General features: G+C 68.6%; 29 protein-coding genes. 25 read left to right on the forward strand and 4 right to left on the reverse strand.

What is annotated here, in order from left to right; all coding sequences use genetic code 11:
- Positions 1-56 precede the first annotated feature (56 nt).
- The 20 genes from LLH23_21820 to LLH23_21915 all read left to right on the forward strand — a co-directional run bounded on the left by LLH23_21820 (position 57) and on the right by LLH23_21915 (position 35,750).
- Positions 57-2,390 (forward strand): DUF4982 domain-containing protein, encoded by a 2,334-nt coding sequence (locus LLH23_21820; GenBank protein MCE5241110.1) that lies wholly within the window; start codon positions 57-59, stop codon positions 2,388-2,390.
- A gap of 144 nt (positions 2,391-2,534) precedes the next feature.
- The gene (locus LLH23_21825) at positions 2,535-4,898 is read left to right on the forward strand and encodes a hypothetical protein (protein MCE5241111.1); all 2,364 of its coding nucleotides are present in this window, start codon (positions 2,535-2,537) and stop codon (positions 4,896-4,898) included.
- Positions 4,899-5,096: 198 nt separating this feature from the next.
- Positions 5,097-6,065, forward strand: coding sequence for a hypothetical protein (locus LLH23_21830; GenBank protein ID MCE5241112.1), 969 nt, complete (start codon positions 5,097-5,099; stop codon positions 6,063-6,065).
- A gap of 23 nt (positions 6,066-6,088) precedes the next feature.
- The gene (locus LLH23_21835) at positions 6,089-7,132 is read left to right on the forward strand and encodes a Gfo/Idh/MocA family oxidoreductase (GenBank protein ID MCE5241113.1); all 1,044 of its coding nucleotides are present in this window, start codon (positions 6,089-6,091) and stop codon (positions 7,130-7,132) included.
- A 713-nt stretch (positions 7,133-7,845) separates the two neighbouring features.
- Positions 7,846-8,124, forward strand: a complete 279-nt coding sequence (locus LLH23_21840) for a helix-turn-helix domain-containing protein (protein ID MCE5241114.1) — start codon at positions 7,846-7,848, stop codon at positions 8,122-8,124.
- Positions 8,121-8,405 carry a type II toxin-antitoxin system RelE/ParE family toxin gene (locus tag LLH23_21845; GenBank protein ID MCE5241115.1) on the forward strand — a complete coding sequence of 95 codons (285 nt, stop codon included), beginning with the start codon at positions 8,121-8,123 and terminating at the stop codon, positions 8,403-8,405. Before LLH23_21840 ends, LLH23_21845 begins: the two co-directional genes overlap by 4 nt.
- A gap of 128 nt (positions 8,406-8,533) precedes the next feature.
- Positions 8,534-12,898, forward strand: coding sequence for a hypothetical protein (locus LLH23_21850; protein ID MCE5241116.1), 4,365 nt, complete (start codon positions 8,534-8,536; stop codon positions 12,896-12,898).
- 103 nt (positions 12,899-13,001) lie between these two features.
- Entirely contained in the window at positions 13,002-14,207 is a 1,206-nt protein-coding gene (locus tag LLH23_21855) for a LacI family transcriptional regulator (GenBank protein MCE5241117.1), read from the forward strand.
- The gene (locus tag LLH23_21860; protein ID MCE5241118.1) at positions 14,162-14,833 is read left to right on the forward strand and encodes a DUF1559 domain-containing protein; all 672 of its coding nucleotides are present in this window, start codon (positions 14,162-14,164) and stop codon (positions 14,831-14,833) included. The genes LLH23_21855 and LLH23_21860 overlap by 46 nt, the downstream gene beginning before the upstream one ends.
- A 121-nt stretch (positions 14,834-14,954) precedes the next feature.
- Positions 14,955-16,946 (forward strand): hypothetical protein, encoded by a 1,992-nt coding sequence (locus LLH23_21865; protein MCE5241119.1) that lies wholly within the window; start codon positions 14,955-14,957, stop codon positions 16,944-16,946.
- Positions 16,947-17,142: 196 nt separating this feature from the next.
- A complete protein-coding gene (locus LLH23_21870) occupies positions 17,143-18,813 on the forward strand; it encodes a M14-type cytosolic carboxypeptidase (protein MCE5241120.1) in 1,671 nt (556 codons plus the stop codon).
- A 75-nt stretch (positions 18,814-18,888) separates the two neighbouring features.
- The gene (locus tag LLH23_21875; GenBank protein MCE5241121.1) at positions 18,889-22,323 is read left to right on the forward strand and encodes a hypothetical protein; all 3,435 of its coding nucleotides are present in this window, start codon (positions 18,889-18,891) and stop codon (positions 22,321-22,323) included.
- Positions 22,324-22,430: 107 nt separating this feature from the next.
- Positions 22,431-24,614, forward strand: a complete 2,184-nt coding sequence (locus LLH23_21880; GenBank protein MCE5241122.1) for a DUF4091 domain-containing protein — start codon at positions 22,431-22,433, stop codon at positions 24,612-24,614.
- 38 nt (positions 24,615-24,652) lie between these two features.
- Entirely contained in the window at positions 24,653-26,284 is a 1,632-nt protein-coding gene (locus tag LLH23_21885; protein ID MCE5241123.1) for a hypothetical protein, read from the forward strand.
- A gap of 81 nt (positions 26,285-26,365) precedes the next feature.
- The gene (locus LLH23_21890; GenBank protein MCE5241124.1) at positions 26,366-29,758 is read left to right on the forward strand and encodes a hypothetical protein; all 3,393 of its coding nucleotides are present in this window, start codon (positions 26,366-26,368) and stop codon (positions 29,756-29,758) included.
- A gap of 45 nt (positions 29,759-29,803) precedes the next feature.
- Positions 29,804-31,798 (forward strand): DUF2075 domain-containing protein, encoded by a 1,995-nt coding sequence (locus LLH23_21895; GenBank protein MCE5241125.1) that lies wholly within the window; start codon positions 29,804-29,806, stop codon positions 31,796-31,798.
- A gap of 42 nt (positions 31,799-31,840) precedes the next feature.
- Positions 31,841-32,269 carry a hypothetical protein gene (locus LLH23_21900; GenBank protein ID MCE5241126.1) on the forward strand — a complete coding sequence of 143 codons (429 nt, stop codon included), beginning with the start codon at positions 31,841-31,843 and terminating at the stop codon, positions 32,267-32,269.
- Positions 32,270-32,379: 110 nt separating this feature from the next.
- A complete protein-coding gene (locus tag LLH23_21905; GenBank protein ID MCE5241127.1) occupies positions 32,380-33,198 on the forward strand; it encodes a sugar phosphate isomerase/epimerase in 819 nt (272 codons plus the stop codon).
- Positions 33,199-33,410: 212 nt separating this feature from the next.
- Positions 33,411-34,445 (forward strand): Gfo/Idh/MocA family oxidoreductase, encoded by a 1,035-nt coding sequence (locus LLH23_21910; GenBank protein MCE5241128.1) that lies wholly within the window; start codon positions 33,411-33,413, stop codon positions 34,443-34,445.
- Between the two features lie 45 nt (positions 34,446-34,490).
- Entirely contained in the window at positions 34,491-35,750 is a 1,260-nt protein-coding gene (locus tag LLH23_21915; GenBank protein ID MCE5241129.1) for a Gfo/Idh/MocA family oxidoreductase, read from the forward strand.
- A gap of 16 nt (positions 35,751-35,766) precedes the next feature.
- Here LLH23_21915 and LLH23_21920 read toward each other — a convergent pair whose 3' ends face one another.
- The 3 genes from LLH23_21920 to LLH23_21930 all read right to left on the reverse strand — a co-directional run bounded on the left by LLH23_21920 (position 35,767) and on the right by LLH23_21930 (position 45,747).
- A complete protein-coding gene (locus LLH23_21920; protein MCE5241130.1) occupies positions 35,767-39,630 on the reverse strand; it encodes a PQQ-binding-like beta-propeller repeat protein in 3,864 nt (1,287 codons plus the stop codon).
- 167 nt (positions 39,631-39,797) lie between these two features.
- Positions 39,798-41,744, reverse strand: a complete 1,947-nt coding sequence (locus LLH23_21925; protein ID MCE5241131.1) for an alkaline phosphatase family protein — start codon at positions 41,742-41,744, stop codon at positions 39,798-39,800.
- Positions 41,745-42,045: 301 nt separating this feature from the next.
- Positions 42,046-45,747, reverse strand: a complete 3,702-nt coding sequence (locus tag LLH23_21930; GenBank protein ID MCE5241132.1) for a hypothetical protein — start codon at positions 45,745-45,747, stop codon at positions 42,046-42,048.
- Between the two features lie 252 nt (positions 45,748-45,999).
- Between LLH23_21930 and LLH23_21935 the strand changes: the two genes are divergently transcribed.
- From LLH23_21935 to LLH23_21955, 5 genes are all read left to right on the forward strand, one after another.
- Positions 46,000-49,095, forward strand: a complete 3,096-nt coding sequence (locus tag LLH23_21935) for an NAD-glutamate dehydrogenase (GenBank protein ID MCE5241133.1) — start codon at positions 46,000-46,002, stop codon at positions 49,093-49,095.
- A 20-nt stretch (positions 49,096-49,115) separates the two neighbouring features.
- On the forward strand, positions 49,116-50,189 hold the full coding sequence (locus tag LLH23_21940; protein MCE5241134.1) for a hypothetical protein: 1,074 nt from the start codon (positions 49,116-49,118) through the stop codon (positions 50,187-50,189).
- 150 nt (positions 50,190-50,339) lie between these two features.
- Positions 50,340-51,227: an amidohydrolase family protein gene (locus tag LLH23_21945; protein MCE5241135.1), complete on the forward strand. Its 888-nt coding sequence runs from the start codon at positions 50,340-50,342 to the stop codon at positions 51,225-51,227.
- 35 nt (positions 51,228-51,262) lie between these two features.
- A complete protein-coding gene (locus LLH23_21950; GenBank protein ID MCE5241136.1) occupies positions 51,263-52,228 on the forward strand; it encodes an isochorismatase family protein in 966 nt (321 codons plus the stop codon).
- 221 nt (positions 52,229-52,449) lie between these two features.
- On the forward strand, positions 52,450-53,394 hold the full coding sequence (locus LLH23_21955) for a galactose oxidase (protein ID MCE5241137.1): 945 nt from the start codon (positions 52,450-52,452) through the stop codon (positions 53,392-53,394).
- Positions 53,395-53,537: 143 nt separating this feature from the next.
- Here the strand turns inward: LLH23_21955 and LLH23_21960 are convergent, their stop codons facing one another.
- Positions 53,538-57,662, reverse strand: a complete 4,125-nt coding sequence (locus LLH23_21960; protein MCE5241138.1) for a hypothetical protein — start codon at positions 57,660-57,662, stop codon at positions 53,538-53,540.
- Positions 57,663-57,671: the final 9 nt, after the last annotated feature.

Here is a 57,671-nt window from a genome sequence, read left to right on the forward strand (position 1 = left end):
GGGGCCCGCCGCACACGACGCGGCACCCGCACCCTATCCGGACAGGAGAGCCAACCATGAACAACCTCCGCACCCGCCTGCTGATGGACCCCGGCTGGCGCTTTCAACTCGGCGACCTGCAGACCGGCCCGGCGATCAACCATGCCGACACCTACGGCTCGGTCAAGGCCGGCAAGGCCGGCGGCCCGGCCGCGCCGGACTCCGATGACAGCGGCTGGCGCACGCTGGACCTGCCCCACGACTTCGTGGTCGAGCAGCCCTTCGACCCGGCCGGCAATGTCAGTCACGGCTTCAAGAACGGCGCGGTCGGCTGGTACCGCAAGAGCTTCGACCTGCCCGCCGAAGACCTCGGCCAGCGCCTGTGGGTGGAGTTCGACGGAGTCTTCCGCAACTGCACGGTGTGGCTCAACGGCTACATCCTGGGCACGCACGAGAGCGGCTACACCAGCTTCCACTGCGACATCACGGACGCGGCCAACTACGGCGGGCGCAACGTGCTCGTCGTGCGGGTGGACGCGACGGCGTTCGAGGGCTGGTGGTACGAGGGCGGGGGCATCTACCGGCATGTGTGGCTCAGCAAGATGGCGCCCGTGCACGTCGGCCACTGGGGCGTGTTCGCCTCGCCGGCGCTGAACGACGACTTCTCCATAGCCCGGGTGGACCTGACGACGACTGTCGTCAACGACGGCCCGACTGACAGTGTGGCGACTATCACCTCCACGATCATCGCCCCGAACGGGCAGGCAGTCGGCGCGGCTACGGTCGAGCAGGCGCTGCCGGCCGGCACGAGTGCCGAGGTGCCCCAGGCCGTCAACGTCGCCGCGCCCGTGCTGTGGGACCTCACCAACCCGGCGCTGTATCGCGTGGAAACGACTGTCGCGACCGGTGGCCTGTGCGATGCGGTCAGCACGCCCTTCGGCATCCGCCACCTCCGCTTCGACCCCGAACAGGGCTTCATGCTCAACGGCCGCGTGGTGAAGCTGCAGGGGACGTGCAACCACCAGGACCATGCCGGCGTGGGCATCGCCGTGCCGGACGCCGTGCAGCGCTACCGCGTCCAGCGGCTGCAGGCGATGGGCAGCAACGCCTACCGCTGCGCCCACAACCCGCCGGCCGCCGAGTTGCTCGACGCCTGCGACGAGCTGGGGATGCTGGTGATGGACGAGAGCCGGCATCTGTCCAGCGCGCCGTGGAACATGGCCGACCTGGAGAGCATGATCCGCCGCGACCGCAACCACCCCTGCATCATCATGTGGAGCATGGCCAACGAGGAGCCCGCCCAGAGCACCGAGGAGGGCACGCGCATCGTCCGTAGCATGATCGCGCGCACCAAGCGACTCGACCCCACGCGCCCGACCATCACCGCCATGCACGGCAACTGGGGCGGGCCGTTCTCGCTGGCGCACGACCTACAGGGCTGCAACTACAGCTTCGGCAACTTCGACGAATACCACCAGTCGCACCCCGAGCACCCGATCCTGGGCAGCGAGCAGTCCAGCGCCCTGACCACCCGCGGCATCTACCAGACCGACGCGGCGCAGGGCGTCATGAGCGCCTATGATGTGAATGCCCCCGGCTGGGGCGCCACGGCCGAGGCCGCCTGGAAGCCCATCGCCGACCGGTCCTTCATGGCGGGCACGTTCATCTGGACGGGCTTTGACTACCGCGGTGAGCCGACGCCGTACGAGTGGCCATGCATCAGCTCCCACTTCGGCATCATGGACACCTGCGGCTACCCCAAGGACAACTTCTACTACTACCGCGCCCGCTGGTCCGGTGAGGTCGTGCTGCACCTGCTGCCCCACTGGAACTGGCCGGGCCGCGAGGGCGAGACGATCCCCGTCTGGGCGCACACGAACTGCGAGGAAGTGGAGCTGTTCCTGAACGGGGAGAGCCTCGGCCGCCGCAAGCTGGTGCCCAACAGCCACCTGGAGTGGGACGTGCCCTATGAGCCGGGCGTGCTGCGGGCGACGGGTATCCAGGGCGGCGCGGAGATCGCGACCGCGACCGTCGAGACAACGGGTCCGGCGCACGAGTTGCGTCTGACGCCCCACCTGCCGTCCGTCGCCGCCGACGGTGAGGACGTATGCGTCATCACCTGCTCGGTCCACGACGCCGAGGGCCGCGTGATGCCGGTTGCCGATGACCACGTCACCTTCAGCGTGAGTGACAGCGCCACCATCCTCGGTGTCGGCAACGGCGACCCGACCTCCAAGGAAGATGACCGCGCGAACCACCGCCGGGCCTTCAACGGCCTGTGCCAGGTGCTCGTGCAGTCCAAGCGCGAGGCGGCCGCAACCATCACCGTGACGGCGACCGCGCCGGGGTTATTGCCGGCGACGCTACAGATCGAGGCCAGGGCGGTGACGCCCAGACCGTACGTGCCGTAAGGCGCCACTCCCCGGTACGCCCGACACTCTGGTCGGGCGCATGACACGCCGGTACGCCCGACACTCTTGTCGGGCGCATGACACCCATCTCGCCCGACAGGAGTGTCGGGCGTACCATCCCCGCCGGGCACGGAAGGTGGTCCTATGCGCACGGCACCACTCGCTCTGTTCCTCCTGGCCTCCGCCGCGCTGGCCCAGGCGCCGGCGCCAATCAGGATCGCTGACACCGACGCGATCCCGTTCAACCAGCGACACGAAACGAAGGTCAGCCTCCCTGCCGTGCCTGCCGGGTACCGGGTGCTGCTGCATTTCCTGGGCCGCATCCAGAACGAGCGCCCCGCCGGCTCGGCGAACATGATCCGCACGGTGTTCAACGGCAAGCTGCTCGGCCGCGACCGCCTGGCGAACAAGGACAACGAGCTGCAGATGGCCAATGGCACCATGGGCCACTGGTTCGACGGCTCAGCCTGGCGGCTGCTGTACAGCCCCGACTTCACCCAGTGCGACGGCCCCTCGGACACCTTCTACGCCATTCTCACCGGCAAGGCCTACGAGTTCGAGCTCGACCTCACCGACCTCGTCCAGCCGGGCGAGAACACCCTCCTGCTGCAGCACGCGTGGCAAACGCAGTTCGCCGACGTGGTGCTCAAGGACGTGTCCATCGTCTTCCGCAAGCCCGAGGAGCTGTACAGCAAGCCGGGCGTGAAGCCGGTGGCCCCGACGGGCCCGCTGCCCACCATCGCGCCCCGAGCCCCACAGCCAGTCAACCCGCGCGTCTCCCTCGGCCCCGGTGGCGGCATCATCGTCAGCGCGGGTGGGCAGACGTACCGGGTCGAGAGTGACCTCACCTACCCCGGGGGGCACAACGCCATGGCACGTGCAAGTGGGGACGCGCCGGGCCATGCGAGTTGGCGGACGAGTGTGGTGGACGCCACCCACGCCCGCGCGGCGTGCCAGTGGTATGAGGTCCAGCGCGCGGTCCAGGCCGGCCCGTCGTGCGTGGATGTCAGCGACACCATCGCCAACCTGACCGATCAGGATATCGGCCTCATCATCCAGCACACCGTCCAGTTCGTCCCGGCGAAGGCCCGGGAGTTCCGCGTCGGCGGCCTGAAGCCCGTGCTGAGCAAGTACCGTGGCGGCGGCGGGGGCAACCCCACGACCTTTGTGGACCTCGGCAACCACTCCGTGGCCCTGATGCCCCGCGACGACATCTTCCGCGTGCACTGTGTCAACTTCTACGAACCCGGCCGCCTCGGCATCGAGGAGCACTACTTCGCCCTGCCGCCCCGGGGCTCGTACACCCTCCGCTGGTCCGTCTTCCCCGGCGCAACGGGCAGCTACTGGGACTTCATCAACACCGCCCGCCGCGTGCTGGACGTGAACTTCACCCTCGACGGCTGCTTCGGCTTCTCGCACTGGGCGCTGTTCATGAAGGGCATCACCCCCGAGGCCGCCGGCGAGTGGTGCCGCAACCGCAGTCTCAAGTACGTCAGCAACGTGAACGCCTCGGACCTGGGCCTGTATGTGCAGGGCACCCACAACTTCATGCCGCAGGTACGCAAGCAGCTCGAAGAGATCCGCGACATCAGCAACACCATCAAGCAGGGCTGCCCGGGCAGCAAGAGCATGAACTACTTCCACTGCTACATCAGCAGCGAGCCGGGCGCGGCGGCGCAGTACCCCGACTCCATCGCTCGCGACGCTGGCGGCAAGCAGCTCGATTACACCGATCCCCGCTACCCGATCTTCGTCCCCACGCTGACGAACTCGTACGGCAAGGCGATGGAGAAGCTGCTGAGCCTCTGGCTCGATGACCTCAAGTTCGACGGCATCTACTGGGACGAGTTCGCGTACTCCAAGAGCCAACTCCTGTACGACTGGCCGGAGTGGGACGGCCACAGCGCGCTCATCAACGAGGCGACCGGCGAGATCGCGAGAAGGGTCTCCTTCCAGACGCTGATCTCGCAGCCGTGGCGCCTGGCGATGGTCAAGCGCCTCCTGGACCGTGGGGCCCCGCTCATCGCCAACGGCGAGCCGCTGACCGAAACCGAGATGCAGGTCCACTTCCCGCACTTCGTGGAGACCGGCAATCAGGCGGCGCTGTACGACACGCACCTGTTCAGCCCCGTGGGCCTCAGCGACAGCATGACCGAGCAGAAGCCCGAGGACTTCGCCCGCAACATGCGCAAGCACCTGGACTACGGCTGCGTCTATTACTACTACCACTTCAACCCGCCCATGCCACACCCGATGCTGACGGCGTACATGTACCCGATCACGCCGGTGGAGTTGCACGAGGGGTACATCATCGGCAAGGAGCGCCTCCTCACCAACCGCGCCGGGGTCTACGGCTGGGGCGACAGGAGCAAGCACGAGGTGCACGTCTTTGACGAAAAGGGCGACCCGGTCCCGCGGTTCGCCGCCCCGGCCCTGACGAAGAACGGGGCGGCATGGACGGAGCTACGGCTGCCGGAGGGCTACACGGCGGCGATTGTGAGGAAGTAGTAACCGGCCACATGGTGCAGAAGCAAGGGCAGCAGGTGCAAGTGGACGATCTGGTCAAGCGAGGAAGAGGTATTCCACATAGACTGAATCCTCGTCTCAGACAGCTCGGTCAAGTTCACTTGCGGTCGTTCGACGTGGCGCGAGCACGCCTGGAAAGGGAAGGGGAGCCCCATGCCAACTGCGGAGCAGACGGTCCCGATGAGACGCCGCATCAGCTGGGTCATGGTCGTCGGTGTGGTGGTCGTCGTAGCTGTAGTGATTGGCGCGGTCGTGTTTGTTCCAGGATGGCGTGACGATCGGGCCTTTGCGGCGGCCCAGGGAACTCAGGCAGCAGGCGACCCGGCCCGTGCCGCTGAGGCCTACCAACAGTACCTCAGACGGTTCCCTGCCCCAAAGGGACGTCACTTCGGCGAGGCGGAGGCGGCGTTGGAGAGTATGAAGGAGGAGAAGGCCCGCGAGGCCCATGAAGCGGCAACGGCGGCGGTACGAGGTAGTCTTAGGAGCGGCCTCTCCGTCGTCCTTTCTTCACACGACTACGAGGGGGTACGATCACAACTACGCGAGAAGGTCAGACAGAGCCCGGGTGACCTGGCGTCCCTGCTGCAGCTTGCGCTTCTGGCTTGGGGCATCGACCGCTTCGATCGGGGTGCGTATGAGGAATCTGAACGGTGCATTGAGGCGATAGGCCCGGGCAAGCCAGAGAGCGACATTGCCAAGGAGATACACTTCCACAACTTCGATCACTGGTGTGTGGATTTCCTCACGCCTCGATCTGCGCTGGGCTCCATGTTCGCACGGCTGAAGACGCCCTACCGGGAGGGTCCCGCGACACTGCGGCCAAGTGGCCGGAACGAGGTGACTGTGGAGGGGGCGAACATGCAGGTTGTGCAGGGAATGCCGACGGTCAAGGCCGGACAACGTCTGAGGTTCACATCCGACGGCACCCTTGATGCGGTCCTGGACGCGAGCGGGAAGACCGTCTGGCGCGTGTCGGGGAGCGGCGGCCGGGAATGGGTGTGCCTTGACGCGGAAGGGCGGAAGCACAAGTGTGTCGCGCCCATGATGACGGGGAAGGTGGTCTGCATATCGCTTGAAGAGATCGCGCAGTCACGGAAGTCCATCCTGGATACGCAGTACAAGCCCTCATATCTCAGACAGTCACAGTGATATCTGCTCAAGGAGAGACCACCATGGCCAGGAAGATCCGCGTGGGCGTCATCCGCTGTGACACGCACGGCTACTACTTCGGCTGCCAGATGGGCTATGAGGACCTCGACCCCGCCGGCCTGGTCCAACACGACTACATCGTCGCCCACTACTACCAGAACATCTACAACCCGTGGGACCTGGAGAAGCTGCCCAGGGTCCCCGGGATGCAGATCACCGCGTGCTACGACGCCGAGCGCGAGCGGGCCGAGCAGTTCTCACAGACCTTCCGCGGCAAGCCTGTCGTCTGCGACACGGTCGAGGACATGATCCCGCTCCTTGACGCCGTCTTCATCTCCGACTGCGATGGCGGCGGCGGCGATCACCTCAAGCTGGCCACGCCCTTCCTGAAGGCCGGGGTGCCCACGTTCGTGGACAAGCCCTTCGCCAGCACGCTCAAGGACGCCCGCGCGCTCGTGAAGCTGGCCGAGAAGCACGGCACGCCGCTGTACAACTCTTCCATCCTCACGGTCGTTCCCGCGGCGGACATGTTCAAGTCGCGCTTCGTCGAGATCGGCGACGCCACCGTTGGGGTCATCAAGGGCGTCGGCGGGGCCTTCAGCCAGGAGAACCTCGGCACGCGGGACTTCGGGGGCATCGAGGACCGACTGGCGTATCTCATCCACGGCGTGGCCCTGGCGCTGAACCTGTTCGGCAGCGACGTGGACTTCGTGGAGTGCATGGGCACGCTGCCGCTGGAGTACCTGCACCTGCACATGAAGTCCGGCAAGGAAGTGATGATCCTCAACACGAGTGTGGAGCACTTCCCGGAGCGCTGCAACTTCTACGCGGCCGGCTACAGCGCCCAGGGCGCGATCGCGAGCAACCCCATCGGCGACTTCGAGTTCATCTACGGTGGCCAGCGCATCCTCCAGAACTTCAAGCAGATGATCCAGACCGGCAAGCCCCCGCGCAGCTATGATGACATCGTCTTCCACATCGCCGTCATCGAGGCCGCCCAGATCGCCCAGCAGACCGGGCGGCAGGTGCGGGTGGCGGATGTGCTGCGGGGCAGAGACGGGCTGTAGACTAGCGGGGTGAGCAAGCGCGGGAAACGACGACCACTACGGAGGAGTCACGTGAGTCGGCCCATCTGGATGAGGGTATTGCTGCAGCCACTCTTGTCAGTGGCGTTGTACTGCTTGGTTCTTCCACCACTGGCAGTGCTCCAAGCTCGGTCTTTTCTCCCACTCCACAACGGGTTGGCACACATTGGGTACACGAGGACTGCCTTTGAGGTCTGCGCCATGATGGAGGCAGCCCTTGTCTATGCTCTGGTAGGTGCACTGGCGGCGTCGGTGACCTGGCTTGCTGTGCGCACACCGTGGGACTCGCTGGGTGCGTGCGTCATCCTGTTGTTGCCCGTGCTGGCTGGCGCGGTCGCTCTCTCCTCAGTGACAGCCCATACCGCCTACCAATGGTGGGATGTGGGTGCCGTAGCCTCCACAGTGATGGGGCTGTTCGCGGGGAGCGCGGTGGTTGCTTGGCTGCTGCAGAGGCGAATGGGCTGCCTCCTGGCCGCTGCACCGCCCGTTCGTGAGTAGCGCCGGAGGCGCGACGCATGCTGGCCCAGCCCATCAGGGCTCGGAAGGCGTGGCGCCTGCGCGGTCTGCATCCCCTCCTCAACGGGACGTCGCGGGAGGGAGCAATGCGGACCACACAGGTGAGACCCGGGCTTGTACCACACGGACTAACACAGTATAATACAGTCCTGTGCAGTCAAACACAGGAGCTTGCAGTCATGCCTCAGCTCATGACCGTGGACGAAACCGCGCGCCTACTGCGCATCCATCCCGAGACCCTGCGCGAGCGTGCTCGCCAGGGCAAGATACCGGCCACCAAGCTCGGCCGCCAGTGGCGGTTCGTCAGGGAGCAGCTTGACGCCTGGCTCGACCAGGGCGCCGACCTGCCCACATCCAGCGAGGACTGGGCCCTGATCGCCATTGCCGAAGAGCGCATGGCGCAACCGGGCCGCCGTCTGCGCCCCTTTGCTGAGTTCCTGGCCGAGCTGGAGCAATGAGGTTCCAGATACTCATTGATGAGGCGGCGGAGCGCGACTACCGGGGGCTGCCGCCGGACATGCGTGAGCGCGTCAAGCAGCGCATCTTCGCGCTCGGAGACGACCCTCTGCCCGGCAACGCCGCGCAACTGCGGTCCGACCTGCGGGGCCTGTGTCGCGTACGTGTGGGTGACTACCGCATCGTGTACGAAGTGGACATGCCCGCCCGGACGCTGACGATCATCGCCATCGCCGACCGTCGTGATGTCTACGACACAGCCCGACGCCGCCGCCCGTCGTGACCCAACCCCCCGCTGCTCCCCCCTCCGGCCCATGCAGACTCCCCTCTCCACTCGGCTGTTGACACCGCCCCTAATCGTTGCCATAATCGCCCTGCTTGAACGTTCAACTTGACCACGGGAGCACTCCCATGACACGCGCCGGGATCCTGCTGAGCCTCAGCCTGCTGGTCAGTCTTGTCGTGGTGGGGGTGTCGCTGGCCGGGGCGCAACCGGTGCAGCCGCCCGTCAACCTCCTGCCGAACCCCTCCTTCGAGCAGCCACAAGCGAACTCCGCGGAGTTGGCCGCCAACTGGGCCCCGTACCAGTGCGGCTACACCCGCACCCGCGAGCGCAGCTATGCCCCGGACATCTCGGGCGCCTGGAGCCTGCGCATTGCCGGCGCCGGCCAGGCCGATGAGAAGGGCATCGGGGGCTGCAACACGGGCCTGAGTCAGGGCCTGCCCGCCCACGGCGCCTTCGCCGCGACCAACAGCATCTACGTCGCCGCGTACACCCAGGGCGCCATCTACGGCGCCTACGTCACCGCCGGCTACGCCGACGGCACCGAGAGGATCTTCAGCTTCCAGCTCAGCGACGCCCAGATCAAGGCCAACCTGGGCCACTGGAAGACCTACCGCCTCGCCTTCACCACCGACCCGCAGAAGAAGCTGAAGACGCTCAGCTACTGGTGCCTCGTGTGGGCAAGGGGCCAGCAGAAGTTCATCGGCACGGTGTACTTCGACGATGTGGAGCTGCGACAGGTCGGAAGCGGCGAGGAGGGAGCGGCCCTGCTCCCTTTTGCCCTCGCCTCGCACACCCCGACGCCTCCCCGTGTGGATGGTGTGATGGACGACGAGTGCTGGCGGCGCTCACCTGAGCTGTCGCCGTTCTTGCTCAGTGGCGGGGCCGAGGCGGCCACGGAGCAGACCCGGGCCCGACTCGCCTACGACGAGGGCCACCTGTACCTCTGCCTCGAGTGCTGTGAAAGCGTCCTCGACCCGGTGCTGCAGAAGCGCGCCGCCTTCAAGGCCGAGCAGACCGCCCACGACTCCAACGTCTTCTCCGACGACGTCGTCGAGCTGTTCCTGCAGCCCTCTCCGGACCAGCCGGTCTACTACCACCTCGCGGTCAACAGCCGCGGCGCCGTCTACGACGCCCACTGCCAGGCCGAGGGTATCTTCGACAAGGCCTGGGATTCGGGCGCGCAGGCCCAGGCCCGTGTCGGCGACAAGTCGTGGACGCTGGAGATCGCCATCCCGCGCGACCGGCTGGGAGCCGCGGACTTCGGTTCGGCGGGCTGCTGGCGGGTGAACCTGTGCCGCGAGGAGAAGCCGGCGGTCGAGAACTCCTGCTGGTCGCCCACCGGCGGTCCCTTCCACACGCCTGCCCGCTTCGGCGTGCTGGGCTTCGGTTCGCCCTCGGTCAGCGCCGGCAGCGTGGACCTGGGCGCCCTGCGCAAGGGCACCAGCCGTGTGCAACTCACAGTCAGCAACGCCACCCCCGAGGCGCACGTGGTGAGCGTCGCGGCGGCCGTGGTCGGGACGAACCCGGTCAGCGAGATCGGCCGGGCCATGGCCCGCGTCGAGCCGGGCCAGAGCGCGACCATCCCTGTCGAGTACACCGCCACCTCGGGCGAGGGCGCACTGCGCTATGAGATCGTCCAGGACGGACGCCTGGTGCTCCTCTCTCCCGGCTATCCGCTGCAGTCCGACAGCCCCTTCATCGCCTGTGTCAGCGTGCTGGGCAAGAACCAGTGCCATGTCGCGACCGGCTTCAGCGTCGCCGAGGGCGAGCCCCTCGTCCTGCCCCTGGTGCTGCCAGCCAGCTTCGAGGAGGCCGGGTTCCGCGACGCGCAGGTGACGCTGGAAGTGCCGGAGTTCCTGCGCCTCGTGAGTCCGCTAGGCGTCCCGCGGCGCTTCCCCGCGCCCCTGCGCGTGCAGGAGGAGACCATCTCGCGCGAGGGGCAGCCGTACCGCCGCCTCGTGCTGGACTTCGGCCCCGCGAGCGTGACCTATGCCGCGGCGCGCGAGCAGCGCGAGTATGTCGAGAACCCCCTGGTCTTCCGCGCCGAGTACGTCGGCCGGCCGGACACGCCCCCGTCGTACGTCGTGGCGTATGAGATGCGCCTCAACGGGCAGAGCAAGGCCGAGGGCGCTGTGCCGCTGACGCTGCTCCCGCCCCTGGCGCGCAAGTCGCCGCGCCAACTCGTCGTCTGCAACTGGCCCTGCGGCAGCACCTACTACAACGGCTTCTTCGGCCGCCTCAGCCTCGCCGAGCAGGAGGCCATCTTCGACTCGTGGACCCGGACGGGCTTCAACAGCTACAGCCACGCCGGCAGCCTCGCCAAACGCTATGAGGAGCTGGGCCTCAAAACAGCGTTGGGTCTGCCTGGCACGCTCGACGGCCTCTGCGCCAGCGTCCCCGAGGTCTCGGCCTACCTGCGTGCCCATCCCGAGTTCCAGGACGCCAACGGCGCGGGCAAGGCGCTGCCCGGCGTGGTGTCGCCGGCCTACCTGCTGACCCCCGACTGCCCGGTGCGGCCCCTGATCGGCGGCTTCGTCGCCAAGGCAGCCGGGCAGTACCCCGTACTGAGCTGGGACTACGAGGTGCCGGTGGCCCGACCGGAGTCCATCGGCTTCGGCCCGCACAACCTCGCGGCCTTCCGGCAGTTCGCGCGGATCGCCGACACCGTGGCCCTCACGCCCGAGGCGGTCCTGCGCGACTACCGCCCCCAGTGGATAGACTTCCGCTGCCGCCAGAACGCCGGGGTCGTCAAGCTGCTGCAAGACAGCGTCAAGGCCGCCAACCCGAAGTGCGAGTTCTTCGTCTACAGCGGCTACCAGGGCGCCCACACCCAGGAGACCTACGGGATCAACTGGGAGTACGTCGCGCCCTATCTCGACCAGGCCTGGTGCGGCTACGGTCGCCCCGTGCAGGAGACGCAGGACACGCTGCGGGCCCTGCAGGGCAAGCCGCTGGTGGGCGGGGAGTTGGCCTGGCTCGGCGATGGCCATCCCTACGACCAGGACGGCACTGAGCTCAACCTGCTGCGCCGCCTCACCGACTGCGCCGGCGGTGTCATGGTCTACTATGACTGGCTGGTGGACGGACGCTTCTACACCGGCCTCTCCCGCACCGCCGCCGTTGCCGCAGACTTCGAGCCCTTCTTCCGCGACGGCCGCCGCGATGACTCCCTCGCCACGGTCCAGGCCGGCGGCGAGGGCAATGTCGTCGTCTACACCCGCGGCGCCGAGCGGCTGGTCTTCCTCTTCGGTGCGGGCAAGGGGATGCAGGACTTCCGCGTGCAGGTGAAGGGCCTGCCCGTCGGGGCCGTCGGCCTGGACTACTGGGACAAGCAGCCGGTCGCCGTGTCCCCGCTGCTGACCGCCAGCGTCCCGGCCAACGGCGTCAAGATCATCCACGTCAGGCCGTCCGCCGGCACGGCCGTCCCCGCCGCGCCGCGGCTGGTGAGCCCGACGCAGGGGACCGTGTCCGACCGGCGCCCGCTGCTGGTGTGGGATCAGGACGGCGGGGCCGACTGCCGCTACCGGGTGGAGGTGTCGGAGAGCCGCGCCTTCCCGCCGGCGAGCACGCTGTGCGCCGCCGACCTGGCGACGAACACGCACGTCCTCGCCGAGCCGCTCACCGAAGACGGGACGTTCTTCTGGCGCGTGCGGGCCCAGGACGCCCTCAGCGGCAAGCAGAGCGCCTGGTCGCCGGTCGGCCAGTTCACCCTCGGCATCCTGGGAGTGGCGGTGGAGCCCACCGTCTTCTCCCCCAACGGCGACGGTCGCTATGATGCCGTGACGCTGCAGGCCGAGCTGCGCCAGGCAGCGCCCTGGAAGGTCGTCGTCGCCGACGCGACCGGCAAGACCGTGAAGACCGTCACCGGCCAGGGCGCGCGGCTGACGGCCTCCTGGGATGGGCGGGACAGCGCGGGCCAGCCGGCCGCGGAGGGCAAGTACGAGTTACGCCTGACCGTGAAGGGTCGGCAGATCGCTGCCCGGACCATCGAGCTGAACCGCCGCTTCGGCGTCCCGAACCCGGACCTGGAACGCTGGTGCTTCTGGCGCCCGCAGGCTCTGCCCGGCGGTGCGACCGAGATGGACTACCACACTCCGGCCGGTAAGGCTTCGTACTCGCTGCTGCTCACCGGCGCCGACCCGGAGGCGAGGGCCTACTGGTCCAACTACCGCAGCGGCACCGAAATCCCGATCACGGCGGGCAAGACCTACACCTTCAGCGGCCTCGTGCGGACCGACCTGCCCGCCGGCGCCGAGGCGTCAATCCGCCTGCACTTCTTCACCAGGGACGACCGCTGGGCAGCCATCCCCGGCCTGACCGAGGAGTGGGAGGGCGTCGCCGCGCCCCTGCAGGGCAAGCAGGATTGGACGCGGCTGACAGTGTCCTGTCAGGCCCCCGCCAATGCGGCGAAGGCCGTGCTGTTCTTCTCGCTCAAGGGCCAGGGCCGCGCCTGGATGAGCGCGGCGGAGTTCGGGGAGAGCCGGAAGTAGGGGTCACCGCTGCCCAGGAGCCGAACCGGCCCTTGACAGCAGGCCCGAACACGGCTATAAGTACGCTGCTTTAACGTTCAACCTAGCTCTGGGAGCCTCTCCCATGGCCGCCACCCTCAAGGACATCGCCGACCGCCTGGGCGTCTCACCCCAGGCCGTGTCACTGGCCCTCCACAAGCCCGAGGGAACAGGGCGAGTCAGCGCCGAGTTGCGCGAGCGCGCCCTCGCAGTGGCCCACGAGCTGGGGTACCAGCCCAACCGCCTCGCCCGCGCCCTCGTCCGCGGCCGCTCCCACTTCGTCGGCCTGCTCATGCTGGCTCCCCTGGAGCACCCCTACGCCGAGGCTGTGCGCGGTGTGGACGAGGAGGCAGCCGCCTCGGGCTATGCCGTCCTGCTCTGCAACGCCCACGGCCGCAAGACCGCGCACGAGCAACTGCAGACCTTCGTGTCGAACCAGGTCGAGGGCATCATCGCCGTCGCCTCCTCCAATGTCGGCCTCTCCGACGAGGTCCTCGCCCGCAAGCCGGAGGGTGTGCCGTTGGTCTCCATCAACCGTGAGATCCGCGCGCCCAACGTCTACAGCATCCTCATGGACAACCGCAGCGCCGTGCGGCAGGCGACCGAGCACCTGATCGGCCTGGGGCACCGGCGCATCGCCTACTTCGACCAGACCCCCTCCTCCGTCACGCGTCCTCTGCAGTCCAGCGTGGAGCGCCGCGAGGGCTACCTCGCCGCCATGCACGCCGCCGGACTGACACCGCTCGTCGCCTCCTTGCCCAGCCAGCCCTTCGAGCTGCGCGTCGCCGAGTCTGCCCGCATCGCCCACCATCTGCTGACCCGTCCCGAGCCCCCGACGGCCTTCTGCGCCGTGACGGACTGGGAGGTCATCGGCGCGCTACGGGCCTGCCAGGCGCTGGGGCTGATCGTGCCCCGGGACGTGGCGCTGTTCGGCTTTGACGACCGCGAGGCGGGGCAGTGGACGGCGCCGGCTCTCAGCACGGTCCGCCCGGCGTTCCACGAGGCCGGCCGCCTGGCGGTGCGGCGCCTGTTGGACTGGGAGGATGGCTCGGACGCCGGCGTGGTCCGGCTCGACTGTCAGTTGGTCTTCCGAGGGTCAGCCCCCCCAGGGACGCACGAAGGACGCCGTCGCCTAGCAGGTGTTTCCCCCCGGCTTGGCCCGGGGTATGCTGTAGGCGGGGCAATGCCCCGCGCGGGCGTACGGCGCAGTCGAGGGCGTCGCCCGCAACCTGAAAGGAGCTTGCCATGTTCTGCCTCACACCCCGTCGTGCCCGGTCAGGTTTCACCCTGATCGAGCTGCTCGTCGTCATTGCCATCATCGCGATTCTGGCGGCCATTCTCTTCCCGGTGTTCGCCAAGGCTCGCGAGAAGGCCCGACAGAGCAGTTGTCTGTCCAACCTCAAGCAGTTGGGCCTGGCCTGTCTGCAGTATGCTCAGGACTATGACGAGTGCTTCCCGTACTACTACCACTTCGCGGTGGCCGGATACAATGACGGTGTCTCCGCGAACGGCATCTCCGACTACAGCGGGTTGATTCCCTACATCAAGAACCTCCAGATCTTCGCCTGCCCCAGCCTCCGGCCGACTCCGACGTACACCTATGGCAGCAGCGGAGTGGTCATCACGACGAACTACCTGTTCAACAACTACATCCACCTCAACGGACCGCCCAGCTACAACTCCCTCGGGGCCATCACCTCGCCCGCGCAGACCGTGCTCATGGCGGAATACCGGAACTACCATGGTGCCTTCTTCGGCTACGCTCCGCCTGGCGCCAACTGGCCACTTAGCAACATGCCCTTCTCGCACAATGATGGGGTGAACATCGTCTACACCGACGGCCATGCGAAGTGGGAGTCCAAGGGGAGCTTCACGACCGCATGCTCCGTCTTCGATCAGTTTGGCGTGAGGAAGTAGCTCTTCTGTCGTCTGCCGGACACGTTCGCCAAACCGACATGCCGCAGCGCGGGCGTCGCCTGCCCGCGCTGCGCGTTCGGGGGGACAGGACGTCTCCTCCAGCGAGGGAAGCGTATCTATCGTGAGTGCCGCGATCCCTTGTCACGGGGCACGTGACACCGCGCCGACCCCCGCCCTCACCGCGCGGGGCGCCGCCTGCGCCTTCGCCGTCGCCCTGGGCCTGCTGGTGCTGGTCAACCTGTTCATCCGCCGCTACGACCTGGAGGGCGGGCAGTCGTATGGGGTGCAGGGCGTGCCCCCGGCGGTGCCGTGGTTCGTGCTGCTGGTGCTGATGCTGGCCTCGGCGGCGGCCCGTCGTCTCTCCCCGCGCCTGGCGCTCAGCCGCCCCCAACTCCTGCTCATCTTCGGCTTCCTCGCCCTGGCCATCCCCATCTCGTCCTTCATGGGCGTGCGCTCGTTGCTCCCGCACCTGTCGCTGCTGCCGTACTACGCCGGACCGGACAACGAGTTCGCGCGCATCGCCGACCACATCCCCGACTGGCTCATGCCCAAGGACCTGCAGGTGCTCATCCCCGCCTATGAGGGCAGCGAGACCGGGGCGGTGCTGTGGGGGCCATGGCTCGGGCCGGTGCTGCTATGGGGCGGCTTCATGCTGCTGCTGGGGCTGACGACGCTGTGCCTCGTGGTGCTGGTGCGCCACCACTGGAACGTCGGCGAGCACCTGAGCTACCCGATGCTGGAGCTGCCGCGCGAACTGGTGGGCCTGCGCCATCGCGGCCGACGCTCGGTGCTGACCGACCCGCTGCTGTGGGTCGGCTTCGGCACGGCCTTCCTCATCCAGACCGGCAACATCGTCAAGTACTTCGTCCCCTCGCTGCCGGCGGTGCCGTTGCGGACCGACCTGGCGCCCTTCCTGACCGAAGAGCCGCTGCGCTTCCTGCTGCCCCTGCGCTTCTACATTGACCCGGTCACGATCGGGGCCGGCTACCTTGTCCCCCAGGACTTGCTGCTCTCGATCTGGACCATCTACCTGCTGTACAAGCTGGGCGGCATGGGCGCCGGGATGCTGGGCCTGCGCGACGCCTCCTTCCCGTACTTCCAGGAGCAGGCCACCGGGGGCACCATCGCCTACGGGCTGCTGCTGGTCATCGCGGCCCGCGGGCAGATCGCCCGGCTGGCGCGCCTGGCCACCCGCGGCGAGCGCAGCGGCGAGGCCTACCCGCTCACTCCGGGCGTCGCCTTCTACGGCTTGCTCGTGGGCCTCGCGCTCATCATCCTCTGGTGCTCCCTCAACCAGTTCGCGCTCAAGCTGGCCGTCCCATACATCATCGTCCTGATGCTCTACACGCTGGTCCAGACGCGCCTGCGCGCCGAGGCGGGCATCCCACTCGGATGGCCCTACCCCTACGGCACCCAGAAGTCCCTCTTCAACCAGCTCCTGGGCACGAAGGGCCTCATGGCTCTGGGCGGCGAACAGGGCCTGGTCATGCTCTCCTTCTACTCGTGGCTGTCCCGCTACAACTACCTGGGCGAGACGGCGGCCTTCGAGGCCGACAACCTGACTTTGTGGGAGGGGCTCGACCTCAGCCCCCGGCAGACCAACGGCTTCCTGCTGAGCGCGCTGGTAGCCGGGCTGGCGCTGGGCTTCATGATTCACCTCAGCGCCTACTACCGCTACGGGGCCTCGCTGCTGCAGGGCGGGAGCCTCTACGGGGGGGCGAACACGATGGTGGCGCGCGGCGAGTACCTGGGCCTCAGCGCCCAGCTCCTCTCCCCGGCGCCGCCCGACGTGCTCCGGGTCAAGTTCATGCTGGGTGGCTTCCTGCTGACCCCGGCCCTGGCGCTGCTGCGGCGCAGCTTCCTGCGCTTCCCGTTCCACCCCCTCGGCTTCCTGCTGGCCACCAGCTACGGCCCGACGCCCTACTACTGGTCCAGCGCGATGATCGCCTGGGCTGCCAAGGCGGGCATCCTGCGCCTGGGCGGCGCGCGGCGGTACTGGCGCGGCGTCCCGTTCTTCCTGGGCCTGGTGCTCGGCAGCTCGATGACCTACGACATCGCCTGGATGGTCGTCCGGGCGTTACTGCCCGAAGGCATGGTGACTGACTATGTGTAGGCCGGCGTCACAGCGGGGTCTCATCGAGTGCCGTAGGGCAGGCGGCCCGCCTGCCCGCACCCAGCCTCGTACGGCAGGCGGCCCGCCTGCCCGCACCCAGTCTCGTACGGCAGGCGGCCCGCCTGCCCGCGCCTGGGGACTGTGCCTTGCCCTCCTCGCCCTCGCCGCTGCCGCCCCGGCCCAGCAGCTCCCCTCCGTGCCCGGCTGGACCGCGGCCCGGCCGACGGGCGACACCCACACCGTGGGGACTGACCTCGGCAACCCGCACGGTGGCAAGGGCTGCGGCGTCATCACGGGGACAACCGCCGCCAACGGCGCCCGCGCCGCCCTCGTCCAGGAGTTCTATGGGAAGACCGCCCTGCCTGCCGGCCAGACGTACCGCTACACCCTCAGCTACCGCACCGAGGGCGCGGGGGACGGCAGCGCGACCGTCCTGGTGGACTGTTACACCGCCGCGGGGGAGAGCGGCTACAAGGGTCTGGTCAGTCTGAAGCTCCCCGCGTCGGCGGCCTGGCGCAGCGAGACCGGCGAGTTCGCGCTCCCCGAAGGCATCGTCCGCACCCGCATGTTGCTGTACCTGCGCGGCGCGGGGAAGGCCTGGTATGACGATGTCGCGCTCACGCCCGCCGCCGAACCCGAGAAGAACCTGCTACGCAACGGCGGCTTCGAGCCGCCGTCCTCGTATGTCTACGACCTGGCCCCCACAAAGGACGGTGGTCCCGTGCAGTTCTCTGCCGACTTCGACAATGGCACCCTCGGTCGCGTCAAGGCCGTGGGGCCCGACGAGTTCTACCTGTACGCCTTCCCGGAGGGCAAGCCGATCTCGCCGCAGACCTGGTTCCACTTCAAGATCGAGGGCTGTGCCGGCCGCGAGGTGACCTTCCACCTCAACCCGGCGCCCTACAGCCGCAAGACCGACTGGGGCTATGATGCGCGCACCCCGGTGATGAGCTACGACGGGGACACCTGGGTGGGTATCGAGGACAAGTCGTGGAGCGACGACGGCAGCCTCCTGACCTTCCGCCAGCGCTTCACCCAGTCCCCGGCCTGGATCGCCTACTTCTATCCCTACGCCGGCGACCACATCACCCACTTCCTGCAGGCCCATGCCGCCAGCCCGTACTTCGCCTCCCGCGTCCTGGGCCAGACGAAGGCGGGGCGGCCGCTGCGGATGTACAGCCTCACCGATCCGGCCGTGCCCGAAGCGAACAAGCGCGCCGTCCTGCTGACCACGCTGCAGCATGACATCGAGACGACGGGGGCGTGGGCGCTGGAGGGGATCGCGCGGTTCGTGCTCTCCGACGACCCGCGTGCCGCGGCCCTGCGCCGCGCCTTCGTCTTCTACATCGTGCCACGCCTGGACGTGGACGGCGCGGCCGACGGCAACCTCTACACCCCGCCCGGCGTCGGCAACATGAACCGGCAGTGGGGGCTGGACACCGTCGCCGAGGTCAAGCTGGTCGAGGCCTTCGCGCGCGAGCTGGCCGCTCGCGGCCAGCGCCTGGAGCTGTTCATGGACTTCCACGGCTGGTGCACGCCCGAGCGCACCACGCTCTTCATGACCTTCGGTCGGGAGATCTCCAGTGACGCCGACGAGGCTGACGCCACGCGACTGGCCGACATGATCCGCCAACGACTGACCGGCAAGGTCCACACCACGGTCTGGCGCCACATGGAAGAGCACGTGACCGACGCGAAAACCGACCTGCGTCGCTTGGCGCCGGGCTGGATGAAGTACGAGGCCGGAGCGCGGCTGGCGTACTCGATCGAGATCTTCGGCGAGCCGACCTGCACCCAGGAGGGCTACCTCCAGTGGGGCCAGTCCTTCGCCGAGGGCTTCGCGGAGTTCGCCGGGTGCGGGAGGTAGCGCGCCGTTGGAGCGCGGCTCTCCAGAGCCGCAGCCGTCTGGCACGACCATCTCGGGGAAAGAGGAACCACTCTGATGACTTCCACACGCACATGGGCGGCTGTTGGTCTTGCACTGCTGCTGACCGCGACCGTCTGTCTGGGCGATGGCCTGCCGCAGGTGCAGGTCGGCAAGACGGCGACGCCGCCGCGCCTGGACGGGAAGCTCGACGACGCCTGTTGGGGGCGGGCAGCACTCGTCACGCCGTTCCTGCTCAACAACGGCGGCGGTCCGGCGACCCAGCAGACCGTCGGGCGGCTGTGCTGGGACGACCGTGCCCTCTACCTGGCGTTTGAGTGTGCCGAGCGCGCCCTCGTGCCCGAGACGCAGCAGTCACACTTGCTCAAGCAACGCATCACCGCCCATGACGGCGGGGTCTTCGGGGATGAGAGCCTGGAGATCTTCCTGCAGCCCGGCGGCAGCGGGGCGTACTACCAGTTCGCCGCCAACATGCTCGGCACGCGCTACGAGAGCCGGGGCACCGACGCGAGCTTCAATGGCGCGTGGGAGACGGCCGCGAGCACCGGTCGCGACGCCTGGGTGCTCGAGGTGGCGATCCCCTTCGCTTCCGTGGGCGTGGCGGTCAAGCCCGGCGACAAGTGGAACCTGAACCTGTGCCGCAACGAGAACCCCTGCAACGAGCACAGCACCTGGAGCGGGCTGCAGGGCGCCTACCACACCCCCGAGCAGTTCGGCGTGATGGTCCTGGCCGACACCACCGCGCCCGTGCGGCTGGCGAATGTGGCTTCCCTGGGCGCCGCCGCGACGGCCCTCCGCCTGGACCTGGCCGAGAACTCCCCGGCCGTCGCGGCCCTCGTCGTGCTCAAGGGCGACACCCGACGGCAGGCCAAGGCAGCCGCTCCGGCCGGCGCCCGCACCCTCTCGGTGCCCTATCCCATCGCCGCCAGCCTCAAGTCCCCCTCGATCCAGTACGAGGTGACGCTGCCCGACGGCACGGTCGTCTACCGCTCCCCCTGGTTCGCGCAGGCGGGCGTGCTGGTGGACCTCACCGGTGAGCTGACCCTCACCGGCGGGGCCGGGAAGCTGCTGCGCAACGGCGAGGAGGTCGCCGCCCTGCCGCCCGGCAGAAAGACCCCCGTGCGGGCCCAGCTCACCGCCGGCGAGAACGTGCTGGCCCTGGTCGCGCCCGGCGGCGCCGTGCTGACCGGCGCCCTGCAGGCCGGCGCGCAGAGCTTCGGCTTCGACCGCGGCTGGCGCTGGTCGGCGCAGCCGGCGGAAGGCTGGGACAAGCCCGGCTGCGACGCCGAGCGGTGGACGCCCCTGACCGGCGGCACGGCAACCCGTGTGGCCCTGCCGGCCGGGCCGACGGTCCATCTCCGCCGCGTCGTCGCCATCTCCGACCGGCGCGAGCGGTTCTGGCCGCTGGAGGCCGACCTGAACCTGCCGCGCGGCGGTCGCATGTTCGTCAAGCCCCTGCTGGGGTGTGTCGGCTTCCCCTCGGCGGACTATGTGTACTACCTCGACGTGCCCGCCCCCGTGCGCATCGTCGGCTCAGACAACCTCGACGGCGCGCAGCTCAAGCCCCTCCACTCCGAGCCCCTGCGCCGCGACGGCCGCGCCTACACCCGCTATGCCCTCCAGCCCACCGGCACCCTCACCGGCGGCTTCACCCTCGAAGCCGTCTGGAAGAACCAGGCGAACACCAGCTCCCAGTACGTCTCGGCCCTGTCGCTGGGCGGCAACTTCGACTGGCGCGACTTCAGCATCGAGCTGACCTCCCCGCCCTTCGCCGAACTCGTCGGCGTGCTGTGCCTCAAGTGGCAGAACCGGGGCATCTCCGGCACCTGCTGGTACGACGACATCACCCTGACCGAGAAGGGCAGCACCACCAACCTGCTGCCCCAGGGCGACTTCGAGGGCGAGGAGTGGCAGGGCAAGAGCCAGGTCGTGACCTACGAGCGCGACGGCAAGCAGAGCCACGCCTGCCGCCTGAGCGGCACGGCGGAGCAAGTGGACAAGCAGGCCGGGCTATGGGTCAGCGTGCCCACCATCGCCGTCAAGCCCAACACCCGCTACGTCCTGCGCATGAGGGCCAAAGGCGAGAACATCGTGTCCCAGGGCGATGTGGCCCGCGCCGCGCTGCTGGCCGATGTCGGCTCGCCGCAGGGCGACGACCTGAAGGTGTACTCGCACTACGAGGCCCTCGACGGGCACGTCGTGGAGGCGGAGCGCGAGAGCACGCTGCACGTGCTGCCGGCCCTCAAGGGCCGCGCGCCGAGGCGCGTGCCGGTCATCCTGTGCTACGACAGCGCGGCCTATGAGAACCCCGAGTTCTGGAAGGCCAGTGCGGAGATGGTGCGCGGGGCGGGGGCCAACTGGCTGTGGGGCGCGAACCAGAGCGCCCTGGCGACGGCCCTGAAGGGCTCCGGCATGAAGTACGTCTGGCACATTGACCGCGACGGGTTCTCGCAGATGCCGGTGGACAAGGACTACCTGACGCGGCACCCGGACCACGCCGCGCTGCAGCGCAACGGCGCCAAGAGCCCCAACCAGATCTGCCCCACCGTGCTGCTGGACACCGACAACGAGTTCCTCCCGAAGCTGCGCGTGTGGCTCGCCGAGCGGATCCGGGCCAACCCGTATGACATGATAGACTGGGACCACGAGTTCCCGAGCAACTACCCGCAGTCCGTCTGCCTGTGCGAGCGCTGCCGCAAGGCCTTCGCGGCATGGGCGAAGCTGGACGCCGTCCCCTCGCCCGAGCAGGTCTGGTCGCAGCACGAGAAGCAGTGGATCGCCTTCCGCTGCCTGCAGAACGCGCGCATGGCGGGCCTCATCCGCGAAGCCTGCAAGGCCGCCAACCCGCAGATCCCCTTCAGCGTCTACAGCGGCTACCAGAACGACCACACGCACGGGACGTACGGCGTGGACTGGACGCTGATGAAGCCGCACCTGGACTGGGGCATCGCCGGCTACAACGGCGACCGGGCGACGCTGCAGCGCACGCTGCAGAGCCTCGGCGGCGTGCCCTTCACCGGCGGCTACATGTACGTGGAGAAGCGCTTCCAGGCCGAGCGGCCCTTCCCGTCACCCAATGGCTGGCGAATCGGCGTGCTGCGCACGGTGCTGAACACCAACGGCGGCGGCTTCCTGATCTGGTATCTCCCCGTGCTCGACGGCGGCGGCTACTGGGGGATCGGCTGGGTCTCGGCTCTCGTCGCCGACTACGAGGGCTTCTTCACCGACTTCCAGCGACATGACGAACTGGTGCAGGCCACCCCGGCCCTCGATGAGGACAGCCTCGTGGTGCTGACGAAGGGCCGCGAGCGCCTCCTCATCGCGATGAACTCGTCCGCCACGCCGAAGCAAGTCACGCTGACACAGAAGGACCTCCCCGGCGCGTGCAGTCTGACGGAGTACGAGACGAAGAAGACCCACGACCCGACGAAACCGCTGGCCCTGACGCTGGCCTCCGGCGAGATCAAGGTCCTGCACCTGGCGCCGCGCTAGGCGCCTGTCATGGGCTGCATGGTACGCCCGACACTCCTGTCGAGCGCCCGAGGGCAGAGGACCATCCGCTCCGCCGGGGAATAGAGCCGTCATAGGAGGCTCTGACCATGCGGACGCTCGTGCTCGCCCTCTACCTCACCTTGACGTTGTGCGCCGGCGCGGCCCTGGCCGCGGACGTATACGGTGTCTCTGCGACTCAGAAGATCACTCCCGAGCAGGCCCCGGACGCCTCGTGGTCCACGGGCCCGCTGGCGCTGCAGTGCGCCCGCAACGAGTGGGAGGCCTGCCAGGTCGTGGTGCGGTCCCCCGAGGCCCTGGAGGGCGTCAGCCTCGCCCTCACGGTCCTGTGCGACCCCCGTAGCGGCGTCCTCCCGGCGAACTTGGCGCGGCTCTACCGGGTCGAGTGGGTGGACATCAACGCCCCCTACGAGGTGGACAAGCCCTCCGAGACCCCGGACCTGCGCGCCGATCCCCTCGTGCCCGTGCAGCCCGGCGAGGGCTGCTCGCTGGCGGCGGGCCGGAACCTCGTCTTCTGGGTGGCGCTCTACGTGCCCGAGGCGACGAAGCCCGGCAGCTACTCCGGGCAGCTCAAGGTGAGCAGCGGGGGCCGGTTGCTCAAGGCCCTGCCGGTGACGCTGCGCGTCCGCAGCTTCGCGCTGCCGCGCAAGCCCCTCCTGCAGAGCATGATCGGCTTTGCCGGCGACAACATCTACAAGGCCCACGGCTGCAAGACGCCTGAGGACAAGGAGCGGATCATCCGCCTGTACTTCGACGAGTACATCCGCGCCCGCCTGTCCCCGTTCCTGTACGCCCCGGGCACGATGGCCTTCAACCCCCTGCCCGACGGCGCCATCAAGTGGGAGTTCATCAAGGGCGCCGACGGCCGGCCCACCGGCGAGGTGAAGCTGGACTTCGCCACCTTCGACCGCGAAGGCCGGCGCTACTGCGATGAGCAGCAGGCCTTCAGCGCCTTCAACTTCGCCCCGTACCTGTGGACGCGGCGCGATAAGCGCATGGTCCTCCGCTTCGCCGACCGCAACGGCACGGTCGTGGAGCGCCGCGCCGCCGACGGCGCGGTCAACCCCGTCTTCGATCAGCTCGTCGTCGGCGTCTTCCGGGGCATCGCCGCTCACCTGGCGGAGCAGGGCTGGCTCGACCGCTCGATCTACTACGTGACCGACGAGCCCTCCGATGACGACATGCCGGCCATCAAGGAAGTCTGCCAGCTCATCCGGCAGGCCGACCCGCGGATCCGCACCTCGCTAACCTACGACCCCGCCAACCGCCCCAAGCTGGCCGAACTGGTAGACGAGCAGGGCAAGTCGCTGATCTCGGTCTGGATCCCCTACTGCACCATGTACCGGCAGCAGGTCGCCGACGAGCAGCGCCGCAAGGGCGCCGACTACTGGCTCTATGATGTCAGCACCACCTGTCTGATCGGCATGACCGCGCAGACCAACCGCTCGATCATGTGGGACATCTGGCGACGCGGCTGCCATGGCTACCTGTACTACCTGTCCACCTGGTGGGGACGCCAGGTCACCCCGTGGGATCGCCCCAGCTTCCTGCTGCCCGAGTTCACCTACCGCTACCGCCAGGGCGACGGCTACTTCTTCTACCCGCCCGAGCGCCAGTACAACCCCGCCCAGCCGATCCTCGACCACGTCGTGCCCACGATCCGCTGGGAGATGCTGCGCGAGGGCGCCGAGGACTATGACTATCTGGCCATGCTGCAGAACCTCACACAGCGCGCGCAGGCGCGGAAGCTGAAGGTCGCGGCGGAGGGCGAGGCGGCGCTGAAGCTGGCGCGCGAGATGAGCGAGATCATGAGCGGGGTGACCGAGGGCCGCGGCATCCGCGACCTGACCTTCCAGCCCACCGAGGGCTGGGGCTTCGGCCTGGAGGAGGGCTGGCTGCAGGGCAAGAGCGGCAAGCAGGTGGACCTGCCGATCAGCTTCAAGACCAGCCTGCCCGATGGCGAGTACCGCCTGATCCTGAACGTCTACGATGACCCGAACTACCGCGACATGCCCTACTCGCGCTTCCTGGTCAACGGCAAGCCCTACGCCTCCTCCGGCGGGATGAAGGGCCCGGTGGACGTGCCGACCGAGGTCGTCACGGTCAAGGGCGGCCAGTGCAGCTTCGTGCTCTCCTCCGTGGCCGACAAGTACGGGGTGATCCTGTACCGGGTCGGCCTGCAGCCGGCCGCCCGGGGCGAGCGAGGCGATCTATACGCCGTCCGCGCGAAGATCGCCGACGCCATCGAGCACCTGCAGGCGGCCCTGAAGTAGGGCAGCCGGAATCTGTCTACGCCGTCAAGGAGCGATCCATGCTGCGTCTCGCGCCCGTCCTGCTGTGCCTCACGCTGTCTTCCGGTCTTGTCCAGGCCGCGCCGAAAAGCATGACCGTCTACGGCCGCCCGCCCGTGGGGGCCTTCGGGGTCAACACGCTCGAGCACATCGAGGGCGCCGCCAAGCTGGGCATGACGCTGATCTACAGCTACAGCTCCGCCAGCGCCCGCAAGCAGCTCGACCCCGCCGACCCGGTGGGCCAGGCGGTCGTCGCGCACAAGATGAAAGTGATGTATCCGCTCTGCGGGCGCTTCACGCAGGTCCGCCTCGCCCGCGACCTGACTGCCGAGGACACCACCATCCCCGTCACGGCCCCCAAGCCCGAGTCCATCATGGCCTTCCCCGAGTCTGGCTATGTGGTGATCGAGGGCGAGCGCATCGAGTACACCGCGCGCACCGCCGAGGGGTTCAGCGGCTGCCGGCGCGGCACGGAGGGCACACAGGCCGCCCGCCATCCGCGCGGCCTGCTGCTCTGCGACTCCGAGGGCCTCCGCCGGGACCTCCTGGCCGTCAAGGACTCGCCCAGCCTCTGGGGCTACTGGCTCGTGGATGACAACCGGCCCCAGGAGATCGATTCGCTGCGTGAGATGTCGCGGATCATCCGCCTGACCGACCGCGACGCGCAGGGCCGCCCGAACAGCCACATCATCGTCATCGGCATCGGGGCCTCCTCGTCCATGGCGAACTTCGACGTGGGCATCGGCGACGCCCTCGGGGTCTACCCCTACCCGTACCACAAGGGTCAGCTCAACCCCGTCACTCGCAACCAGATGCGGTTCATCATGTCCCGCGCGCGTTCCCTGCAGCCGGACATCGGCCTGATCGGCATCTACCAGGCCTTCGCCTATGGCGAGTCGCCCAACTGGAAGGAGATGCCGACCCCCGAGCAGGTGCGCGAGGACATGCTCAGCTTCTACGACTGGGGCGCCGACGGCGTGATGGCCTTCATCTACCACTGGGAGGGCAAGAACAAGGAGCCGCAGGGCCTGGACGCCTACCCGGCGGTCGCCGACATGATCCGCCGCACGAATGAGGAGATCCTGGCCGGCAAGATCAAGCGCACCGTGCCGCCCGTGGAGACGAAGGACTGGTTCGCGGTGCTCAGCGGCGCGGCGGCCGTCCTCACCCCCGGCGGCAAGCCCGTCTACGACCTCGGCGACCCGGCGAAGCTGGCGGCGCTGGTCAAGGGCCGCCCCGACCGTCTCTCCGCCGTCCCCTTCACCGCCGAGGGCCGCCCGTACCCCCTGCAGGTGGACTTCCCCGCCTGGGACAAGGCCGACCCCAAGAGCGACCGCTGGCCCATCGCGCAGATCATGGGTGAGGCCATGGCCACCAGCGACTGGTCACAGGTGCGCGCGCTCGAGCAGCCGGTCTACAACGCCGGCGAGCACGCGATCACCGTGCGCATCTCGCTGGAGGACACGGCGAAGGGCTGGTGGGAGCGTGCGGACGTGGAGATCCCGGCGCGCACGCCGGTGGTGCTGCGGGTGCCGATGGACGAGGCCCGCCTGAACATTGACCCCGCCCGCCTCCGCCGCTGGCTCATCTGGGAAGCCGACCCGCCGACCGCCGTCCAGTTCCACCTGGGCACCCCGCTGCTCGTGCCCTGAGTGCCGCGCCGGCGGTTGCAGGTATCACGCGGCGCGACGGCGCAGTCCTTGCCATACTGCGCCTGCTCTGGAGGTGCCGCCATGGCCGCTCGCGCCGCCCTCGCCTTGCTACTGCTCTGCGCCGCCGTGCCTGTCCGCGCTGCTGACCGACCGCTCTCCGTGCTGTTCCTCCATGGCGCCGTGAGCTCCCGGCCCCTGGGCGAAAGCAACCTCTTCACGCGCCGCGGCTTCCTCCCGGACGAGAAGCTTCTGGCGCAGTTGGAGGCCGCGCAGATCACCTGGGGCGCCGAGAGCTTCTCCACGCAACTCTCCTGGGACTTCCTCAAGCAGTTCAACGCCATCGTGATGCTCGACTTCCCCATCGTCGAGAAGCACGCCGACCTGAAGGCCGCCATCGCCGAGAAGGAGCAGCTCCTCGCCCGCTTCGTGGCCGAGGGGGGCGGGCTCATGCTCACGGGCAACACCGAGTACGGCATGTGGGCCCTGGAGCGCGACTTCGAGGAGATGGACCGCTTCCTCAAGCCCTACGGGGCGCAAGTCCTCCACGAGCAGGTGGCCGAGAACAGCCCTGCCCTGGTCTTGCCGACCATGGGCATCAGCGCCCTGGGCTGGACCGGCAATGTCGTCAAGCACCCGCTCACCGAGGGTGTGCGCGGCCTGCTCTACCCGACCGACCACGCCTGGTCCTACTGGACGCACCCCCTGCAGGTCGGGCCGGGCTGGGAGGTGCTGGTGAAGGGTTCCCCGAGCGCCTCGACCTTCACCCAACCCCTGGGTGGCGCTACCAGCGCCGTCGAAGCGCCGAAGACCGCGGGGACCTACCAGTCCGAACCGCCCCTGGTAGCCGTCCGCAACCTCCGCGTGCGCGCGAACGTCCCGGACGCGCCGAAGGGCCGGCTCGCCCTGTGGCCCACCGTCCCCTCCGCCTTCATCATTGACGGCTACCACGCCTTCTGGGGCGGGGGCATCATCATGGACGGCACGAAGGCCGACCGCCCCTCCGATGCCTCCCGCCTGCTGCTGAGCCTGATCCGCTGGCTGGGCGAGCCCTCCGCCGCCACGTTCGGGGGCTACCAGCCCCCGCCGGAGAAGGGCGTCGGGGACGAGCCGGGGATGCAGCAGGTGGACTGGGACAAGGTCAAGATCGAGGGCAAGAGCCAGCCCCACTGCTGGCGCGGCCTGATCGGCATGCGCTCGAACCTCTCCGACGGCGCGGCCGCCCCGTCCGACATGATTGCCGCCGCCCGGGCCGCCGGCTACCACTTCGCGGCCTTCACCGACGACCTGGACAAGCTCACTGCCGACAAGCTCGAGGCCATGAAGCAGGCGTGCCTTGGCCAGTCCGGCCCGGACTTCCAGGCCTTCCCCGGCTTCACCTATCGCGACCAGTCCGGCAACCGCTGGTGCGTCTTCGGCCGGCAGATTCACTGGCCGAAGGACGAGTGGTGGAGCAAGTCGGCCCAAGGCGCGATCGGGATCAACAACTTCATCTTCCGCGGCTTCCAGTTCGCCCCGCTCATCATGCTCCCCGGCGACGCCGAGCCGCCCTGGCTGCAGGGCAACTTCAAGGGGATTGCTGTCCGTGAGTACGACGCCGGGAAGCTGCGACGCGACAGCCAGGATGTGTACATGAGGCTGCAGAAGCACGGCTTCGATCTCTTCCCGGTAGCCGTGCACCGGGTCGGCTCCCCGGCCGACATCCAGGCCGCCGCGGCCGCCCCCCTGCAGACCTATGTGCCGTGGTGGGAACTCACCGATGTCATCAGCGGCCTGTCCGGCAACGTCGCTACTTACCAGGGCCGCTACGTCTTCCACCGCCCCTCCTTCGTCTCCGGCGGGCCGCTCATCGAGGACTACCGCGTCTACAACTTCGGCTCGGCTGACCTGGCCCTCCCGCACAACGACCGCTACCGCCTGCACCTGCAGGTCAGCAGTCAGGTGGGTCTCCGGGAGATCGCCCTCTGCGACGGTCCGACGCTCTGGCGACGGGTGCTGCTGCGCGGGGAGAAGACCTGGACCGGCGAGTTTGAGGGCTACCAGGACCGCAACCGGCACTTCCTCGCCCTCGTCACCGACACCGCCGGGAACCAGGCAATCAGCGCGGACCGCTGGACCTGCATCCAGGATGTCGGCCTCGTCCGCTGCACCGACAACCTCAACACCTACACCTCCGGCAAGTTCAAGGCCGTCAACGTCTTCGCCCCGCGTGGCCTGGAGAGCTACATTGACCAGCAGGCCGGCAGCTTCGTCCCATTCCCCTTCCTGGGTGTCCCCGACACCGAGCGCCCCGCCGTGGACCAACAGATCACGGTCAACAGCCGCTTCGGCACCGTGAAGGATGACGTGATCGAGCACCACTATGCCGCAACGGCCTCAGCCAACTGGAACCGGACCGACGCTCCCGAGTGCGCCGAGCCCCAGACCACCATCCGCGGTCGGACCCGCACCACCATGTTCGCCAACCGCGCCGACGGCCCGTCCGTCTACCTCGTCGAGGGCGATTACCGCCTCCTCCGGGACATGGACCTGCCGCGCGGCAACATCCCCATCTACCGCGCCCCCTGGCTCACCGATGCCGACGGGCTGTATGTCTCCCGCGTCAACGCTCCCGGCTGGGCCGGCAAGCTCAACGCGCGCCGGAGCCACGTCTTCGGTCCGCTGGAGGGCCTTGAGTACGTCGCGCAGTTCGCTCCCCTCGGCGGCTCCCGCGCGCTCATCCCGTTGCAGCCCGGCCTGTCCTACGAGGGCATCTTCAACGGCGAGCGCTGCTACCTGGCCGCCAACCTGGACGTGCCCGCGAAGAAGTTGACCCGGGGCCAACCGGTGCAGTACCGCTATGCGGCCGTGTGGGACACCGTCGGCGGCAAGCCCGACACCAGCTTCGTCGAGGACGTCTACCAGGCCCTGGGCCTGCGCGGGAAGCCCGCCTACACGGTCAAGCCCACCCACGGCCAGGTGCTGGACACGAAGCTTGCGCTGCGCCTGCAGGCCGAGGGCGGCGGCTTCGCGGGCACGATCACGCAGGCCCGGCTGCCCCTGGACCTGCCGGTGTACATCACCGGCCTCAACGACCGTTGGCCCGCCGGGATCCTCTACAAGGGCAAGCACGCGCTCTACCTCCCTGTCTGGAAGATGAACCGGGCCGGCGACCGCTGGTCGGTACGCGAGCAGCGCACGCTCGACAACGAGTTGCGCCGCTTCCCGGTGCTGGACGGTGTCGGCCTGCTGCAGGTGGACACCGAACTCGGCGACCGCGACCTGTACGTCGGCAACCTGCTCGTGTGCGACCAGCCGGAGGTCTTCCTCGAACTCGAAGACGCCCGCCCGGGCAAGCAGGTCATCATGGTCAACAACCCGACCGACCGCGACCTGACCGTCACGGTGCAGGCCGGACCGGGCTTCGACCTGTTGGCAGGGCTCCGCAAGACGCTGGCAGTGAAAGCCGGCGAGGTCGTGCGCTTCGCACGGCAGTGACACCCGAGGAGCACCCGATGGGAGCCGTGATAGGGGGCTTACTACGTGCCAGCTCACCACGTCTGTAGCTTTGGCGACTTCCTGCAACAGGACCACCAACTGATCCTGGGAGCACTCACGGCCGGCAACGCGACAGCGGGATTTGACGGGCGTCGCAGTCAGGTCTCTGCGTGGCAACTGACTCTGGACGTACTCCGGGAAGCCGTAGCACGAGTGCTGCAGGATGCAGATTGCGCCTCATGGGCGCTGCTGTTCGAGTACGAGATACCACTGCGGCAGAAGCGGCCGGACGTCGTTGTGCTGGCTCACGATTTGGTCTTCGTTCTCGAGTTCAAGACTGGGGCCGCTACCCATAGCCTTGCAGACCAGCGGCAGGTGGAAGCCTACTGCCTGGACCTCCGCGACTTCCACGCCGAGAGCCACAGCCGCACGATCATCCCTGTGCTGGTCGCTTGCCAGGCCGGCAGCGGGGCCGAACTCCCGCCTCCCCGGCCGGAACCAGTCCAGGGCGTCGTTTCCGCTGCCTCAGCGGACCTTGGGCCACTGCTGTTGGCTGCGTTCGCGGTGTACCATCAACCAGCCGCGCCGCCCGTTGACCCCGAGCGGTGGAACACCTCAGCCTATCGCCCGGTGCCCACGATCCTCCAGGCTGCGGAGGCGCTCTATGCTGGCCACAGCGTCCGTGAGATCTCCCGTGCTCACGCCGCCAATCTCACGCGAACGGCTGACTACCTACTGCAGACCATCCAGGCGTGCGCCGAGAAGCACCAGAAGCGCATCTGCTTCGTGACTGGTATCCCCGGAGCCGGCAAGACACTCTCCGGGCTCAACCTTGTGCACGCGCCGGAACTGAGTACGCGTGGCGCAGGCACGGCAACGTTCCTGTCCGGGAACGGGCCTCTGGTCCAGATCATGCGCGAAGCCCTTGCTCGTGATGAACGTGAGCGGACCGGTACCGGCCTCGGCGAGACGCGCAGGCGAGTCAGCACGTTCATCCAGAATGTCCACCACTTCATGAGGCAATACACTCAGGACAGCCCCACGGAGGTGCCCTATCACCGGGTCGTCGTCTTCGACGAGGCTCAGCGGGCGTGGAATGCCGAGCAGGCGGCCCGGAAGTTCGGACGGGCTGACTCGGAACCGATGGAGATGCTCAGCGTGATGGACCGGCATCGGGACTGGGCCATCATTGTGGCTCTGGTCGGCGGCGGGCAGGAGATCAACACCGGTGAAGCTGGGTTGGCCGAGTGGGGCCGGGCGCTAGCTGCGTCCTTTCCTCACTGGCACGTTGCGGTGTCGCCGGAGGCACTGCACGGCGGCGAAAGCATCGCCGGGACCGCCCTCTTCCCCGATGGCGTGCCCGGGGGCTTGGCTGTGGACACCGAGCCGGCGCTGCATCTCGACGTGTCCCTTCGTTCGTGGCGGGCAGAAGCCCTTACCAGTTGGGTCAACGCGCTGCTGGTAGGCGACAGCACGCGAGCCCGAGGGCTCATGGGCCAAATGGCTGACTTCCCCGTTGCCGTGACCCGTTCTCTGGCGGAGGCCCGTGGGTGGCTCCGTAGCGTGACCCGCGGAGACCGCCGCTGCGGACTGATCGCGAGTTCCCGAGCCGTTCGCCTGCGTGCCTACGGACTCGAGCTCTCCTCCGGGTTCACCCGCGGCTACCCGTTCTGCGACTGGTGGCTGGCCCCGGCTGATGACGTTCGGTCGTCGTACCAACTCGAAGTGCCGGCTAGCGAGTTTGAGTGCCAGGGCCTGGAGCTAGACTGGACGGGGCTGTGCTGGGGGAATGATCTCGTCTGGCGGGGTGGTCAGTCCTGGGACTACCGCAGGTTCTCCGGAAGCCGATGGCAGTCCGTCCGTGACCCGATGGCACGCGATTACCTGCGCAACACCTACCGTGTACTGCTGACGAGGGCGCGCGAGGGACTGATCATCTGGGTTCCTCGCGGCAATCCAGACGATGCCACCATCCCGCCTCACGATTTCGACTCCACGGTGGACTACCTCACGGCATGCGGAGCGCAGTTGCTGAGATGAGCATGGAACGCCGCGGGCCCGACAGGAGAAGCACCAGTGACGATGGCGAGTCGACGTACGGGCATGACGCTGATCGAACTGCTGGGCTGCAGTGTGCTACTGGCCGTGGGGCTGGCGGTGGCTGTTGCCGCCGGGAAGCACTACGGGTGGCTCGGGGCCGTCGTCGGCTTCCTCGTGGGCTTCGTGGGCGCGTATCTGCTCCTGTTCCTGCTCGTGGCCATCGCGGAGATGCTGTGGCTGGGAGGCCCCAAGTACCCCCCGTGCCACAACGGCTGCTGCAAATGGCGCGAGCGGTCTTGGGGCGACTACGAGATCAAGAACGCAGACGGGGACATGGTACTGCGCTGCCGTTGCGGCCGGGACTACGACCAGCGGGGGCGGCGGTTCATGGAGCGGCTCCCCGACGGAACGTTCAAGCCGTACATGGTCCACCGGCCCTTCCGGGGCTGGTTCCTCGACCCCGACGCCTGAGTCTCGTTCGCCCCCTCAGCGGTCCGTCCATGACTCGGGCCGGTCACATCCCTGCCGGATGGGAGCCAGCGCGGGAGGTCATGCCCCGGCCGGCGGCCAATAGAGCGGCCATGATCTCCATCGCCACCGATTTCCAACAAGGCACCGGCAACCCGTACCCGCATCTACAGGCCATATCCGCCGCCGGCTTCACCCACATCCACTGGTGCCACCAGTGGAACACTGACTTCCTGTACTCCACCCCCGAGATCAACCAGATCCGCGACTGGCTGGCCGAACTGAACCTGCAGCTCACTGATCTCCACGCCTCGGCGGGGTCCGAGAAGAACTGGACCTCGGCCCTGGAATACGAGCGTCTCTCCGGCGTGGAGCTGGTCGCCAACCGTCTGGAGATGGTCGCGCGCCTCGGCAGCGACGTGGCCGTGCTCCACATCCCCCTCGAGCCCGAGGACGAGCCTGCCCGAACGGCGTACTGGGACCGCGTGCGACGCTCGCTCGATGCCCTCCAGGCCTGCAGCCGGGCCACGGGCGTCCGCGTGGCGCTGGAGAACGGCGGCACGCCCCAGAGTTGGCACCCCATCCTCAAGGTCTTCGCCGACTATGGTCCGGACTTCGTCGGGCTCTGCTATGACTCCGGCCACGGGAACATGTCCGGCGACGGGCTGGACCAGCTCGGCGCCCACGCGAACCGCCTCATCGCCGTGCATCTGCACGACAACGACGGCTCCACCGACCAACACGCGTTGCCGTTCATGGGCACGGTGGACTGGGACCGGCTGACGAAGCTCATCGCCGCCTCCAGCTACGGCAAGTGGATCAACCTCGAGCTATCGCAGGCGCGCTCGGGCTATGAGGACACCACCGCCTTCTTGCGCGACGCGTTCAGCATCGCGAATCGCCTCACCGCGGCCGTCGCCACCGCCGGCTAGGCTGAACGAGTTCGCGTCAGAACAGGCGGCGGGTGGCGCGCCGTGTGCGCCGGGCCCCGCCGCCTCGGTAGCGCAGGCCGCTGGCGGGGCCCGTCGCACACGACGCGACACCCGCCAGCTTGCTTCGGCTATCACACGAACTTGCCCAACCCGGATGTGCCACGCGGCTACGGCCGAACGCAGACCGACGCACCAGAAAGGGAGCAATGCAGATGGCCACCCCGAAGTTGCGCTGTGCGCTGATCGGCTGTGGCGGCATGTCCGCCGGCCACGCCATGGGCTACAACAACCACCCGCAATGTGAGATCGTGGCAGTCGCCGACATCGCCGAGGACAAGGCGAAGGCCCGGGCACAGTCCCACGCCCCGAACGCCGCGATCTACACCGACTACGCCAAGATGCTGAAGGCCGAGCAGCCCGACATCGTCAGCATCTGCCTGTGGCCGCACCTGCACGGTCCCGCCGTGTTCGCCAGCGTTCGCGCCGGCGTGCGGGCGGTCCACTGCGAGAAGCCCATGGCCCCGACGTGGGGCGAGGCGCAGAAGATGGCCGCCGCCTGTGACAAGGCCGGCATCCAACTCACCTTCGGCCACCAGCGCCGCTTCCTGCCCGCCTTCCGCCAGGCGAAGGAGCTGGCCGCGGCCGGCGCCATCGGCGACCTGAAGCGTATCGAGGGCGCTTGCAGCAACATGATTGACTGGGGCACCCACTGGCTGGACATGATGTTCTTCCTGAACAACGAGACCCCGGCGGTCTGGGTGCTGGGCCAGATCTCGGCCACCGAGTGGCGCGAAGTCTTCGGCCTGCCGCTGGAGACCCAGGCCCTCTGCGAGGTCCTGTTCGCCAACGGCGTGCGCGGGATGCTCTACACGGGCACGGACAACGACATCGGCTGCACCATGCGGCTGATGGGCACCGACGGTCTGATCGAGTTGCGCGAGGGCGAGCAGCCTCTGTGGGTGCGCGGCAAGGGCGACAGCAAGTGGAAGACCCCGAAGGTGGCCGGCCGCCTCCACGGTAGCGAGGCCGTCGCGGCGGGCGTGTGCGATGTGGCCGACGCGCTGCTCACCGGGCGCGAGCCTGAGTTGGCCGCCCGCAAGGCCCTGCAGGCCACCGAGGTCATCTTCGCGACCTACGAGTCCAGCCGCCGCCGCGGCCGCGTAGACCTGCCGCTCAAGCAGAAGGACTCGGCCTACCTGACCATGCTCGAGACCGGCGACCTCAAGCCCAGGCGCGTGAAGAAGTAGGACCCGCGGTCCGCACCGGCGGGCTGACACCAGGAGGGTATCGCCATGTCCAAACGTAACCGCAAGACCATCCGCGTCGGTGTCTATGGCATCGGACGCGGTCGTTCCTTTGCCGATCAAGCCGCGGCCATGGAGGGCGTCGAGCTGGCGGCCATCTGCGATCAGCGCGAGCGTCCGCTGCAGGACTTCCTCCGCGCCCATCCCGGCGTGACCGGCTACACGGACTACGCCCGGATGCTGGAGCACGACCTGGACGCGGTCGTGCTGGCCAACTACTGCACCGAGCACGCCCCGGCGGCCATCCAGGCCCTGCAGGCCGGCAAGCACGTACAGAGCGAGTCCATCGCCATCAAGACCATGGGGGAGGCGGTGGACCTGGTCCGCGCCGTCGAGGCCACCGGCAAGATCTACATGTACGCCGAGAACTACGCCTACATGAACTTCGCCCAGGAGATGGCGTACCTGTATCAGCAGGGCGAGATCGGCGAGTTCCGCTACGGTGAGGGCGAGTACGTCCACCCGGTCTCCGCCGACACGAAGATCAGCCTCTCACCCACGCTCGACCACTGGCGCAACTGGATCCCCGCCACCTACTACTGCACTCACAGCATGAGTCCCATCATGTACATCACGCGCCTGCGCCCGGTGAAGGTCAACGGGTTCGTGATCCCCTGGGACCCGCAGACCCCAGCCTGCAGCCAGACCTACAAGCGCAACGACCTCGCGGCGATCATCATGGTGCAGATGGAGAACGGCGCCTACGCCAAGCTCCTGTTCGGGGCGCTGGAGAAGCACCACTACTGGTACCGCATCTACGGCCACAAGGGGGAGATGGAGAACTCGCGCACCGACGCCGGCCAGTTGCTCATCCACAAGGAGCCCTGGAACAAGCGCCCCGGCGAGCCGGCCGACCTGGCCTACCGGCCGGAGTTCCGCCAGTTCCACGACCTCGCCGCGCGCAGCGGCCATGGCGGCGGCGACTTCTTCATGCTCCACGAGTTCGTCGAGGCCATCCGCACCGGCGTCCCGCCGTATTTCGACATCTACCGCGGCCTGCAGATGAGCTGCCTGGGCATCCTCGCGTACAAGAGCGCGCTGAATGACAACAGGGCGTTCGACGTGCCCAGCTTCCACAGCGCCGCCGAGCTCAAGCCGTACGAGGAGGACAACTGGACGTGCGACCCGGCCGACGCCGGGCCCGGCCAGCCATGGCCGAGCATCCTGGGGAACATCAAGAAGCCGAAGGCCCTGCGGGACAAAGTCGCCAAACGCGCGCGGGAGTTACGCCCCGACTGGGACCTGTAGCGAGCCGCCACAGCCCTCACTGCGCGATGACGCGGCCGTCCTTCGTGCCGACCAGCAGCTTCTCCCCGACACGGTGGTCGCCCGGACGCATCACCGCCGAGACGCTGCTGCCCAGTTCCACGCGCCCCTCCAGTTGGCCGCCAGGCCCCACCAGGAAGACCCTCCCGGCCGGTGTGACGGCGGCCAGACGCCCCTCGGCTGTCAGGGCCAGCAGCACGACCGGCTCCCCCAGGTAGCAGGCCCAGAGGCGCTTGCCGGTCGCCCCGGCGAAGGCCGCCACGTACCCCGAGTTGCCCCCGCCGTAGATCGTGTCGCCCTTCACCGCCAGCGCCTCGGCGGCCCCGGCCATGTCCGCGTCCCACAGCACCTTCCCGTCCTCGCGGTACACGACCAGTTGCCGGCAGTTGGTGTCCACGGCGTTGATGATCTCGGTGACGCCGTCGCCGTTCAGGTCCACCAACCGCATGTCGCGGAACTGCGACGGCACCGACCAGGAGACGAGGTCCGGCCGGGTCAGGGCCTGCGGCCGGCCGCCGTCGGCCGGGAAGATCAGGCAGCGTCCATGGATCGAGGGCCGGGAGGTGCCGCCGAACAGGGCGAACTTGCCGCCGAAGCTCCCCGGCGTCATCCCCGTGAAGATGCCCCACTCGACCGGAGCCCGCCACAGCAGTCTGCCGTCGCCGGTGAAAGCATGGACGCGGCGGTCGGAGTTGGAGAGCAATATCTCCGCCTGCCCGTCGCCATTGAGGTCGGCCGACGTGATCTCGCGCACCCGGCTGCGGTACTCGCTCCAGTAGTCCCACGGCATCGGCTCGTAGGGGATCACGACCTGCCAGCGCGTGGCCCCATCCGGGCCCAGCCTCGTCAGCGCCCCCCGGTCCTCGCCCACCAGCAGGTCCTCACCCAGGAAGTGCAGCGCGAGCGCCTGGCTCTCCATCTCTGCCGAGGCCACGCGCTTCCCGTCGGCCGAGAAGACGCCCACCGCGCCCTTCGCATCCCCGGCGGCGACGCGCCCGTCCGCCGCGCGCACCACGGCTGTGATCGGGGCCTCGGCCAGCTTCAGAGCGCGCCATGGCAGCGGCGCCGCAGCCACCTGCGGGTGCAGCGGCAGCAGGCCCTGCAGGTCCACCGGCGCCGCCTGCAAGCTCGTCGCGGACGGTGTTGCCGCGGGCTGCCCGACTTGCCACGCCGGGAAGCCGGCCGCCCCCTGCTCGCCCACGGTGATGACTTCCGTATGGCCCTGACCCTCGACGCGCCAGCCGGCGGCGGTGCGGGTCAGGGAGTAGACCGGCTGTCCCGGCGCCGGGAGCGCCGTCGCGGTGCCCGGCGTCACCAGCAGCCCACCCAGCCCGATGTAGCACTTGCCGTCCGCCGGGGGATCGCCGACGACCTCCAGGCGCAGACGGTGCTCCCCCGCCGCCAACTCGTATCGCCCCAGCGACACCCGCTGTGACACCACGCCGGCCGCCCGGTGCTCGTATCGCGCCACGATCTGCTTGCCATCCAGCAGCACCCGGACCGGCCCGCGGTCGGTGAAGCCGAGCAAGTCCACCGCGACCTCCCCCGCCACCGGCTGGGCCAGGCGGAAGGGCATCTCCAGCCAGTTCCCCGGCTGCGTCGCCCGCAAGACGACAATGCCCAGGTCCGTGAGCCGCCCGATGCCGGCGGGCGCGGCCGGGGCCCCGGTGCAGGGCTGGTCGAGGGCCCGGACCTGCAAGGCTCCGGCCGGCAGGGGAGTCTCCGGCGACACGTGCAGCAGCGTCGCGAACTCCAGCGGCTGGCCAGGCCGCACGGGCGCCCGCACCGCCTCGACGCGGTCCGTGGTGCCGCTCATCCCCTCGGGCAGCACGCCGGCGGTCTGCAGGTGCAGGGCCCGCCGCTGCGCCCCGACGGACTGCACGGCGGTCAGGCCATCGGCGCGGGGCGTCAGTTCGCCGCGCAGGTACCAGTGCCGCTCTGCCAGCGCCTCGCCCTCGCGCCGGGCCAGCACCCGGTCCACCACCAGCGTCCACTGCCCGCGCTTGCGGATGATGTGCCGCTGCCAGTCGGCGTCGCCCACGCCCTCGAAGGCGGTGCCGACGGCCATGTATCCCGCGCTCTCGCCGCTGTACAGCAGCCGCGCGTAGCGGTGGAGGCGCCCGGGGCCGGAGCCATCCAGCGCGATCGCGACCCCGTTGCTGGACTTGACCGTGCCGGACTCACTGAGGCTGCGGCCGGTGCGCGCGCTCCACATCGCCCCGGCTTCCTGCAGCATGATGATGCAGTTGCCGTCCTCGTACGAGTGGTGGCCGCCGGAGATGCCGTCCAGCAGCAGGTAATAGTCATTGCCGCCCCAGCCCTCGCGCACGGACAGCTTGTCGAAGCCCTGCTCGCGCGGCACCGTGACAGTGAACAGGTCGCCGGGGTTGAAGCCGGCCGCATCAATCGTGCCATACCAGAGCTGATCCAGCGGCGCCACCTTCACGCCCAACAGGTCCTGGCGCTCGCGGACGGGGTCATTCGTGCAGAACCCGCGCAGCAGCTCATTGCACGTGCCGTTCATCCCCGCGCACCGCTGGCCGTAGCCCTCGCCGGCAGTGAAGCCGCTCAGGTATCCCGTGTCGCCGGTGGCGACGGCGAGCGCGGACAGATAGCCGCGCGGCGCTCCGGCGCGCGCATGGGCGATCAGCGCTCGGTCCGCCGCCTGGCGCAGGGCCTGCGCAGTGAAGTACTCGGTCCGGTCAGCCAGCATCGCGTACAGCAGCGTGTCATACAGCGAAGCCGCCCACTGGTGCCCCCACGAGTCTTCCACCGGCTTGGCCGAGCCCATCTGGGTGGTGAAGTAGGCGTCGGCGATGCTCAGCCACTCCTTCGCCTGCGTCGCCACCGCCGGGTCGCTCCCCCCGAACCGCCGCAGGAAGAACCGCCCGCCGTACATGCCGTCGAGCCCGGTCCGTGTGCCGTGGTTGTCGCGGATGCGCCGCACCTGGCTCGCACCCTTGATGCGCGCCGGCCCCTCGCCCGAGCGGTAGACGACCAGGAAGTCCTCGTCGAGCTTCAGCCGCTCCTGGGCGGTGAACGAGGGGTGGTCGCGGACCAGATCCCAGATCATCAACATGCTGTGCAGGAAGCCGTGGCTCTGGGGCGGGGCGTCGGTCCGCAGGTTGAGGACATAGTGGTCGAACCAGCACCGCAGCTCGCGCTGGAACACGGGCAGATAGCGCTCATCGCCGGTGCGCAGGTAGCCGACACCGGCGCGGCCGATCTGCTGCTGGTAGTCCCAGCTTCCCGCCCCGCCCACGCGCGTCCAGGTCTTGGCGTCATCCCCCAGGTAGCGTCCCGTGAAGCCGATGATCTCGGCGGCCCACTTCCCGAGGTGCACCAGGTTCAGGTAGCCCAGCTTCGGCCCCCGGGCGCGCACGTGGGCGAGCAGGGCGTCCACCGCCGCCGCCACACCGGCGGGGTCGCTGCCCCCGAGCATCAGCACATGGGCGCCGGTGCCGAGTGGATCGCGGATGGTGCGCACCACGTGTCCGCCGGGGCTGGGCCAGGAGTAGTCCGTGAAGTCGTAGGCATGCAGGTACAGACTGCGGGCAAGGTGGTTGTCCATGAGGTTACCCAGGACGAGCACCGGCCCGGCGCCGAGGGCGTCCACGGCAGTGGTATCGGCGACGATCCGCGGCTTCTGCTGGGTCACCGCGGCCAGACCCTCAGCCAGCCGCGCGGCCAGCGCGGGGTATTCCCCTGCCTGTGGCGCGACGATCACCGTTCCGGGGCTGTCCAGCGCGAGCTGCAGCGGCGGCGTGGGCGTCAGGGCCACGCGTTGCTGTGGCTGGGCGACTGCCATGAGACTGATGAGAGCTAGCGAGATGCTGGTCGCGGCGGCGAGGTGGCAGGACATGGTGCACCCCTGCAGGGAGTTGACGTGCCGCACACGCCTTTCGCGCCGGCAGCAAGCGCTCCCTGCAAACAAGCAGCGCCCGGCGCGGACACCCGTGGCACCCCGTAGGGCAGGCGGCCTCGCCTGCCCGTGCTAACGGGGCGCCGCCGCCAGCCGCCGGACCAGCCTTACGGCTCCAGCACATCCAGCGGGCGCCCGCTGACGGTACTCGGGTCGTAGGGGACATCGAGCAACGCGAGGATCGTCGGCACCACGTCCACGGTCCGCCCGGTCTTCAGCTCGACGCGCTTGATGCCCTTGCCCCAGAACATGATCGGGACGACCGACTGCGCCCGGTCCAGGCCGCCGTGCGTGCCCGTCAGGACGTTGCTAGAGACGTTGGCGGGCGTGAAGTCCCACCCCTCCGCCGCGACCAGGTGCAGGTCGCCGTCGCGCTCTCCCCCGAAGGAGTTCATCATGCGGTGCAGCACGTCCGGGTAGCGTAGCGTGCACGTCAAGTCCAGCCAGCGCGTGTCGCTCAGCCACCGGCCAGTGTTGACATAGGGCTTCAGGGCCGGGACAGCGGCATAGCCCAGCGGGTCCTGCCCGCGCACGATGTCATAGCGGTAGGCCGCTTCATTGCCCTGCAGGGGCCGCCGCAGCGCCCGCGCCCGCCCCTCCCTCGAGCAGATCAGGACCTCGTCCGGGGCCGGGTGCGCCACCACAAAGCCCACTCCCGGCGAGTAGTCCAGGATGCGCTCGATCAGGTTGGCCTCCTCGCCCTTGATGTTGTACGCCTCCAGACTCGCCAGCGTCGGCTTGATGTCCCAGGTGCTGCGCACAGCCTTCCCCTGCGCATCACGCTCCTGCCCCTTGATGTACAGGAGCGCGTCGGAGTTGCCGCCCCACAGCGCGAGACAGTCGTAGCGGTGGTCGAACTTCCGGCGTGTCCCCTTCCAGAAGTTCGACTCGAACGAGCCCCACACCGTGGCCATGGTGTAGCGGAAAGCCCGGTACGGGTAGAACCGCAGGTCCTCGAGCACGTGGTCAATCGTCAGGTGCTTGCTCACCGGGGCGATGCCGTGATCCGCGCACAGGACGAAGGTCGTCTTGTCGAGCAGTCCGCGCTCGCCCATGAAGTCAATCATCAGGCCGACGAGACGGTCCACATTCTTGTACGTCTCCACGATCTCCTCGGATCCCAGGTAGGTGACATGCGAGGCGTGGTCTATGCTGGCGAGGGTGACCACCTGCACCCGCGGGACGCCCGGCCGCCCGGTACGCTTCCCCAGGCCGTTGAGGCACGACACGACCCAACGCCACTCCGCAAAGGCCGTGTTGTCGTCCGGTGGGCCGGGGAAGTACACGGTGCAGCCGCGGTTGGCAACCTGCACGACGGCGGTGCTCCGCGCCCGGGGAAAGTACTCAAAGAGGGTCTTCGCCGTCGGCAGGAGCTGGTTGTTGTGCTGGGTGATGCCGAGCCCGATGTACGATACGTGGTGGCGCAGCGCCCGCTCGTAGTAGCGCTGGCCCAGTATGCCGTGCTTGCCGGGATAGCAGCCGGTCATGATGCTGGTATGGGCGGGCACGCTCGAGGAGGGCCAGATGCAGGTGCCGTTGAGGGTGTAAGCGCCTTCGCGCAGGAAGTGCTGGCTGATGTTGGGGAAGGCGCCGTTGATCTGCTCGCGGTAATGGGCCGGATCGCGGGCCGACTTCATGAACAGCTCGACCGCCCGGTCGAAGCTGCCCCCGTCGGCGATGATCAGGACCACGTAGCGGTCCTGGCCGTTGAGCAGGTCCTGATGCCCGGCGAGCCGGACGGAGTGAAACGACAGCAGCGACACTACGCCCACGGCCGGCAGGATGAGCAGCACACCCAGCGCTGGCAGCCACCAGCGGCGCCGCCGCCGCCCGGGCCCCCCGCGCCACCAGTGGCCCACCAACCAACCGCCTGTCAGCCACAGCGGCGAGGTGAGCACCGGGCCTCCGCTGATCGCGATCAGTATGAGCAGGCTGGCGAACGCATCCCGCCTGACCAGGGCAAACGCGGCGGCCGCCAGGACGACCGCCACTGCCGCGATGAGCCCCCGCCAGCGCCAGCACACACCCCCGGCAGCCGGTCTGGACGTACCCATGGCCTTTCCCCTCCCGTCCGTCAGGATGGAGTGTCGGCTTCAGGCGCAACCCGGGGCGTCGTCACGGCACAGGCCGTATCGCCAGGAACATGCAGAAGGCGAACACGACGGCACTGCCGACGAGCACCCCCAGCACGATGGCGCGCATGGCGGATCACCAGTTGGTCATTTATGCACGTGTTGGATATGATTTCGCCAGAGAGTCGGGGAACGCCTGCTGTGCCACTGCTGGCAGAGAGCCAGGGCGGGGTGTCCGGCGTCGCGCGCAGCGCGAAGACGGACAGGGACCCCGCCGCTCGGGCTACTCCCCCCACACCTCCACCTCGCTGACGGTGATGTAGCTGCAGCCCACCTTGCGCGTGAAGCGCAGGACCAGCCGGTCGGTGTTCACCGTCAGGCCGTCAAAGTGGTACCACGCCGCATTCATCGGCTTGACCTCCCCCAGCACCTGCTGCGTCTTCCCGTCCAGCAGTTGCACCTTCTCGGTCCCGTGCGACTCACCCATGTGGACGAACAAGCTGACCTGGCGGACGTTGTGGGCCTGGGGGAAGGTGACGGTCAGATCGGCGGCCGCCTGCTGCCAGTACGAGTACGTCGCCCGCTCGACATTCTGGTACTTCAGCCCCCGCTCGCCGTCGGTCAGGGAGCCGCGCGAGAAGGGGATCGGGCCTGTGTCCTTGGCGTCGCCGCCGTCAATCTTCGGGTTGCCCTCATAGGTGCCGCCGGCCTTGACCATCAGGGCCTCGCGGCGCGGGTCCTGCACGCGACCCAGCCCGTTGTCGGTCAGCAGACGGTACAGCGGCCCCACCTCCTGCACGGTGGCATCATCGAACCACACGTCCCCGGTGCCGTTGCGCTGGGACACACCGATGACCGCCACGGCGCGGTTGAGCGTCATGAACTCGGCCGCGCGCTCCTCCCAGCCGTTCTCCGTCTTGCCCGTCGCCGCCAGCGCGATCCCCTGCTTGGCGTCCACGTCATACTCGTAGGTCGTAATCGAGGCGGCCGGGTTCATCCCCGGCGCGGGCTTGACCCAGATGCTCGCCCGGAAGCGTCGCCCCGCCGGCAGCGCCATCCTGCAGCTCGCGCTCATGAACCGGCTGAAGTTGTCCGAGTGCGCCCGCAGCGACAGCTTCCCCCCGTGCTTCACCTGGTCGTCGAGATACCAGCCGACGTTCACGAGCTTGTCGTAGAAGAACGTCTGTCCGGGCACCTTTTTGATGTCCCAGTTGCGGAAGTTGCCCAGCTCCAGGTCGCCGTTGACCAGCGTCTTGGGGTGCTGCTCCCAGGCGAAGTCCCGCGCCGCGGCGAAGGCCGCGGCCTCCTCCTTGGCGCCCATGCCGGCCTCGCGCACCTCGCGCAAGAAGGGCGTCATGAACGAGGTCGCCGAGGCGTCCGAGCCCCCGCGCTGGTTCATCAGGCAGAAGGCCAGCACTTTCATGCCGACATCGAGGTACTTCCGGTCATGGGTGAGGCGGTAGGCATAGCCGATCGGCTGGAAGACCACCGACCCGCGCCCGAGCGCGAAGATGCCGATCTCCTCGGCGCGCTTCATTTCACTGACGTCCTCGTCCGGGTAGAACGCCAGGCAGCGCCGGCCCTTGGTCTTCACATCCAGCGACAGGTCCAGCTCGCGCAGGAACGTGTCCTTGAGGAAGTCGTCGCCGACGTTCTGATGCAACCGCGCCATCGCCAGGCAGCCATACCACGTGAAGGCGCTGCCGCAGGTGTAGCGGTCCTCATACCACGAGCCCTTCTCGGCCCCGCAGATGCTTTTGTCCGGCTCCTGCCGCTCCCGCAGCACCTTGATGTGCCCCATCACGCAGTCCAGGTAGCGCTTGTCGCCGGTGGCGTTGTAGATGTCCACGAGGTTCTCGATGGGCCGCGTCCAGTCGCGTCCCGTCGTGAAGCCGTACTCCTTGGACAGCAGCCGCGTCCCCACCTCATTGAGCACATCCAGGCAGCGCCCGTCACCGGTCAGGAAGTAGATGTCCGCCAGCCCCTGGATCCACGCGTGCGACCACCCCTCCTCGCTCTCGGTGTGGTTGGAGCAGTGGGTATGGCAGAAGCCCAGCCCGTGGTGGATGTCCACATCCCGGTAGTGCTCGGCGGCCAGGCGCGCGCCGTCGAAGTGCTCGCGCGACAGCGTGCGGAAGGTATGCAGCAGCAACTCATGGTCGCCCATGGTCTCCAGGTTGCCCCACCCGCCGTCGCCGGGGATGTCGCCATGGTTGAAGCAGCCGTACAGCCCCCGCGCGTCCTTCTGGACCCACGCGAAGTTGCCCAGCGTGGACAGGCTGCCCAGCCGCTTCTCGAAGATCGGGAAGGTCTTCTCATCCGGCGGCAGCAGGAAACCGAACACGCCCGAGTCGCAGTACCAGTCGGCGGTGGCCTGCAGCAGCGGCATCCGGCGGGTGCTGTACGTGGGCAGCGGCACATCGAGGCCCGTCGCCAGGGCGAACTCCATTGTCTTGCCCACGCCCTGCGTCCACACGACTGGCGGCGCGAGGGGGGAGTAGGTCCACACCGTCAACCCCTCCGGGCCGTTCTGCAGGCCGCAGGGGTAGTTCTCCAGGAAGTCGCGCACCGACACCGAGAGCTGGCCATCGGCCAGGCAGCCCGCCTCCTCCGGCTTCTCCAGCACGGTCTCGGTCCCACCGCCGGTGTCACTGGCCCCCAGCTTGCCCTCCCGCCGCCATGCGACGCGGTTGACGGGTGCGCGGCTCTGCAGCGGCCGGTCCAGCCGCACCCCGGCGGCTCGTATGGTCAGCCACGGCTCGCGGGAGATGTTGGCCAGGCTCTGCTGGCAGAGCATGAGACCCTCGCCGAAGACCTGCACGCGCAGGTCGGAGGCGAACTGCGGCTGATTGGCCGCGCCGAACTGCGAGCGGATGACGAAGGTGGCATACACCGGCCCCGTCCGCTCGATCGCGACGGTCGAGGGCCCCACCTGCGGCAGCGGCTTGCCGTCCAGGCCGATGAGGACGGGGCGCAGGCTGCCGCGCACCACACCTCCGGCGCGCACTTCTACCGGGCCCGGGGCCGAGGTGCTAAGGCGGAAGCCCTCCGGCCGCGCGGCATTCACGGCATAGCCGTCCGCGGTCCGGGCGAGGGTGGGCGGTGTGGCAGGGGAGGGCACGCGGGCGCTCCGCACGCCCGGGCCGTACTCCAGCGCGAGCGGCTTGTCCCCCTCGGGGAACGGGCCCGGCAGGTTCACAAGCAGCGCCATGATCGAGCTGTCGCCATGCCAGCGGGCCAGCACATCGGCCTGGCAGGCGAGGGGCTGCCCACCGGCCGTCACGCGCACGTCATCGCGCGAGAACAGCACGCCTTTGGGGAACGGGATGCCGGCTGACAGCGCGCCCAGGCCCATGTTCTCCGGCGCGTTGATGGTCAGCGGTACCTTCCCGCTCCGGCTCTTGCCCGGCCCCCGGTACTCCTGCAGCTTCAGCAGGTCCAGCGCCGGCGGCTCGATGCGCTGCTCCTCGGCCATCGGGTTGGCCGGGCCGGTCTCCGCCAACAGCGCCAGGTCGTCCACGAAGATCGCTCCCCCGGCCTGCTCGGCGCGCAGGCCGATCTCGCACGGGCCGGAGATGACCTCCTTGACCTCCAGCCGCACCTCCTGCCACTGCGTCCCCGCCTTAAAGGGCTGCGTCACGTCCTTGCGGACCCAGCGGTCATAGCTCGCGACCCGCAACACGACCGGCGTGTCGGCCTTCGCGGCGCGCACCTTCGCGACCGCAACCAGCTTCCCGCCACGGCTCTCGGCCCCCAACACGAACTCCTGGGCGCTCTCGGTGGTGACGCACACCTGGCCGCCTGCCGGCTGGTCAGTGCACACGCGCCACTGGTCGCAGCCCACCGGCTCGCCCATCCGGTTCCACACCGGCAGTGCCGCCGTGCCGCCGGCGAGGTACTCGCAGTCGCCGTACGGGATCAGGTTGACCTGCGCGGCGGCCACGATCGGGGCCGCCAGGGCCACCAGCAGTTGCGCGATGCGCATCGTTCGTTTCCTCCAGCGTCCGTCGGGCGCGGACCTGCCTGCCCCGGACCTTCGTGAATGCTTGCGTCAAGCTACACTGACGCGCGTAGGGTTCCGATACCGGGGTGGGTTCTCCTGCCCGCAGGGCCCCCGTGAGGAAGGCGGATGCGGCGACCGCGGCGAACCTCAATGCGACATGGTCGGCCACCCGGCCGCCGCGCTGTACGGCCGACCCCAGACGAGACGAGCCGAGACGTACTGGAGGCGTTTTGCATGAAGTTCGAGCGAGGAACCTGTCGCACGGGATCGGTCATCGAGCGTGCCGAGGGAATGGGCCTGGATCCCCGGATGCTCTACGAGACGGTCATCGAGTTGGCGAGCGAGGGCCTGCTGACCGCCCGCTGTGTCAACGCTGCCGCCGGTGTGCTGCTCACGCAACTGGGCCTGGCCGAGTACTTCTTCCGCAACATCTCCCGCGACGGCCTCAAGCGCGTGCTGCGCGCCGTCGCCACGAACATTCAGGTGCGCGACGACGACGAAGTGGTGCTGCGCGGGGAAGTGTCCGAGGCCCGCTTCGACATTGACGGTGGCGTGCAGGCGCGCATCGCCACCCCCGAGAACCGCGACCGCATGGAGGCGGTGCTCGACTCGGTCATGAACGGCAACCGGGTGGAGTACTACTTCAGCCCCGAGAGCCTCTACTACACCTACATCATTCACCCGCAGACACCGCCCCCCCCGCGCCACGGGGCCCGGCCCGAGGAGCTGTTCGCCTTCGCCGCCGACCCCACGAGCCCGGCCAGCACCCGCAAGCGGTATCTGGACTTCTACCGACGCTGGGTGAAGCAGACCGTGCCTCTGGTCGAGGTCTCGCCCTCGGACAGCACCCACGAGACCCGCATCATGTTCGCGGACGACTTCAGCCACTCGATCCTGCCGGTCCTCCGCCGCATGTTCGCCGACCTGGGCCTGGTCCTGCGCCGGGCGTATTGGGAGACCTTCCGGGGCAGCACCGGCCGCCTCGAGTCCATCTGCTCGATGTACGTGGCGGACAACTGCCCGCCGGCTGCGGTGGACCGGGCGGTCGCCAACATCCACGCGCTGCTATCCACCCACTCGGGCGAGCTGGACCCCATGTACGTGACCGGCCAGCTCAACTTCGAGGAGTACATCTTCGCCACGGTCGCCTGGGCCTTCGTTCACAGCTTCATTCACAAGGACCTGCAGATTGACCTGGACATCATGCACGGCCTGGCGCGCAAGGAGCTGCGCGACGCCTTCGCCCGCCGCGTCTTCGATTCCAGCCGCTCGGAGTACACGCGCCGCTGGATCCTCGATACCGTCAGCTCCAGCCCCGACCTGGTCAAGTGGCTCTACCGGCTGTTCGACCAGAAGTTCAACCCCGCCCGCAAAACCCACCCCAGCGCCGCTAGGCTCGAGCGCGAGACCGCGGAGTTCAGGCGCCAGGCCGCCATCGCCTTCGTGGACAACCGCACCGGCTACGACATCTTCAGCTTCATGACCCGGATCGTCACCCATGTCCAGAAGACGAACTTCTACAAGGTGCAGAAGCGCTCCCATGCCCTCCGGCTCGACGCCAGCCTGCTCGACCCGCTCGTCTTCCACGGTCCGCTTTACGGCATCTTCTTCGTGCTGGGGTTCTACGCCACGGCCACTCACATGCGCGCCGAGGACGTCGCCCGCGGTGGCGTGCGTCTCATCCGCGTGACCGCCGGCAACTACGATGACGAGCTGGACCGGATGCCGCTGCTCAACTACGCCCTGGGGCCCGTCGCCCAGCGCCTCAAGCACAAGGACATCGCCGAGAGCGGCGCCAAGGGCGTCGTGGTTCCCCACCAGGAGTTTGCCCGCGAGGGTCTGCGGGCCGTGCTCGACCTCTCCGAGGGTGTCATGGACCTGACGCAGCCCTGCCCCGAGGTCGTGGACTACCTGGGCCGCCCCGAGCGGCTCTACTTCGGCCCCGACGAGGGCACCGCCGGCTTCATGGACGCCGTCGCCTACCGTGCCCGCGAGCGCGGCGACAAGTACTGGCGCACCGCCACCACCGGCAAGAGCTTCGGCATCCCGCACGACGCCTACGGGCTCACCGCTGACCGCCGCGTCTTCGGGCTGATCCCGCGCGGGGACGAGGGCACCGAGCTGCAGATCGAGGGCGTGCCGGTGCTGGTCACAACCGACGCCGCCCGCATCTACCGCAAGATCGGGCCCCACATTGACACCAGCGGCATGACCACCATGGGCGTGATGGCCACGCTGCGCACGGTCCTGGCCCATGCCGGCATGCCGGAGGCCGAGACGAACCTGATGATGACCGGCGGCCCCGATGGCGACTTGGGCGCCAACCAGATCCAGTCCTTCAAGGGCCGCATCTGCCTGGTCGTGGACGGTGGCTCGGTGCTGTTCGACCCCGACGGGCTGGACCGCGAGGCGCTCATGACCATCGCCCTCGCCCGCCACACCGAGCCCCGGCTTGACAGCATGGCCTACCCGGTCGAGAAGCTGGGGCCGCGGGGCTTCAAGGTCCCCCGCCAGCCCGGGTCCGTGCGCCTTCCGGATGGCGTCGTGGTGCCCGACGGCGCCTTCTTCCACCGCAACTTCCTGTTCAACCCGGATGTCCGCCCGTACATCGCCGCGGCCAACATCACCACCTTCGTGCCGTGCGGGGGCTTCAAGGACACCATCAACGGCGAGAACGTCGCCCAGTTCATGGACCTGTTCCGCGAGCTGCGCGTCATCGTCGAGGGCGCCAACGTCTTCTTCGATGACACCTCCCGCGAACACATCGCCCGCCAGACGTGCATCCTGCACATCAAGGACTCCACGGCCAACAAGGGCGGCGTGACCAGCAGCGCCATCGCCGAGGTGCTCAGCGCCATCCTGCTGGGCGACAGCTACGAGCGCTTCCTGGTGCAGGACGCGCACACCCGCTCGGGCCTGATTCGCTCGGTGCTCGACCTCATCGCCGCCAACGCGGCCGCCGAGACCCGCGTGCTGCTCGCCCTGCACGAGCGCACCGGCGCGCCCCTCTACGAGCTGTCCGTGCGCACCAGCGAGGCGCTGCTGGAGTTGCAGCAGCACCTCTACACGCGCCTGGATGACATCATGGCGGACCGCGACCTGGTCCGCAGCGTGATCGCCGCCTATGTGCCCGAGGTGTTGATGGAGCACCTGGGCATGGCGCGCGTGTGGCAGGTCCTCAACCGGCCCGAGCTGCACGCCTACCGCGACGCGATCATCACCAAGAAGATCGCCGCCATGGCCCTGTATGGGCACGCGGCGGACTGGGATACCTTCCGCGAGCGTCTCGACACCGACTTCGTCGGCGAACTCCGGCGCATCGTCGGGTAACCCTTCGCACACCGAGGCCCATGATGACCTCACGAGAGCGCGTGCGGGCAGCCTTTGCCCGGTCTGAGCCGGACCGGGTGCCGGTCAACTACCTGGGCAATCCGGGCATCACCGCCCGGCTGCAGGAGCACTTCGGCCTGGCCGCGGGAGACCACCAGGGGCTCCTGCAGGCCCTGCGGGTGGACTTCCGCTCCCTGTCCGCGCCGTACGTCGGGCCGCCGCTGCACGAGCAGCTCCCCGGCCGCAGCGTGGACAACTGGGGCATCCACCGCCGCTACATCGAGCACCCCAGCGGCGGCTACTGGGACTACTGCGACTTCCCGCTGCGCGAGGCCACCGTCGAGCAGGTCGCCGACTGGCCGCTACCCTCCCCCGACGACTTCGATCTCTCCGGCCTCGCCGACCAGTGCCGCCGTCACGACCCGTATGCCCTCAACGGCTCGGCGGGCTATGGCGACATCATCAACGGCAACGGGATGCTGCGGGGCATGGAGCAGACGCTGGTGGACCTGGTGACCGACGACCCGGCAGGGCTGCTGCTCGCCGACCGTCGCCTGGCCATCCAGCTCGAGGTGACCGCCCGCATGCTGGAGGCCGCGCGGGGCCGGGCGGACTTCATCTGGCTCGGCGAGGACCTCGGCACCCAGATCGCCCCCATCATCAGCCCCGCCGTCTTCCGCAAGCATATCCGGCCGCGCTACCAGCCCTTCTGCGATCTGGCCCGGGCGCACGGCGCGTACGTGATGATGCACTGCTGCGGCTCCAGCAGTTGGGCCTTCGAGGACTTCATCGCCATGGGCATTCACGTGGTGGACACGCTCCAGCCCGAGGCCACCAACATGGAGCCGGCGTACCTCAAGCGCACCTTCGGCGACCGCCTGGCCTTCCACGGCGCCATCTCAACGGCCGGGCCGCTCGCCTACGGCACGCGGGAGGATGTGGTCGCCTGCGTGCGCGAGACGCTCGACATCATGATGCCGGGTGGCGGCTACTGCCTGGCCCCGACCCACCAGATCCAGGACAACACGCCGACCGAGAACGTGCTGGCGATGTACGAGACCGCCTGGACCCATGGCGTCTACAGCCGCGCCTGATGTCGTGTGCCGCAAGTCCCTTGCCATATTGCCGTAGCGCGGGCGGCTCGCCCGCGCGGGCAGGCGAGCCGCCTGCCCTACTGGAGGCAGGTCCCCTCCACAGATCATCCCGGCCCGCACCGGGCCGCCCACAGACAGGGGAACGCGCACATGCTCATTGACGTCCACGGTCACATTGGTCGCGTCCTGCCAGACCGGCGGGAGTTCGTTGATGTCACGAACTTGATCGCCAAGATGGATGCCTGGGGCCTTGACCGGACGTGCGTCCTGGCGCTCAGCGAGCACCCTGAGGGAGCCTACCTGGAGAGTGACACCGAGGACGTCATCGGCGTCTGCGCCCAGTACCCCGACCGGCTCACGCCCTTCTGTCTGATTGACCCGCGCTACGGCAACCGCGCCGACATGGACTTCACCCACCTGCTCGAGGAATACACCGCCCGTGGCTGCAGGGGCCTCGGCGAGCTCCTGCCCAAGCTCGACTTCGATGACCCCCGCTGCCTGAACCTGTACCGCCAGGCGGGCCGGTTCGGGCTGCCGGTGCTCTTCGACATGCAGGACCGCCCGGACGGCTACGGCCTGCGCGACGAGTTCGGGCTGCCCCGGCTGCAGCGCGCCCTGCAGCACTGCCCCGAGACAGTCTTCATCGGCCACGGCCCGACCTTCTGGGCCGAGATCTCCGGCGAAGTCCCCGCCGACAACCGGTCCGGCTACCCCAAGGGCCCCGTCGCGCCCGGTGGAGCCGTGCCGCGGCTGATGCGGCAGTACGCCAACCTGTGGGCGGACATCTCGGCCGGCAGCGGCCACAATGCCCTCACCCGTGACCCGGGCGTCGGCCTGGAGTTTCTCGACGAGTTCCAGGACCAGCTCATGTTCGGCACGGACTCCTGCGCGCGCCGCGACGTCAATGGCATCTACCCCAACGTGCAGTTCGTCCGCGACCTGCGCGAGGGCCGGAAGCTGTCCGCGAGCGCCCTTCAGAAGATCGAGTGGCGCAACGCTGTCCGCCTGCTGGGCCTGCCGGTGACCGGCGAGGCCTGAGGCCCGCCAGGGCCACTGCCCGGGAGACGATGCGCGTGATCTACCACAACCGCCTGCAGAAGCTCACGGACCCTCCGCCCCTGCTGGCGGACTTCCCCGAGTTCGTGGAACCCCTGCGCTGCGACGACCGCTACCTCGCCCCGCCGGTGGTGAACGAGCCCCACGCCGACCTGACCGTCCGCGCCTGGCGCTACTGGTACAACGTCCGCGGGATCGTGGAGATGGAGAACCGGCTGGAGGCCAAAGCCACCGCGGTCCTCATGGTCCACCCGTGGGGGATTGACGATGGCCATGGCCTGCCCACGCCGGAGCCCGCGGGCTGCGCGTTCTTTTGCACCCGCAGAAAGAACCTGCTCGTCCGGCCGCATATCGAGCAGGTCATCAACCCCTTCCTCGGGCGGCTGCGGGACCGCGTGGCGCTGGTCGGCTACTCGATGCCGCGGACGGAGGACGACCTCCGCAAGCTGCTCTACGCCTCCATCAACACGCCACCAGAGGCACTCGACCCCGAGGCGGGGGAGAGGCAACTGGCGGAGCTGCTCGCGGCGCAACCGTTCACCGGCCAGCCCCTGGCGACCGAGATCGAGTTGGACCCCGCCCACCCGGCGCGCAGCTACATGCTGCAGACGCCCTCCACCGACGCCCATCGCGGCTGCAACGGTGAGGGCTTCTGGGAGCTGCCCATGCCGGTGCACGCCGCCCTGGACCGCCGCCCCACAGACCTGGTGTTCTACGACGCCGAGGGCTATGAGCAGGTGCGGGATCACCTGCAGAGCCGGGGCGTGCGACACGTGCTGCTGCTGGGCTACGCCACGGACATGTGCGTGAAGGCCACCACCTGCGGCTACGACAACCTGTGCCAGGACTTCAACGTCTTCCTCGTTGGCGACGCGACACTGGCCACCTTCCCCGCGAGCACCACGCCGCGCTTCGCGACGCAGGTGGCCCTGCACAACGCGGCGCTGTGGCAACTCGTGACGCAGGTGGGGTGGGTGAACTAGTAGGCGGCGGGTGTCGCGGTGAGGTCGCGACGCGACCTCCGTGCGACGGGCCCCGCCGCCGGAGTTGCTTGACGCGTGTGGCGGTGCGACCTGCCACCGCGCGCCGTTGGAGCGCGGCTCTCCAGAGCCGCAGTCGTCGCGGTGTGCCACCCACTGGAGGCAGACAGATGCGGCGCCTACCCGTACTGCTCGGACTGATACTGACAGGAGTGACAGGAACCATGAGTGAAGCCAGACAGGGCCCGGACTGGGTGCTGGTCAACCCCCAGGCGGACTGGCGGGCGCGCGATTCACAGGGCGAGTTCGTCTTCGACAACCAACTGTGGATCCTCGGCGGCTGGGTCGCCTCGGATCAGCCCAACCTGCGCGATGTGTGGAAGTCGCCGGACGGCCGCCAGTGGACCCGCACCGTGGAGGAGGCGCCGTGGCGGTTCAGCGACCTCTCCGTGGCCCTGATCTACCGGGGCAAGATGTGGTTCATGGGCGGGCGCAAGCTCCCCGGCAAGGAGAACAGCAACGAGGTCTGGTCCTCGCCCGACGGCGCGCAGTGGACGCTGGAGGCCGAGCATGCCGGCTGGTGCCCGCGCGTGGCTCCCTGTTTCGCCGTGTTCAAGGACCGCATGTGGGTCTATGGCGGCACCGAGAACTTCTACGAGGACACCGACCTCACGCTCAAGAACGATGTTTGGTCCTCCACCGATGGGAAGGACTGGACGCTCGAGACCGCCGGGGCCGCCTGGCCCAAGCGCACCAATGCCCAGACCGTCGTCTTCGACAACAAGCTGTGGATCATGGGCGGCGGCCGCTGGTGCCCCGAGACCGTGGTCCGCAATGATGTCTGGTGCTCCGAGGACGGCGTGAACTGGACCGAGGTGACCCCCGCCGCCCCCTGGCAGCCGCGCCAGTGGTTCTCCCTGGTCGTCTACCGGGGCTGCATGTGGGTCCTCGGCGGCTGGTCGCGGGACAACGGCAACTTCGGGGACGTGTGGTACTCGAAGGACGGCCGGAACTGGACCGAGCTGAAGTCCAGCGCCATCTGGAAGAACCGCCACGAGCACTCCGTGGTGGTCTTCCAGGACAAGCTCTGGCTCTACGGCGGCTACGCGGACAAGCTGAACAGCGAAGTCTGGACCCTCGAGCTACCCGCCGACTGGACCGGCGACTAGCGCACACTTGAGTGAGTCCGTGCATCAGCGGAAGCCAGGTCGTGGGTGCCGCGCCGTGTGCGGCGGGCCCCACGACCGGCGAGCGGCACAACCAGGGCGGGGTGTTCGCCGTCGCGCGCAGGCGGACGGGGACCCCGCCCTGCTCACTTCATCTGCAGCGCGTACACCGCTCCGTCGTCACACGTGGCCAGCAGCTCCCTCGTGGCCGGGTTGCCGTCCAGTTCGGCCGGCGTCACCTGCCGCATCCAGCCCTCCCCGCGGAACGAGGCCAGGTCGTCCCCCCGCGCCCCGAGCACCCGCACCGTCCGGTCCTCCCCCGCCACCAGCAGCTCCGGCTTCCCATCCCCGTTCATGTCAGCGGCCTTCACCTGCCGCGGCACATCCAGCAGGTTGCGGTGCCACAGCAGCTTGCCCTCGCTGTCAAACCCGTACAGCAGGTAGTTCTTGGCGCCCGCCACGGTCTCGAGCTTCCCGTCGCCGTTGAGGTCGCTCAGCGCAAGGCTGGTGATCTCGCTCCCGATCTGGTAGCTGGGTAGCTGGCGCCCCTTCCACTCCAGGAACTGCAGCCACCCGGCCCGGTCGCCCATGACCACCGTCCCCTTCCCGTTGCCCGTCAAGTCGCCTGCAGCCAGCGCCGTGGGGCCCGCATGGCCAGTCGCGTTCAGGTAGCCCGCCTCCTTCCCCTGCCAGTCCCACACCTGCGCTCCGGCGTACGTGTTGCCCATCGCCACCTCCCGCTTGCCGTCGCCGTCCAGGTCATAGGCCACGCCGCACGTGGGTTGATGGGCCCAGTTGCAGCCGCTCCAGCGCAACTGCCCCGTCCCGTCGAAGCAGTATCCCCACCAGTTGCCGGACCCCACCAGCACCTCCTGCTTGCCGTCACCCTCCAGGTCGGCGGTGAAGACGACGCGCAGCGGTCCGGTGAAAGGCGGCACTCCGCGGTAGCCCGGACGCTCGTAACTCCGCGCCGGTGGCTTGACCGTCCACAGCTCGCTCCCGTCCGCCTTCCGCGCGTACAGCGTGTGGTCGGCGCACCCCGCGATCACCTCCACCTGCCCATCGCCGTTGATGTCCCCGGCGGCCACGTCCAGCACCTGGTCGGGCAGCGGCGTCTTCCACAGCAGGCGGCCATCCGCCCCGATCGCGCGCAGGGCCCGGTCGGTGCCGCCGGTCAGCGCCTCCATCTTGCCATCGCCGTTCAGGTCCGCCGCCACCAGGGCCTTGAGGTGGAAGCCACTCTTCACGATCTCCGCCGCGCCCCCCAACCCCCAGATCTCCACCGAGTCGAAGTAGACCTTGTGCTTCTCCGTGTACGGCTCGGCGCTGATCCGCACAGTCCGGGCGCGCAGCGCCGTTGGGGCCGCGATCGGGTAGGGCACGAGGTTGTTCTCCAGCGGCTTGCTGATGCTCACCTCACCCAGCAGCCGCCTGTCCTGTCTGAACCCGTCATTGCTGACTTCCACGGACAGCTTCTTCACCCCGCAGCCGCCCTGGAAGGTGACCAATTGCCGCGAGTTGACCGTCACGCGGGTGAGGTCGGCGGGTCGGCCCAGGTCAAAGCTCAGAACCACCGGCTTCCCCGTCGCGAACATGACGTTCCCGTTGGCCGCGCGGACCGCGTCCAGCTCACCGACGCCGTAGTCCACATCCCTGGGGGTGAGCGGCGCCACACTGCTCGTGACCTTCGTCTCCTTCTGCGGCGCGCAGTTGATGACCGCATCAAACCCACGGAACGCCCACAACGGTCTGAGCCCCTGGCCGTCGCCGCCCGCCGTCTTCTCGGGCGCTTTCCTCGCCAGCTCCGCGTATCGCCGGCTCAGCGCCTGGTCCAGCTTCTGGCACACGGCTGCCGCCGCCGGCGCAAAGCGCAAGTCGTGCCGCCCTGCCGCCAGCATCTCCGCCTTCCCGCCCAGAGTCACCGTCGTCGGCTCCTGGCAGACCACCGTCGCCTGGCCCGTCCGCAGGTTCAGGTGCGCATCCACCGGCAGGTTCGCCGCCAGCTTCACGCCGCCGTACTCCACCTGTGTCGCCCCGGCGAGTCGCAGTTCGTCGCCGGTCACATGCAGCAGGGCGGCCTGCACGCTCAGCCCCGCGAGGCCCTCTGCCTGCCGCAGCCCCACCAGCGCCACCCCCTGGTCCTTCACCAGGACCGACGAGCTGTCCAACGCCCGCACGTCCACCACCTGCTGCGGCCGGGCCACGTGGAACGCATTGGCAAACATGCGGTGGTCGCCCGGCTGCAACTGGGCGCTCTTGGCCTGGTACAGCGCCCGCGCGTTGGCCGGCCCCTGGCAGGACTTCTCACTCAGCGCCGCCCCGTCGGCATTGACCAGATGGAACGTCTCCCCGCCCTGCCTGGCGGTCCAGCGGTTGCCGCCCAGCTCCGTGTCTCCCAGCGTGCGCCAGATGCACTGCAGGTCATAGGTCCCGGCCTGCTCGGCCAGCAAGTCGTCGAGGACGATCATGTACCGATCCTTCACCCAGATCAGGTTGCGGTCCCAGGTCAGCCCGTTGTACCCGACCAGCCGCGACTGCACCAACCCCACCCCCGGCCAGTCCGCCCGTGCGGTCAGCTCGGCCAGTTCCGGCGTCGGCGCGCTGAACCCGTCGCGGTTGATGGTCAGGGTGCTGTGCTCGGTCAGCTCGGGGATCATGTACCCGTCATCGAACAGGAACACGCGCCCCCGGTCCGAGTAGTTGATGATGACATTGGCCGAGGGGTGCGAGTGGAAGCCATAGCACATCCCGCCCAGCAGCAGGTACTCGCGCTGCGGATCGAAGGTTTCCCGCAGCGAGATCTTGTCAAAGCACCGCTCCAGGGGCATGGCCCGCTTCCCGCCGCGGTCATAGACCCACTGCGCCAGCGGCATCACCTTGACCCCCAGCATGTCGGTCGGCTCCTGCCGGGGCAGTACCTCCGGCGGCACCCAGTACGTCCCCGGCCCGCCGCCGAGGTGCTCATACCACCACAGGTACCGCCCGTCCCGGTACAGCCACGCCGCCAGCTTCAGCGCCTCGACCGTGTACTTGCCGCCGAGCTGCGAGGTGTCGCCGAAGCCCCCGGCATTCCCCACGTTGTTGGTGATCAGGATGTCATAGTCGGCCAGCGTCTTGAGGCTGCCGCTGTCGAAGTACGCCCGGTTCGGCCGGTTGAGCGCGAAGGTGTAGTTGTCGTACACCGTGATGTTGCCATACCCGGGGCAGTCCTCGGACACTTTCCAGTTCACGAGGTCATTCTGGTAGTACACATCCAGGTTCTTGAGGATCTTCTCGCCGATGGGGAGGCCGGGGTAGTAGCGCGCGAAGTACAGCCCGGCAAAGAACGACCCGACGGCATTCCAGTTGTTGCCGTGGGGGGCGGCGGAGGGCTTCACGGTCTGCCGCGCATACGGCACCGCGTAGGCATACCGCGCGAAGATGTTGGTCAGCTCGAGGCGGTCGGCGTCGCTGAACGCCTCCCCCTCCTCGATCGCGTCCCAGAGCTGCACAAGTGTCTGCGTGCTGCGCAGATCGTCGGCCGCCCCCTGCCGCTCGACCACCTTGTCCAGGGTTCGCATGGCCGCGAGGAACAGTCGCGCGTATGACGGGACGCCGTACAGGTAGTACTGCGTCCCCCAGCCGATCCCACGGGCGCCGATCTCGGAGTACGTCGCCCCCTCCACACTCTTGAGCAGCCTCGCCTGCTCCTCCGCCGACACCTCAGCCGGCGGCTTGCCCCCGACCGTCACATGCAGCGGCCCCAGCGTCTGCCCGCCTGTCCGGGCGAGCAGCTCGCCCAGCCGCTGCACCGCCGCCTGCGTCCCGGCCACGCTGCTCCCCGCCACGCAGAGGACGTTCTTCCCGGTCTGCCAGGGGTTGTGCACGGTGCGCAGGTCGGCGCCATCGCCGCCGGGGAAGGCGAAGTCACACGGCGTGAACTGCCGCAGATAGAGGTCCTCGGCCACCCTGTTGGTCGCGAAGTTGCCGATGGCGATGAGGTGCTTCGTCTGCCGGTCGGCGTCGGTGATCTGACTCGCCGGCTTGATCGGCAGCGTCACCCCGCAGGCCGCCTTCACCGCCGCCTGCACCGCCTCGGCGGTCCCCTCCAGCCCCTGGCCCTCCGGCGCCGCGATGAGGCACGCCGCCTGCCCGTTGGTCACCAGCGCCGTCTGCAGGCACATGTCCTTGAGCGCACTGATCGCGGGGGCCGCCTCCGCCGCGAGCGCCTGCCCCACCCCCAGCACCAGCAGCACAACGCTCAGAGCGGCAACACGTCCGGGGGATGCCATGGGAGGTTC

Source organism: bacterium (genome assembly GCA_021372615.1).
In the GTDB taxonomy this organism is placed as follows: Bacteria; Armatimonadota; Zipacnadia; order Zipacnadales; family UBA11051; genus JAJFUB01.

Coding starts and splice junctions, on each gene's coding strand:
- LLH23_21830 (MCE5241112.1), top strand. CDS start 5,097: ATGAGACGCCGCATCAGCTGGGTCATGGTCGTCGGTGTGGTGGTCGTC.
- LLH23_21835 (MCE5241113.1), top strand. CDS start 6,089: ATGGCCAGGAAGATCCGCGTGGGCGTCATCCGCTGTGACACGCACGGC.
- LLH23_21900 (MCE5241126.1), top strand. CDS start 31,841: ATGGCGAGTCGACGTACGGGCATGACGCTGATCGAACTGCTGGGCTGC.
- LLH23_21955 (MCE5241137.1), top strand. CDS start 52,450: ATGAGTGAAGCCAGACAGGGCCCGGACTGGGTGCTGGTCAACCCCCAG.
- LLH23_21930 (MCE5241132.1), bottom strand. CDS start 45,747: ATGCGCATCGCGCAACTGCTGGTGGCCCTGGCGGCCCCGATCGTGGCC.
- LLH23_21855 (MCE5241117.1), top strand. CDS start 13,002: ATGGCCGCCACCCTCAAGGACATCGCCGACCGCCTGGGCGTCTCACCC.
- LLH23_21840 (MCE5241114.1), top strand. CDS start 7,846: ATGCCTCAGCTCATGACCGTGGACGAAACCGCGCGCCTACTGCGCATC.
- LLH23_21875 (MCE5241121.1), top strand. CDS start 18,889: ATGACTTCCACACGCACATGGGCGGCTGTTGGTCTTGCACTGCTGCTG.
- LLH23_21920 (MCE5241130.1), bottom strand. CDS start 39,630: ATGTCCTGCCACCTCGCCGCCGCGACCAGCATCTCGCTAGCTCTCATC.
- LLH23_21890 (MCE5241124.1), top strand. CDS start 26,366: ATGGCCGCTCGCGCCGCCCTCGCCTTGCTACTGCTCTGCGCCGCCGTG.
- LLH23_21885 (MCE5241123.1), top strand. CDS start 24,653: ATGCTGCGTCTCGCGCCCGTCCTGCTGTGCCTCACGCTGTCTTCCGGT.
- LLH23_21845 (MCE5241115.1), top strand. CDS start 8,121: ATGAGGTTCCAGATACTCATTGATGAGGCGGCGGAGCGCGACTACCGG.
- LLH23_21925 (MCE5241131.1), bottom strand. CDS start 41,744: ATGGGTACGTCCAGACCGGCTGCCGGGGGTGTGTGCTGGCGCTGGCGG.
- LLH23_21915 (MCE5241129.1), top strand. CDS start 34,491: ATGTCCAAACGTAACCGCAAGACCATCCGCGTCGGTGTCTATGGCATC.
- LLH23_21860 (MCE5241118.1), top strand. CDS start 14,162: ATGTTCTGCCTCACACCCCGTCGTGCCCGGTCAGGTTTCACCCTGATC.
- LLH23_21820 (MCE5241110.1), top strand. CDS start 57: ATGAACAACCTCCGCACCCGCCTGCTGATGGACCCCGGCTGGCGCTTT.
- LLH23_21910 (MCE5241128.1), top strand. CDS start 33,411: ATGGCCACCCCGAAGTTGCGCTGTGCGCTGATCGGCTGTGGCGGCATG.
- LLH23_21960 (MCE5241138.1), bottom strand. CDS start 57,662: ATGGCATCCCCCGGACGTGTTGCCGCTCTGAGCGTTGTGCTGCTGGTG.
- LLH23_21825 (MCE5241111.1), top strand. CDS start 2,535: ATGCGCACGGCACCACTCGCTCTGTTCCTCCTGGCCTCCGCCGCGCTG.
- LLH23_21880 (MCE5241122.1), top strand. CDS start 22,431: ATGCGGACGCTCGTGCTCGCCCTCTACCTCACCTTGACGTTGTGCGCC.
- LLH23_21850 (MCE5241116.1), top strand. CDS start 8,534: ATGACACGCGCCGGGATCCTGCTGAGCCTCAGCCTGCTGGTCAGTCTT.
- LLH23_21940 (MCE5241134.1), top strand. CDS start 49,116: ATGATGACCTCACGAGAGCGCGTGCGGGCAGCCTTTGCCCGGTCTGAG.
- LLH23_21945 (MCE5241135.1), top strand. CDS start 50,340: ATGCTCATTGACGTCCACGGTCACATTGGTCGCGTCCTGCCAGACCGG.
- LLH23_21905 (MCE5241127.1), top strand. CDS start 32,380: ATGATCTCCATCGCCACCGATTTCCAACAAGGCACCGGCAACCCGTAC.
- LLH23_21935 (MCE5241133.1), top strand. CDS start 46,000: ATGAAGTTCGAGCGAGGAACCTGTCGCACGGGATCGGTCATCGAGCGT.